This window comes from Nostoc paludosum FACHB-159, from assembly GCF_014698835.1.
GTDB lineage: Bacteria > Cyanobacteriota > Cyanobacteriia > Cyanobacteriales > Nostocaceae > Nostoc > Nostoc paludosum.
The window spans coordinates 1-57,671 of the sequence record NZ_JACJTU010000008.1 but is presented as its reverse complement, the minus strand read 5'-3'; the positions used below and the strand labels follow the sequence as shown (position 1 = coordinate 57,671).

General features: G+C 40.1%; 55 protein-coding genes and 2 pseudogenes (1 of these 57 running past the window's edge). 39 read left to right on the top strand and 18 right to left on the bottom strand.

Translation table 11 applies throughout. The features are described 5' to 3' along the window. Window positions 1–966 carry the 5' end (the start) of a trifunctional serine/threonine-protein kinase/ATP-binding protein/sensor histidine kinase gene (locus H6H03_RS10280; protein ID WP_190955040.1) on the bottom strand. The gene continues 4,464 nt to the left of window position 1, outside the view, so 966 of the gene's 5,430 nt are visible here — the first part of the coding sequence; its start codon is at window positions 964–966; the stop codon falls past the left edge of the window. 1,368 nt (window positions 967–2,334) lie between these two features. On the opposite strand from H6H03_RS10280, the gene H6H03_RS10275 reads away from it, so the two are divergent. Together H6H03_RS10275 and H6H03_RS10270 are read left to right on the top strand one after the other, a co-directional pair. Beyond that, window positions 2,335–3,444, top strand: a complete 1,110-nt coding sequence (locus H6H03_RS10275; protein ID WP_190955039.1) for a response regulator — start codon at window positions 2,335–2,337, stop codon at window positions 3,442–3,444. Window positions 3,445–3,499: 55 nt separating this feature from the next. Further along, window positions 3,500–3,946, top strand: a complete 447-nt coding sequence (locus tag H6H03_RS10270; RefSeq protein ID WP_190955038.1) for a response regulator — start codon at window positions 3,500–3,502, stop codon at window positions 3,944–3,946. 135 nt (window positions 3,947–4,081) lie between these two features. On the opposite strand, the gene H6H03_RS10265 is transcribed toward H6H03_RS10270, so the two are convergent. Beyond that, on the bottom strand, window positions 4,082–4,561 hold the full coding sequence (locus tag H6H03_RS10265; RefSeq protein WP_190955037.1) for a YbjN domain-containing protein: 480 nt from the start codon (window positions 4,559–4,561) through the stop codon (window positions 4,082–4,084). 234 nt (window positions 4,562–4,795) lie between these two features. On the opposite strand from H6H03_RS10265, the gene H6H03_RS10260 reads away from it, so the two are divergent. The 7 genes from H6H03_RS10260 (at window position 4,796) to H6H03_RS10235 (ending at window position 8,913) form a co-directional block, all read left to right on the top strand. Continuing rightward, window positions 4,796–5,848, top strand: coding sequence for an aromatic ring-hydroxylating dioxygenase subunit alpha (locus H6H03_RS10260; RefSeq protein WP_190955036.1), 1,053 nt, complete (start codon window positions 4,796–4,798; stop codon window positions 5,846–5,848). Between the two features lie 272 nt (window positions 5,849–6,120). Further along, window positions 6,121–6,393: a hypothetical protein gene (locus tag H6H03_RS10255; protein WP_190955035.1), complete on the top strand. Its 273-nt coding sequence runs from the start codon at window positions 6,121–6,123 to the stop codon at window positions 6,391–6,393. Beyond that, entirely contained in the window at window positions 6,380–6,913 is a 534-nt protein-coding gene (locus H6H03_RS10250; protein ID WP_190955034.1) for a DUF6334 family protein, read from the top strand. Before H6H03_RS10255 ends, H6H03_RS10250 begins: the two co-directional genes overlap by 14 nt. Before the next feature lie 203 nt (window positions 6,914–7,116). Beyond that, entirely contained in the window at window positions 7,117–7,284 is a 168-nt protein-coding gene (locus H6H03_RS10245) for a hypothetical protein (protein ID WP_199338897.1), read from the top strand. Then, a complete protein-coding gene (locus H6H03_RS40235; RefSeq protein WP_242057801.1) occupies window positions 7,265–7,468 on the top strand; it encodes a hypothetical protein in 204 nt (67 codons plus the stop codon). The genes H6H03_RS10245 and H6H03_RS40235 overlap by 20 nt, the downstream gene beginning before the upstream one ends. Beyond that, complete coding sequence (locus H6H03_RS40230; protein WP_242057800.1) at window positions 7,455–7,676, top strand: hypothetical protein; 222 nt, start codon at window positions 7,455–7,457, stop codon at window positions 7,674–7,676. The genes H6H03_RS40235 and H6H03_RS40230 overlap by 14 nt, the downstream gene beginning before the upstream one ends. Before the next feature lie 100 nt (window positions 7,677–7,776). Further along, window positions 7,777–8,913 carry a serine/threonine-protein kinase gene (locus H6H03_RS10235; RefSeq protein ID WP_190955033.1) on the top strand — a complete coding sequence of 379 codons (1,137 nt, stop codon included), beginning with the start codon at window positions 7,777–7,779 and terminating at the stop codon, window positions 8,911–8,913. A gap of 49 nt (window positions 8,914–8,962) precedes the next feature. On the opposite strand, the gene H6H03_RS10230 is transcribed toward H6H03_RS10235, so the two are convergent. Further along, window positions 8,963–10,375, bottom strand: a complete 1,413-nt coding sequence (locus H6H03_RS10230; protein WP_190955032.1) for a collagen-like protein — start codon at window positions 10,373–10,375, stop codon at window positions 8,963–8,965. Between the two features lie 189 nt (window positions 10,376–10,564). Beyond that, a complete protein-coding gene (locus H6H03_RS10225; protein WP_190955031.1) occupies window positions 10,565–12,646 on the bottom strand; it encodes a cation:proton antiporter domain-containing protein in 2,082 nt (693 codons plus the stop codon). A 602-nt stretch (window positions 12,647–13,248) separates the two neighbouring features. Between H6H03_RS10225 and bchM the strand changes: the two genes are divergently transcribed. The 6 genes from bchM (at window position 13,249) to H6H03_RS10195 (ending at window position 18,576) form a co-directional block, all read left to right on the top strand. Next, a complete protein-coding gene (gene bchM / locus H6H03_RS10220) occupies window positions 13,249–13,935 on the top strand; it encodes a magnesium protoporphyrin IX methyltransferase (RefSeq protein ID WP_190955030.1) in 687 nt (228 codons plus the stop codon). Window positions 13,936–14,047: 112 nt separating this feature from the next. Further along, on the top strand, window positions 14,048–14,389 hold the full coding sequence (locus H6H03_RS10215) for a hypothetical protein (protein ID WP_190955029.1): 342 nt from the start codon (window positions 14,048–14,050) through the stop codon (window positions 14,387–14,389). Window positions 14,390–14,548: 159 nt separating this feature from the next. Continuing rightward, window positions 14,549–15,028, top strand: a complete 480-nt coding sequence (locus H6H03_RS10210; protein ID WP_190955028.1) for a hypothetical protein — start codon at window positions 14,549–14,551, stop codon at window positions 15,026–15,028. A 100-nt stretch (window positions 15,029–15,128) separates the two neighbouring features. Next, window positions 15,129–15,509 carry a DUF423 domain-containing protein gene (locus tag H6H03_RS10205; RefSeq protein ID WP_190955027.1) on the top strand — a complete coding sequence of 127 codons (381 nt, stop codon included), beginning with the start codon at window positions 15,129–15,131 and terminating at the stop codon, window positions 15,507–15,509. A 292-nt stretch (window positions 15,510–15,801) separates the two neighbouring features. Beyond that, complete coding sequence (locus H6H03_RS10200) at window positions 15,802–16,692, top strand: phosphate/phosphite/phosphonate ABC transporter substrate-binding protein (protein ID WP_190955026.1); 891 nt, start codon at window positions 15,802–15,804, stop codon at window positions 16,690–16,692. Window positions 16,693–16,707: 15 nt separating this feature from the next. Continuing rightward, a complete protein-coding gene (locus tag H6H03_RS10195; RefSeq protein ID WP_190955025.1) occupies window positions 16,708–18,576 on the top strand; it encodes a sensor histidine kinase in 1,869 nt (622 codons plus the stop codon). Between the two features lie 201 nt (window positions 18,577–18,777). On the opposite strand, the gene H6H03_RS10190 is transcribed toward H6H03_RS10195, so the two are convergent. Continuing rightward, entirely contained in the window at window positions 18,778–19,116 is a 339-nt protein-coding gene (locus H6H03_RS10190; protein ID WP_313931829.1) for a DUF6717 family protein, read from the bottom strand. Window positions 19,117–19,316: 200 nt separating this feature from the next. Between H6H03_RS10190 and egtC the strand changes: the two genes are divergently transcribed. After that, window positions 19,317–20,105 (top strand): ergothioneine biosynthesis protein EgtC, encoded by a 789-nt coding sequence (gene egtC, locus H6H03_RS10185; protein WP_190955023.1) that lies wholly within the window; start codon window positions 19,317–19,319, stop codon window positions 20,103–20,105. Between the two features lie 107 nt (window positions 20,106–20,212). On the opposite strand, the gene H6H03_RS10180 is transcribed toward egtC, so the two are convergent. Together H6H03_RS10180 and H6H03_RS10175 are read right to left on the bottom strand one after the other, a co-directional pair. After that, window positions 20,213–21,673, bottom strand: a complete 1,461-nt coding sequence (locus tag H6H03_RS10180; RefSeq protein ID WP_190955022.1) for an ABC transporter substrate-binding protein — start codon at window positions 21,671–21,673, stop codon at window positions 20,213–20,215. 46 nt (window positions 21,674–21,719) lie between these two features. After that, window positions 21,720–23,096 (bottom strand): serine/threonine-protein kinase, encoded by a 1,377-nt coding sequence (locus H6H03_RS10175; protein WP_190955021.1) that lies wholly within the window; start codon window positions 23,094–23,096, stop codon window positions 21,720–21,722. Between the two features lie 639 nt (window positions 23,097–23,735). Here H6H03_RS10175 and typA point away from each other — a divergent pair. The 10 genes and pseudogenes from typA to H6H03_RS10125 all read left to right on the top strand — a co-directional run bounded on the left by typA (window position 23,736) and on the right by H6H03_RS10125 (window position 30,373). Continuing rightward, complete coding sequence (gene typA, locus H6H03_RS10170) at window positions 23,736–25,526, top strand: translational GTPase TypA (protein WP_190955020.1); 1,791 nt, start codon at window positions 23,736–23,738, stop codon at window positions 25,524–25,526. Window positions 25,527–25,668: 142 nt separating this feature from the next. Beyond that, window positions 25,669–26,856, top strand: a complete 1,188-nt coding sequence (locus H6H03_RS10165; RefSeq protein ID WP_190955019.1) for an AAA family ATPase — start codon at window positions 25,669–25,671, stop codon at window positions 26,854–26,856. A gap of 179 nt (window positions 26,857–27,035) precedes the next feature. Then, window positions 27,036–27,623 (top strand): Uma2 family endonuclease, encoded by a 588-nt coding sequence (locus H6H03_RS10160; protein ID WP_190955018.1) that lies wholly within the window; start codon window positions 27,036–27,038, stop codon window positions 27,621–27,623. Window positions 27,624–27,789: 166 nt separating this feature from the next. Next, window positions 27,790–28,050, top strand: coding sequence for a DUF2281 domain-containing protein (locus tag H6H03_RS10155; RefSeq protein WP_190955017.1), 261 nt, complete (start codon window positions 27,790–27,792; stop codon window positions 28,048–28,050). Further along, window positions 28,047–28,457, top strand: a complete 411-nt coding sequence (locus H6H03_RS10150; protein ID WP_190955016.1) for a type II toxin-antitoxin system VapC family toxin — start codon at window positions 28,047–28,049, stop codon at window positions 28,455–28,457. Before H6H03_RS10155 ends, H6H03_RS10150 begins: the two co-directional genes overlap by 4 nt. Then, window positions 28,420–28,605, top strand: coding sequence for a BrnT family toxin (locus H6H03_RS10145; protein ID WP_313931828.1), 186 nt, complete (start codon window positions 28,420–28,422; stop codon window positions 28,603–28,605). The genes H6H03_RS10150 and H6H03_RS10145 overlap by 38 nt, the downstream gene beginning before the upstream one ends. After that, window positions 28,589–28,812, top strand: a pseudogene (locus H6H03_RS10140) (hypothetical protein). The gene H6H03_RS10145 and the pseudogene H6H03_RS10140 overlap by 17 nt, the downstream one beginning before the upstream one ends. 29 nt (window positions 28,813–28,841) lie before the next feature. Continuing rightward, entirely contained in the window at window positions 28,842–29,084 is a 243-nt protein-coding gene (locus H6H03_RS10135; RefSeq protein ID WP_190955015.1) for a YgiT-type zinc finger protein, read from the top strand. Window positions 29,085–29,141: 57 nt separating this feature from the next. Further along, window positions 29,142–29,717 (top strand): Uma2 family endonuclease, encoded by a 576-nt coding sequence (locus H6H03_RS10130; RefSeq protein WP_190955014.1) that lies wholly within the window; start codon window positions 29,142–29,144, stop codon window positions 29,715–29,717. A gap of 65 nt (window positions 29,718–29,782) precedes the next feature. Beyond that, complete coding sequence (locus H6H03_RS10125; protein WP_190955013.1) at window positions 29,783–30,373, top strand: Uma2 family endonuclease; 591 nt, start codon at window positions 29,783–29,785, stop codon at window positions 30,371–30,373. A 42-nt stretch (window positions 30,374–30,415) separates the two neighbouring features. Here the strand turns inward: H6H03_RS10125 and H6H03_RS10120 are convergent, their stop codons facing one another. Then, window positions 30,416–30,859 (bottom strand): DUF29 domain-containing protein, encoded by a 444-nt coding sequence (locus H6H03_RS10120; protein ID WP_190955012.1) that lies wholly within the window; start codon window positions 30,857–30,859, stop codon window positions 30,416–30,418. Window positions 30,860–31,059: 200 nt separating this feature from the next. On the opposite strand from H6H03_RS10120, the gene H6H03_RS10115 reads away from it, so the two are divergent. The 3 genes from H6H03_RS10115 (at window position 31,060) to H6H03_RS10105 (ending at window position 33,329) form a co-directional block, all read left to right on the top strand. Beyond that, the gene (locus H6H03_RS10115; protein ID WP_190955011.1) at window positions 31,060–32,226 is read left to right on the top strand and encodes a DUF58 domain-containing protein; all 1,167 of its coding nucleotides are present in this window, start codon (window positions 31,060–31,062) and stop codon (window positions 32,224–32,226) included. Window positions 32,227–32,574: 348 nt separating this feature from the next. After that, entirely contained in the window at window positions 32,575–32,940 is a 366-nt protein-coding gene (locus tag H6H03_RS10110; protein WP_190955010.1) for a ferredoxin thioredoxin reductase catalytic beta subunit, read from the top strand. Continuing rightward, entirely contained in the window at window positions 32,937–33,329 is a 393-nt protein-coding gene (locus tag H6H03_RS10105; RefSeq protein WP_190955009.1) for a DUF309 domain-containing protein, read from the top strand. Before H6H03_RS10110 ends, H6H03_RS10105 begins: the two co-directional genes overlap by 4 nt. Before the next feature lie 295 nt (window positions 33,330–33,624). Here H6H03_RS10105 and H6H03_RS10100 read toward each other — a convergent pair whose 3' ends face one another. The 3 genes from H6H03_RS10100 to H6H03_RS10090 form a co-directional block, all read right to left on the bottom strand. Then, window positions 33,625–34,008, bottom strand: coding sequence for a DUF6632 domain-containing protein (locus H6H03_RS10100; RefSeq protein WP_190955008.1), 384 nt, complete (start codon window positions 34,006–34,008; stop codon window positions 33,625–33,627). Between the two features lie 345 nt (window positions 34,009–34,353). Further along, on the bottom strand, window positions 34,354–35,637 hold the full coding sequence (locus H6H03_RS10095) for a GAF domain-containing sensor histidine kinase (RefSeq protein ID WP_190955007.1): 1,284 nt from the start codon (window positions 35,635–35,637) through the stop codon (window positions 34,354–34,356). A gap of 356 nt (window positions 35,638–35,993) precedes the next feature. After that, window positions 35,994–36,356 carry a hypothetical protein gene (locus tag H6H03_RS10090; protein WP_190955006.1) on the bottom strand — a complete coding sequence of 121 codons (363 nt, stop codon included), beginning with the start codon at window positions 36,354–36,356 and terminating at the stop codon, window positions 35,994–35,996. A 256-nt stretch (window positions 36,357–36,612) separates the two neighbouring features. Between H6H03_RS10090 and H6H03_RS10085 the strand changes: the two genes are divergently transcribed. Both H6H03_RS10085 and H6H03_RS10080 read left to right on the top strand, forming a co-directional pair. Further along, window positions 36,613–37,674 carry a DMT family transporter gene (locus H6H03_RS10085; RefSeq protein ID WP_190955005.1) on the top strand — a complete coding sequence of 354 codons (1,062 nt, stop codon included), beginning with the start codon at window positions 36,613–36,615 and terminating at the stop codon, window positions 37,672–37,674. 252 nt (window positions 37,675–37,926) lie between these two features. After that, complete coding sequence (locus H6H03_RS10080) at window positions 37,927–38,418, top strand: DUF2996 domain-containing protein (protein WP_190955004.1); 492 nt, start codon at window positions 37,927–37,929, stop codon at window positions 38,416–38,418. A 133-nt stretch (window positions 38,419–38,551) separates the two neighbouring features. Here the strand turns inward: H6H03_RS10080 and H6H03_RS10075 are convergent, their stop codons facing one another. Continuing rightward, window positions 38,552–39,049 carry a TM2 domain-containing protein gene (locus H6H03_RS10075; protein ID WP_190955003.1) on the bottom strand — a complete coding sequence of 166 codons (498 nt, stop codon included), beginning with the start codon at window positions 39,047–39,049 and terminating at the stop codon, window positions 38,552–38,554. Between the two features lie 749 nt (window positions 39,050–39,798). On the opposite strand from H6H03_RS10075, the gene acsF reads away from it, so the two are divergent. After that, complete coding sequence (gene acsF / locus H6H03_RS10070) at window positions 39,799–40,875, top strand: magnesium-protoporphyrin IX monomethyl ester (oxidative) cyclase (RefSeq protein ID WP_190955002.1); 1,077 nt, start codon at window positions 39,799–39,801, stop codon at window positions 40,873–40,875. Window positions 40,876–40,983: 108 nt separating this feature from the next. Here acsF and H6H03_RS10065 read toward each other — a convergent pair whose 3' ends face one another. From H6H03_RS10065 to H6H03_RS10055, 3 genes are all read right to left on the bottom strand, one after another. Next, window positions 40,984–41,481, bottom strand: a complete 498-nt coding sequence (locus H6H03_RS10065; protein ID WP_190955001.1) for a hypothetical protein — start codon at window positions 41,479–41,481, stop codon at window positions 40,984–40,986. 8 nt (window positions 41,482–41,489) lie between these two features. Continuing rightward, a complete protein-coding gene (locus H6H03_RS10060; RefSeq protein ID WP_190955000.1) occupies window positions 41,490–43,214 on the bottom strand; it encodes a sensor histidine kinase in 1,725 nt (574 codons plus the stop codon). A 139-nt stretch (window positions 43,215–43,353) separates the two neighbouring features. Next, complete coding sequence (locus tag H6H03_RS10055; protein ID WP_190954999.1) at window positions 43,354–43,557, bottom strand: hypothetical protein; 204 nt, start codon at window positions 43,555–43,557, stop codon at window positions 43,354–43,356. 410 nt (window positions 43,558–43,967) lie between these two features. Here H6H03_RS10055 and H6H03_RS10050 point away from each other — a divergent pair, with 410 nt between their 5' ends. Beyond that, a complete protein-coding gene (locus H6H03_RS10050; protein WP_096539515.1) occupies window positions 43,968–44,405 on the top strand; it encodes a CAAD domain-containing protein in 438 nt (145 codons plus the stop codon). 459 nt (window positions 44,406–44,864) lie between these two features. Here the strand turns inward: H6H03_RS10050 and H6H03_RS10045 are convergent, their stop codons facing one another. Together H6H03_RS10045 and H6H03_RS10040 are read right to left on the bottom strand one after the other, a co-directional pair. Then, window positions 44,865–46,004, bottom strand: a complete 1,140-nt coding sequence (locus tag H6H03_RS10045; protein WP_190954998.1) for an S-layer homology domain-containing protein — start codon at window positions 46,002–46,004, stop codon at window positions 44,865–44,867. Window positions 46,005–46,263: 259 nt separating this feature from the next. Then, window positions 46,264–48,192 (bottom strand): alpha-amylase family glycosyl hydrolase, encoded by a 1,929-nt coding sequence (locus H6H03_RS10040; protein ID WP_190954997.1) that lies wholly within the window; start codon window positions 48,190–48,192, stop codon window positions 46,264–46,266. A 531-nt stretch (window positions 48,193–48,723) separates the two neighbouring features. Here H6H03_RS10040 and H6H03_RS10035 point away from each other — a divergent pair. From H6H03_RS10035 to recG, 6 genes are all read left to right on the top strand, one after another. Next, window positions 48,724–49,959 carry a hypothetical protein gene (locus tag H6H03_RS10035; protein ID WP_190954996.1) on the top strand — a complete coding sequence of 412 codons (1,236 nt, stop codon included), beginning with the start codon at window positions 48,724–48,726 and terminating at the stop codon, window positions 49,957–49,959. A 279-nt stretch (window positions 49,960–50,238) separates the two neighbouring features. Beyond that, window positions 50,239–51,288, top strand: coding sequence for a hypothetical protein (locus tag H6H03_RS10030; protein WP_190954995.1), 1,050 nt, complete (start codon window positions 50,239–50,241; stop codon window positions 51,286–51,288). A 199-nt stretch (window positions 51,289–51,487) separates the two neighbouring features. Beyond that, window positions 51,488–52,285, top strand: coding sequence for a 30S ribosomal protein S2 (gene rpsB, locus H6H03_RS10025; RefSeq protein ID WP_190954994.1), 798 nt, complete (start codon window positions 51,488–51,490; stop codon window positions 52,283–52,285). Between the two features lie 250 nt (window positions 52,286–52,535). Beyond that, window positions 52,536–53,480, top strand: coding sequence for a translation elongation factor Ts (gene tsf, locus H6H03_RS10020; RefSeq protein ID WP_190954993.1), 945 nt, complete (start codon window positions 52,536–52,538; stop codon window positions 53,478–53,480). Between the two features lie 285 nt (window positions 53,481–53,765). Continuing rightward, window positions 53,766–54,626, top strand: coding sequence for a hypothetical protein (locus tag H6H03_RS10015; RefSeq protein ID WP_190954992.1), 861 nt, complete (start codon window positions 53,766–53,768; stop codon window positions 54,624–54,626). A gap of 98 nt (window positions 54,627–54,724) precedes the next feature. Continuing rightward, entirely contained in the window at window positions 54,725–57,211 is a 2,487-nt protein-coding gene (recG, locus tag H6H03_RS10010; RefSeq protein ID WP_190954991.1) for an ATP-dependent DNA helicase RecG, read from the top strand. Between the two features lie 12 nt (window positions 57,212–57,223). On the opposite strand, the pseudogene H6H03_RS10005 reads toward recG, so the two are convergent. Continuing rightward, window positions 57,224–57,463: pseudogene (locus H6H03_RS10005) on the bottom strand (Uma2 family endonuclease); the annotation flags it as partial. Window positions 57,464–57,671: the final 208 nt, after the last annotated feature.

Here is a 57,671-nt window from a genome sequence, read left to right as displayed (position 1 = left end):
TCGCTCAAATGCTTGGAGTAAAGTTTGTACTTCGGTTTCTCGTCCATATAATTTGTCGGGGATGAGGAAGCGATCGCACACATCCCTCTGTGCAATTTCAAAACTTTTAATATTACCAGTTTTTTGTAGCTGATGTAAACAAATCTCTAAATCAAATTTTAGTCCTAATGCGCTTTGATAGCGGTCTTCAGCATTTTTCGCCATCAATTTGCTGATAATTTTTGATAATACAGATGGAATTTGTGAGTTAATTTCATCTACAAAAGGTGCGTTTTTTGCAATATGACAATGCACTAATTCAATTGGTTCGGTTGTTGAAAATGGCAATTTTCCTGTCAGTAATTCATAGAAAGTTACACCCAAAGAATAAAAATCTGTGCGATAGTCAATCAAGCGATTCATTCTGCCTGTTTGTTCTGGGGATATATAAGCTAGTGTTCCTTCCAAGACATTAGGATTAATGAGTGTTTGAGTTTCTCTTGGTAGTAAAGATGCAATACTAAAGTCAATTAATTTAACTTGTTTTGTTTCAGGATTAATTAAAATGTTGCTAGGTTTGATGTCTTTGTGAATGATGCGTTCTCGATAGAGAATATCTAAGGTATTGCATAGTGCGATCGCTATTTGCAAAAACTCCTGTAAAGATTGCCCGCTTTCCCGCACTCCCCATTCCACCAGAGAAATCCCCCCAAAATCTTCCATCACCAGCGCATAACCATTCTGATAGGATTCCAGACTGTACGTTTGGACAATCAGAGGTGAATTGAGATTTTTAGTTATGGTGTACTGATTGCGAAAGGACAAGAGTTCATTGAAGGTGGGATAAGGATTTTTCAGTAGTTTAATTACTACTGGTAAAAAGTCACTTTCTCGATCCCCTCGATAAACTACGGTTCTAGAACCATTGTAGAGTTCTTCAGTTATGCGATATCCGGGAATATTGACAATAATAAGAGTGTCGCTCATACTGCTTTTTGGTGAATTCTGAATTTATTGTGCCCAAATCAGTAATTGCGATCGCTAAAGCAAAAAGTTTCTGATAAGTCTTGCTAAGCAGACATTTTAGCTACATATATTGACATCACAAAACAAGCTAACAAAGCCTTTGATTCTTCCTCACAGGCGTGTATCAAAATATAATTTTTTAATAATTACTGTTCCAGATATGGCGCTTAATACCTAGATTTTATATTGAGTTACTTTACTTCAAGCTTCTTGAAATCCACTGTATATTTGTGATATTTTAAACATGTGATTTTTTAGTCATTAGGTATTTGATAAATTGAATTAAATAATACAAAATCACTAATTTTGTATTTTTACATATAAACTAACTTTTACTATAGATTTTCAGTATGTCCGGATATTCAAAAAAATAAATATTTATAACAATTCTCTGGAAAATCCTATTAATTAGTTTTCATATTTCCTTTACTTATTTCTCATGAAGTTTATATATTTCTGTTATTTTTCTTGAAAAATTATAGTAACCTAAATTTTAGTGAGTACATTACTTGCGATCTACCATCTAGCTAAAAATCGCTATTTTTCAGCTATGTACCACAACTCCACAATTTCGCTGTCAGTTCTTGAATGTGTCACTCAAAATCTTCCAGAGTGACTATTTATCCCCACACAACACTAGAACCCGTTTGCAGTAGTTATGAAGAGATTCCCTTGTGCTGAGCCAGTCGCCTCTGCTCACTACACACCATTATGGCGTCAATTATCAGCTAACTCATCTTTGGTCGCACCTGACCTTTATTGTCGCCCATACAGAAAAGTTCTACAATCACAAATCTAAGTAATATATTGAACTGATTGAATGCTGAGTTTTAAACTATACTTTTTAAAAATGAAGTTCACCTCAAGAATAAACTTCTGATAAAAGTTACCTCCAGCAAGTTGCTCAGGTTTTTCTTTCCTCAATTATTACTTGTAATTTTAAACTCAAAAATACGGATAACAGTGATATTTTTGCGACTGATGGGCGAGAGCCAATGGTCTATGCGTCCCACTTGAGTTACTGTTAGATTGGCTAGATTAGCGAAAGATACAGAAAGTCAATCTGATTTTTGACATACTATTTCCTGACAACAGTCGGGTCAATTTGCTATTGGGCAATAGCACTAACATAGATTGATTTGTATTCGTGCATATAGCTTAGCAGAGATTGGTGAATTACGAGTTGGGGGGTGTGGAATCTCTGTACTAACTAAAATGTCACCGCTATATTTATCTCAACAGTGCTTCTAATTAATATCGCTGTGAATTCCCAAAAGGAAATTCACCGATTTCGCCTGCAAATATTAATTTTATTCCAGAGCCATCCCGATGAAGACACTTCCGATTAGTAGATACAGATTTTTCCAAAAACTCCAACCCTTATCTCTATTGAAAAAAATCACGGGTAAGTCCGTTACTGGTTGTTTGCAAGTATTTAGCGCCTCAGGTTCTTGGTCAATATATGTAGACGAAGGTAAATTGATTTATGCCTGCTACTCAGAGAAAATGTTTGAGCCGCTTTACAGAAATTTACAACGCTTAAGTCAGCAAATTTCTACTCTTCCTCGCGGAATTCACGAACAACTGCGAGCGATATTTGAAACTGGCATTGAAAATCAAGCAATACCAAATCCAGATTATCTGGCTATTTGCTGGTTAGTCAATCAAAAATATATCAGTCCCTCTCAAGCCGCGATTTTGATAGAGCAATTAGCACTAGAAGTTTTGGATTCATTTTTGAGGTTAGAACAGGGAAGTTATGAATTTATTCCTGAAAGCTTTTTGGATGACATGCCAAAGTTTTGTCATCTGAATCTTCGTTTACTAGTTGAACGATGTCAATCGCCCAAAAGCAAGGGAGAGCATTTTTCCGTAAGGGTAGGAGCTAATAGCCAGACCTCAACAGTTTCCCCTGTACAACCCTCACAATTTTTGCGAAAAAATCAACCACAGCCTCAAACCAACAGTACACAAAAGTTTACCAGACCGCACAACGGCAATAAATCAGGAACAAACATTTTCAATAATACTGATAATACGAATCAGCAAGTTGTACAACCTCCGGCTGAGAAAAAAGTCTACAAAATCTTCTGTATTGATGATAGTCCTACGGTCTTAAATACTATTAAAAGTTATTTAGATGAACAAACCTTTTCTGTTGTCGGAGTCAGTGATTCTTTCAAAGCTTTAATGCAGATTATCCGCACAAAACCCGACATAATTTTCTTGGATATTTCCATGCCTAATTTAGATGGATATGAACTTTGTTCTTTGCTGCGGAAACACTCATATTTTAAAAATACACCTGTGATTATGGTGTCAGCCAAATCAGGATTAATAGATAGAGCTAAAGCCAAAATAGTTGGAGCCTCAGGCTATTTAACCAAGCCTTTTAGCCAAGGAGATTTATTAAAAGTGATATTTAAGCATATTATTTAATTTTTTTAATAGATATAACTAAATTTGATTAACATATTTTTCAGGAGACTGAAGCTTGAGTATTAACTGGGTGGCTACTATTCTAGTTGTGGAAGATTCTCGGCAAGAATTGGAATTAATTAGTTGTTATCTGAGAGATAAAGGTTATAACGTTATTAAGGCAACTAGCGCTAAAGAAGCTCTAGAAATAGTTTTAGAAGAAAAACCCGATGCCATTGTTACTGATGTTGAAATGCCGGGAATGAGTGGATTTGAATTATGTCGCGTCCTGAAAACAAATCCGACTAATCAGAAAAGACCTATTGTGATTTGTAGTAGTAAAAATCAGGCAATTCAGCACTTGTGGGCAAAGAAACAAGGTGCTGATGCCTATATAACTAAGCCGTATACGCCTGAACAGCTAGTGAGTGTAATTGAATCAGTAGAGGCGGTCGCTTCTCTACCAGACGCTAAGCGTAGCTTGCTTCCCCGTAGGGGTACGCTCCAATTCAAAATTCATTAAAGAATTTTCAAATTTTGAGTTTTAAATTTCCCAAAGGGGCTGATGGGGGGAGAAACTTGATATGAAATTTGGGATTTTGAATTATTCAATAGAAAATCCCAAATTTAAAATCCAAAATCCAAAATCTAAAATTTCTTAGGCTGCCCCAAACTCAGATTCTAAAGCTTCGTCGTTGTTATCAGCGATGGTTGCCACAATGGTGATTAACCGAGAGACTTCGCCTGGAGACAACTCTGCTAAGGTGCGTGTAGATATCACAACCACGCGATTTTCAATAATACCGAAACGGGCTTCAAAAGTACTAGAGCAGTTTAACTCCAAAAGATGGCGCATTAACTTAGGTTCATCTTTGGCAGGTAAATCTAACACCGCAGACCAAACCGTTATGGTGTCTTCATCACTTGTTCCACTGAGTTGGACAAATACTTCCACACTCCCATACTTAAATTTCCACAGATAACCGCCCTCTGACGTGTGGCTAACCATTGCACTGTCATCTTGTTCTAAGCTGTCGATGACATTTTCAATCACTTCTAGATGGTTGAGACCCGTTGTCTCGGCGATTAACTCGTTGATGGCTTCGTCACTTGTTAGGGTTTCTTGGTAGTTTGTCATACAGATTTTTTTCTCAATATACTTGCTGTTTCATCTACACATAATTTATAGCTTGTTGGCACGGTTAGTTTGAGCTTCCTTAAGTGATAGTCTGGTCATCAGTCATACCAAATCAGGTGCTTCTCAATAAATAGAGTTAAAAATATTACTTTATTTCATGCCTATGACTACACCGGAATTTTAGAAAGGGTGTAGCAGATTTACAGTCTAACGCCAAAAAGGATGTGCAAACTTATGACCTCTGTTTTTGAAACTACTCAAAATAATGATGTCCGTCAGTTGGGTATTAACCCAAATCATTGGTATGTAGTTGCACGTAGTAGCGAAGTTACAAATAAGCCTGTAGGTGTGATACTTTGGAAGCAGGCGATCGCACTTTACCGCGATACTCAAGGGCAAGTCCACGCCTTAGAAGACCGTTGTCCCCACCGCCAAGTTAAACTCAGTCATGGGCAAGTTGTTGGTAATGAATTGGAATGTGCATATCATGGTTGGCGTTTCAATTCAGCAGGTAAATGTGCAGCAGTTCCTTATTTAGCAGCAAATCAAAAACTACCAAATTGTACAATTCGTCGTTACCCAGTAAAAGAACAGGACGGTTTTATCTGGCTATTTCCTGGAAATTTAGAACCATCTGTAGAACCTCTGGGTTTACCAGAGTGGGAACATTTGAATTATATTGCTACAGTTTCAGTTATTAATTGTAACGCTCATTATTCTTATTTAATTGAAAACTTGATGGATATGTATCACGGACATTTGCATCAAGATTTACAAGCTTGGGCAGAAGCAAATTTGGAAGATATTGACGAAGATATCAACAGTGTAGATGCCCATTATACAGCACAAAGTTATTATAAAATAGATAAAATTTGGTCAATATCTCAATTATTTTTTCCTGCTTTGCGGAAATTGCATCCGGAACCATTGGATGTGAGTTATGTTTATCCGCACTGGGTTTCTACATTAGGAAAAGATTTTAAAATTTATTGTTTATTGTGTCCGGTGAATGAGACGCAGACCAAAGCTTATTTGATTCATTTCACCTCATTAAATGCCTTTTGGCGATTGCACAAATTACCTGTGTGGTTTCGGAGATTTGTCAAAGATAGTTTGTTTGGTGCAGCGCAAAAACTACTTGATGGTTTGGTAGTTCAAGATGTGCAGATGATTGAAGAAGAACAGCAAGCATATTTGCACAATTCCCAAAGGCGGAATTATGAATTGAATCGAGCATTGGTGAGCGTGCAAAGGTTGATGAAAAGTCAAGTTGAGAGGTTGGGATGATGTTTTGAACCGCAGAGGCACAGAGTACGCAGAGAGAGTTTAAGGAGTATTGCTGACTTAAGATGATAGTGTAAATTACTAGAGGTAAGTATTCATCATGGCTAAGACTCCAAAAATTGAATAAATCAAAGCGTTAATTTTTGAACTACGACTTGAAGAACTCATAAAATTGATGACACAAATTGAAGAAAGACTGGAAACTATGATAATGATGCAACTAGCTGAAACAGGATTTCAGGAGTGGAACAACCTGGAGGAGAAGATATATATAAATGACAAATGATGAGCAGGAGGGTGTGGAACTCACTCCCGGTGGATTAAAAAAACTTGGTAATCTTGTTAATATTAAGGATGAGATAATTGCTAATGCTATTCGTGAACGTGGCGGAGGACAAGCACAGGTTAATCAGTTACGTAGTGATTATCAAAATCTTAAAGTTGGTGAGTTAGCTAATTTAGCTGCTGCGGGAGATACAGACGCCGAAACTGCTATTAAAATTCTTAAGCAAGCAAGGAAAAAGCGTGATAAATATGGCAATCAATGAATTTCCTATCGGGCAACGTCTAATAGGTGTATCAACAATTAGGGATGTAGAATATGAAGGGGATGAACTTTGTTTAGATGAAGTTAATCTTTATTTGGAAGATACAGAACATAAAATTACAGTAGTAACTCTTTTACCTATTGCTGATACTGATGAAATAAAAGTAATAATAGAAGAAGCTATCAAAGAGAATAATCAAGTTTCTGCTAAGTCTTATAATTTATTACCTTCACTAGCACTGGGTGTAAAATTAATGTCGGTTTGGGTGTGTGAAAATGTTCAAGGTTATCAAGATCAGGTAATTTTTGCTTTTGAAACTTTACATCCCACCATTACTTTTCTTGCTGAGGGTTCAGTTATTAAAGTATTTATGCATGAGCAAGTATACAAGAAAGAAAACGAATACACAAAAGCAATTATAGAAGCCACTGAAGAGTTGGCAATGGAAATGAAAAATACATTGATGAATTTAAACCAGGTTCCTGAAAATTCTCCGAATCAATCAAAAATAGTTGAGTAGCGATGCTTGCGGCAAGCTTCTCTACGAGACGCTCCGCGAACGCGATCGCCCCTTCATTAACCACACATCCAAAATGCTAGAATCGCCCTAGCACAGATGCTTTCACCGGAGGCGACGTGGAAAATATAGAACTGCAAATTGACGAAAAAATCCTTGAGAAAGCACGCGCTTTAGCAAAGTCTCAGCATTGTGACTTGTAGCAATTGATTGCTTATGCAATTGAACAACTACCAGTGATTGAACCGCCAAAAGACCGTTTATTAGGATTATTCGCTGACGATCCTGACTCAGTTGATAAGATGCTAGAAGAAGTAATGAAGGATCGGGCAGCACACCCACTAAATCAACGCTTTGGACAAAGTACTTATTGACACCGATATTTTTTTTGAGATTCTCAAGGGAATTAATCAGCGTATTGCAGGAAGGACTTCTGCCTATCACGCTAACTTTGGTTACTATACCATCTGCCCTATCACAGTCTTAGAGATTGTCAAAGGCTGGCATAAGCGTCAACGGGAAGATAAAATTCAGCAGTTTTTTGTTGAAATTTATTGAGGCACAGGTATTAACACTTGAACTGACTGATGCTGAGTTGGCGGGACGCATTTATGCAGATTTGGAACGCACGGGACAACCAATAGGACTTGCTGATGCTATTATTGCAGCGATGTCTGGCGACAAGCCGCTTTGCGTCTACGCAATCCAACAAAACTTAACTTTAGTCAGCGGCAATTATCCCATTATCAGCGGATTCAAGCATTAGGCTACAACTTGAAGCTGGATAATTAGCGAATATAAATGCCCTTTTCCTGAGGACAGTGGAAAATAAAGATAAGTAAGAACGATTCTGGGCGCCATTCTCCATGAGTTATTGCCTTAATCCCCGTTGTCCGAAGCCTGAAAATTCTGGTAATGTCAATTTTTGCTTGACTTGCGGTTCTAAGCTACTTCTCAAAGAGCGATACCGTGCTATTAAACCAATTGGTCAAGGTGGTTTTGGCAGAACTTTTTTAGCTGTGGATGAAGATAAACCATCAAAACCGCGCTGTGTAATTAAGCAATTTTATCCCCAAGCCCAAGGCACTAATACTGTACAAAAAGCGGTGGAGTTATTCAACCAAGAAGCGGTACAGTTAGATGAATTGGGCAAACATCCGCAAATTCCAGAACTATTAGCATATTTTACTCAGGAAGACCGCCAATATCTCGTACAAGAATTTATTGATGGACAAAATTTAGCTCAGGAACTAGCGCATAAAGGTGCTTTTAGTGAAGCACAAATCTGGCAATTACTCAATGATTTATTACCTGTATTGCAATTTTGTCACGCTAGGCAAGTGATTCACCGCGATATTAAGCCAGAAAATATTATTTTACGTAGCGCTGATGGCAAATTAGTTTTAGTAGATTTTGGGGCTTCTAAATCTGCTACTGGTACTGCCTTAAATCGAACTGGTACTAGTATTGGTAGTCCTGAATATGTCGCCCCCGAACAGATGCGAGGTAGAGCTATTTTTGCTAGCGATATTTATAGTTTGGGTGCTACTTGTATTAACTTATTAACCAGGCGATCGCCTTTCGATTCCTATGATACAAATAATGATACTTGGATTTGGCAGAAATATTTAAAAGTTCCTGTTAGTAATCCATTAAGTCGCATTTTAAACAAGATGTTAGAAAGTATCCCAATGCGGCGTTACCAAACAGTAGATGATGTTTTAAAAGACTTAAATCAACACTCAAAACCAGCTACACCAGCCAACGCAGCAAAACTTATTCCTCAACCTCAGGCTAATTCTACACCTCCTTTGGTCACCCAATCTCCTAGTCAAATCGATTTAGAATTAGAGGAAATGAAAACACAATTTCTCGCTGGCGGTAAGCCCCAACCAAATAAAATCCAACCACCAAATTCAACACCTCAACCTTCTAACAAAAGTCAACTAGACAAAGAATTAGAAGAACTAAAAGCTAAATATCTTGGCAATAATAACCCCTAATCAAAAAAACTCTCCGCGCCTCTGCGCCTCTGCTTGAGAAGAAAAACTACTAAAACCCTCTTCTCGGCTTGCGAACTACACCTTGCCAGCGAATAGTTTGTTTAGCAGAACGTCCTCCCAATGAACGAGTTGCTATCACTTCAATTTCAACATTCACACCAGGACGTAAAGCGTCGTTAGGAATTTTGAGCTTACCCAAAGCCAGAGTAAAACGGTTGTAATCACGAGTCACAAATTCATCGGGAATATCCCCTTCGTATTCAGTTTTGTAGTCAGAAAAACCGTAGGAAGTATCTTTGGCGCGAAATTTGATGCGAAACTGAGTATTAATAGCATCAGATTTTGCTGCTAAATCAACTATTTTTAAATTTAGGTTTTGTCCTGCATCGGTGAATTCTGCAACAGCTAACCGCGTGACATCTTTTTTAGGAATGGCATAGTTAACAGTAAAAGTTGTCAGGTTAGCTTCACTTTTGCTGCTACCATCAACCCATAAATCTTCAGAAAAAGTAACTTCTACTTGTTTGCTATCAGTTAAATTTGCTGTTACTACTTCATTGGCAAAACTAGTGATGGGTTGTCTTTCTTGCCAAACTATTTGAAAAGCTTCTTCTAAACGCACCTCAAACTCTCGATAATTATCAGCGATCGCCGAACCAGGCGCAAGTAGAGAAACGGCACCTGGGCGAATATTCCATTTGTTTTTCGAGAGTTTAAATGGTTTATTTGTCAGTTCTGAAATTGCTAATTTCACAGTCGGGTTATCATCAGCCAAAGGTTCTTTGCTGTTGACAATACTCAAAGTTCCTAAGCTTCCATCCCTACCATCGCTACCATCGCTACCATCTCTTCCATCACTACCGTCACTGCATCGATAAACCTTGTTAGTACACTTGTAATTAGGAGTACCAGGAGTTCCTTCACAAGTTTGCACTTCCCATTTCCGTCGGCGACATTTACAACCGTCCGTACCACTCGCACCTCTACCGCCGCGTCCGCCTTCGCCGCCAGTGGCGCGGACAAAAATGTTTCGCAAGTCTGCCAAATTCGTGTAATAAACTGTTATCGAACCACCATTACCCCCATTTCCTCCTCTACCACCATCACCACCGCTACCGCCATCTGGTGCATCTATGTCGTGGCTGACATTATCGGGTTGGTTTCTACAGTGAGGCCGATAACCCGGTTCTCCATCTTCCCCATCTTCCCCATCTGTCCCAGACAAGTCAAGATTTACAGGCGAACCATTGACAAAAATACTCTGGTTTTGACCGCTAGAACCATCTCTACCCGAACGCCCACTGCTTCCCGTGCGTCCATCTGTGCCATAATTTCTGGCTAGTTTATAGTATTTGTCAGAGGCAAAAGCTGGACATAAAAGTGAATCAGAGGCAGGCAAAAAGTTAATAAATAAGCAAAATGTCAAAAGAAGTGGCAGCTTATTTCTAAAACCTTTGTGCATCTGGTTACACCTAAAACCTCGCTGGAATTAAGTGTATCTTATTTTTGTCATCTTTCCACAGACAGAGAACTTTCAAGTATATTTTTCAAACATCCTCTTAAAAGTCAAGCGATCGCCATTATTCTTACAATAAAAGAAAAGCGATCGCCAGGGAATGGGGGAATAATCAATGCTCCATGCCCAAATTTATTACGAATTAGGTTCTCCAACCAAGACAATTGAACACTTCAATTCCTGAATCATCTGGGTTGTGACTTGGCTAACGGCTAGTCCACCGGCTGTGCGATAACGGACGGAACGTAACACCACTAAATCAAATGCTTGAGCTTGGCGAATTACTGTTTTAGCGACATCATCACCCTTGATAGTTAGAATATTCGTATTCACCTGTAGCTGGCTTTTAGAGGCGATATCAGATAATTGAGAGACAAATTTTTCCACTAGATTTGGGCGTGTGTTGCGATCGCAAACGTGTAATAATACAACTTCTGCCTGATTTACATCAGCCAAAATCTGGGCAAAACGTAAAGCACCTATGGTTTGGCGAGTTAAATCTCCAACTGGTACAAGAATTTTTTGAATTGTCTTGGGACTGCTCAAAAGGCGTGTAACTGCAACCGGACAATGAGAAGACCAGAAGACGCTATCAATTACATTACCAAATAAGCGGGCGCGTAAACCTGTTGTCCGCGACCAACCCATCACCACCAAATTAGCGTTTTGTTCTCGGCTAGTGCGGCTAATTGCTAAAGCTATATCATCATCAATCCGATTTGCAGGTGAAACTTCTACATCAAATTCTTCACTGATTTCTCTAGCTAAATTCAATCTTTGCCGACTTTGTTCAAGTCCTGTTACTAATTGCGGATCGTCCATTTGAATATGCGCTTTAGTAATAGCTAATGGCACAATTCTTCCAGATTCATGACTAGCTAGCAGTGCTGCCATTTCTATCAGATATCGCTGGGTTTGAGGGTTGTATATTGGCACTACAACAGTGAATGAATCTTGTTTTTTTTCTGTTAATTCCTCTTCACTACCTCCCCACCAAGTAGCCAGACTATCTGTTTCAAAATCTGTCTCTTGCAGTTGTAATGAGGAAGCAAATCTGGCTGTGATTACCGGGCCTAATATTGCAGTCACCAGCATCAGGACAATCACGCTGTTTAACACGCCTTCATTGATTAGCCGTTCGCCCGCAGGGTTTAGGCTTTGATAAGCTACCAAAGTTGCTGCTAGTGTAGCTGCTACCTGTGGCAGTGATAATGACCACATTGTTAGCAATTCTGCCGTATTATAGCGATACAACAGTTTAGCTAAGAACGCTGCGATAAATTTGCTGCCAATCAAAGCTGCTACAATTGCCACAGTCAGCCAAACTGAACTGAGAGTTTTAATAAATGCCGGAATATTAATCAATAATCCCATGTCTACAAAGAAACAAGGGATAAACAAAACACTGCCAATAAATTCAATTTTTTCTTTGACTGGGCTACGTCCCAGAACATCGTTGACAGCTAAACCTGCTAAAAACGCACCGACAATTTTTTCAACTCCAATGATCTGCGCTCCCACAGATGCCAAAAATAATGCTAGTAATATAAACAAAAACTGGTTACTTTGTTCGTCTCCCGAACGGCGAAAAAATTCTTTTCCTGCCCAATCAAAGCCAAACAGAACAACGACAGAGTAAATTGCTAACCCACCTAACAACATTGCCAAACTCAAGGCGGAAAATTCTCCCCCATGAATTCCCACACAAATTGCTAATACTAGCAAAGCGCCTGTGTCAGTAAAAATTGTAGCGCCAATCGTCACAGTTACAGCTTCATTTGTTACCACACCCAGACGGCTCACAATTGGATATGCTAAGAGAGTATGGGAAGCTAATAAAGAACCAATTAATACCGAAGAATTCCAACTAAAATTGAATAAACGTCCGACAATAATTCCAGCAATTAGTGGAACTAAGAATGTGAGTGTTCCAAACCCGATTGAGCGATTTCTAGTTTTCTTGAACTGCTCTAAGTCAATTTCTAGGCCTGCTACGAACATCAAATAAAGTTTACCGATATCTGAAAGTAGCTTAATAGTTTCAGACTCCGGGTTTAATAACTTTAGCCCATTTTGTCCTAGTATTATGCCTGCAAGCAACAATCCTACTAAGCCAGGGAGTCGCAAACGCTCAAATACAGGGGGTATAGTAAAGATTACTATCAGGAGAATAGTAAATGCAATGATAGGGCTGTTTAGTAGCGAACTTTCTGGCATTTGTAATAAATAAACCTAAATTGTAAGTGTGCTATTTAGAAAGGAGAATTAATTGAAAATTTTCCCAGGCTTAAGCTTTATCGATCGCTAGCAATTAAATCTTTAACAGCATAATTGTTGCCTGGCGATCGCAATTCTATCTTCAGAAGGGTTTATTGAGATCCACAGATAGAAATATATATGGTTTTTGAAATTGCAAATATTATAAATATTTCAATAACCGTAAATACTAATCATGATTTATAAATCATGATTTTGTAGGAAAATATAAGTTTTTCTTGAAAAGAATTGCAAGTCGTAGGTTGGGAGTAAGTTTAATGTAAAAATAATGCCAATAATTCCTACAATTACAATATTAAGTTTGTTGATTTAGTGAAAATAAACTAATACAATCAATCGTGTGATATTGTAATATCACCCTCGGTTAATTACTGATAATTAATAATTCAAAGCTCTCTGTGTCCTCGCGTCCCCGCGTTTGTAGTTTCTATAAGAATATTTGCTTATAGGCTAGCTAGATCTAGAAAAATCTGGAAAAGCGCTCTTGTGGGTTCCTATCAATGATAATTTTAAGCATTGGGAACCCCTAAAAATCAGAGTTTATGAACGCAGCCGACGATAAAACAATTGTTCGCGAGTATTTCAATTCCACAGGGTTTGACCGTTGGAGGCGGATTTACGGCGATGGCGAAGTCAACAAAGTCCAGCTGGACATCCGCAATGGACACCAGCAAACTGTGGATACAGTTCTCGAATGGCTAAAAGCTGATAATAATTTGCCACAACTATCAATCTGCGATGCTGGCTGTGGTGTGGGTAGTCTCAGCATCCCCTTGGCGGTAGATGGTGCCAAGGTGTATGCGAGCGATATTTCTGAAAAGATGGTGGAAGAAGGCAAAGATAGAGCCAAGCAAACCTTGGGAAATACAGAAAATCCTACTTTTGCCGTGCAGGATTTGGAATCGTTGAGTGGCAGTTACCATACTGTTATTTGCTTGGATGTCCTCATCCACTACCCCCAAGAAAAAGCAGATGAAATGATTTCTCACCTCTGTTCTTTAGCACAGTCGCGGATAATTCTCAGTTTTGCTCCTAAAACGTGTGCCTTAACTATACTCAAGAAGATTGGTAGTTTCTTTCCCGGGCCGAGTAAAGCCACTCGTGCATATTTGCATCGCGAGGCTGATGTGATGAAAATTTTGGAAAATAATGGGTTTTCAGTGCAACGTCAAGCGATGACTAAAACTCGCTTCTATTTTTCCCGTCTACTGGAAGCTACGCGTGCATGAGGGGGATGAGGGGGATGTTACTTCCCCATATTTTCTTTGTTTATAGCTAGAAGTAGGGTGCGTTATGGCTTCAGCCTAACGCACCGCTATACAACTGAGTTTTGGTTTTGATTTGGGCGATCGTGAAGAATTATTATTAGGACTTAGGCAAGAACTCTCTGAAATTCTTATTTCTCCGTGCCCTGTGCGTCGCGCCAGTTGCTACCCTGCGGGTTCTCCGAAGGAGTACAAGTCTCTTAACCCGCTGCTAGCGCTTGGCTTCTCTGTGGTAGCCTGCGGCAAGCCACTGACCCTCCTTCTGGTGCGTCCGCTGCGCGAACGTCGCTACCGCTTCGCTAATGCGTCTACGATTTTCCGTTACCTGTGCGTCAGTCCTGATTATGAAGGAGGCATCGCAAAGGATGTTCTGGTGATAATTCGATTTCTTATTTTAAAAATATTACATAATTACTAGGGTATGTAGCCGCTTAATAACCTTGCTTTTTTAAGCAAAATACATCAAAAAGTGCGTCATCATCGCTAAAAAACTGTCTTAGGGAGTAGATTGATATACTGGAACCTCAGAGAAAGTCAGGTTAGAATCTCTAGCAAAGTTCAAATCTGAAGTAGAACTATGAAAACTGCTGAAAAATTGGCTGCTGGTTGGCTACTGACACTAGGATTCATGTTTTTAACGCTATCAGCATCAGCAGCAATTGACAAATTTGCTACACGTAAGGTGCTCATACCAGTGAAAGATGCGTATGATTTTTCTGCGCCAAATGCCACTTATGAAAATGATAATACTGTTGCTGGTGGTCTAATTTTTGGTGTCCCTAGCTTCACACTGGGTGCCTGGTTAGCCTTGGGATTATATCGTCAAAGTCGGCAAGAGAAAAAGGCACTTAATCAACAACGTAGCGATCGCTTGCAATCACTTTTTTATGAGATGCTACAAGAAAATCATGGACGTGTGACTGTTTTAGGGTTTGCTATGCAATCACAATTACCCCCAGCCGACGCCAGACAATATTTAGATCAAAAAGCTAAAGAATTCAATGCAAATTTTAAAGTCAATGAAGAAGGGGCAGTATCATATCATTTTGATGTCTAATTGTGATTAGTCATTAGTCATTGGTCATTAGTCATTAGTTTAAAACTAATACGCCATACCCAATGCCCAATGCCCAATGCCCATCTTACAGCTAAGTCTAATGATGCAAATTTTTCTGAGCGTAGCTGCTGTTTTAGGCGGTTTGTCAGTCGCTGCTGGTGCTTTTGCTTCCCATGCATTGCGAGAGAAAATTAGTGAGCGATCGCTAGAAATTTTTGAAACTGGCGCTCGTTATCAAATGTATCATGCTCTGGCACTTTTTCTAGTAGCAATACTAATTAGTCGCAGCGAATTTCCTCAACCCACTCTCATAGCCAGTGGTTGGTTATTTATCATTGGGATTGCTATTTTCTCAGGAAGTTTGTACGCCTTGAGCTTAACTGGTATAAAGTTCTTAGGAGCAATTACACCATTAGGTGGCGTAGCTTTTCTTGCTGGTTGGGGTGCTTTAGCTTTTGCTGCTTGGAATTTGAAGTTGTAAAAAATGAGGAATTAAAAATTCAAAATCAGAATTCAGAATGGGCTACGTCCCGCTACGCTAACAGAATTGAGTAATCAAAATCAATTAGTAAGGGATAAGTGCGGAAAGTCAGAACGACAATACTTCAAGATTATTGAAATCCGCTGTAATTCATTCTGAATTCTGAATTCTTTTTCTTAAACTTATTTCCGTAATTTTACAGAAGCCAGGGATACAATAAACCAATAAACTTCATAAGTATATTACTAACTAACGACTAAAAAATTCTACATTTCTAATATCATTCAAACCTATGAAACGGCGGAACTTACTTTGGTATTCGCTATTGTTTGCTGCTGGCTGCACAACACGAATAAACTCTGCTAATAATAACTCAGAGCAATTGCCAGTAACTGCACCAAAAAATTTAAAATTTGCAGTTACAGATGTCTCTGGAATTGAAAATTTACAACGAGATTTTGGAGTTTTTCGGACTACATTAGAAGAAGTATTAGGCGTCAAAATCGAGTTTTTCCCTGTAGAAAATCCTACAGCAGCAGCACCAGCACTATTATCAAGAGAAGTAGATATTGTTTTTGCAGGGCCTTCAGAATACTTGATTTTAAATGCGAGAGCAAAGGCCATTCCGATAATTGCTATTGAGCGCAGTAACTATCATTCAATTATTGTAGTTCGTGCAGATAGCAAAATTAAATTATTACCTCAATTGAAAGGCAAAACAATTGCCATGCGAAAAATTGGCTCAACATCTGGTCATATTGCTCCTACAAAGCTATTAATAGATGCTGGATTAAATCCGCAAACTGACTTTAAAACTGTGATGCTAGATGATAAAGGAGTACAAGCCTTAAAAAAAGGTGAAGTAGATGCTTGGGCGACTGCATCTGACAGATACAAAAACATTCTGGAATCGGAAGGTTTATCTGAGAAAGATTTTTCCATAATATTTACTAGCAAATTACTTCCTAGTGATGTCTTTGTTGCTAGTAATCAGTTACCATCTAACTTTATAGAAGATATGCGATCGCGCATGGTTAACAATCAAGATAAACTGATTAAAAGTTTAGTAAGTGCTAAAGCAAATCGCAAGTATCAAGGAAGTAAATTTATTACAGCAAACGATACTGATTATAATATGATCCGAGAAGTTTATCAAAAAATTGGACAAGGAAATTTCCTTTAATAGCATGGTCTATAAATGAATGATAGCTGGTACAAAACGCTATTTTATAAAAGTTTTATTCTATTTAGCCACTTAACTGATAACTGGAATATCGCCAAAAAGATTAGTTATGGTTATACTGTGGCAGGCAGTATTACTTTTATAGGTACAATAAGTGGTTTATTAATTGCATATCATTATGAAACACTTGCTCAGCAACAATTGAATTTATCTGAGCAACAACAATCTCTTTTAAAAGATTTAGAAAATAAAATAACCAAAGTCAGGCTACACCCTCAAAGATTAGTTACTGTATGGGAAAATTCTATTTGGCTAGAATTTGAAAAAAACAGATTTCTAGATGAAATGAGCCAAGTTAATCAAAAGTTATCTCAGCTAGAAACTTTTATAAAGACCGATACTCATGATTCAAGAATTAACAATCAAAATCTGTTTAATTTATTACAAAAATATCAAAAAAATACAAAAATATATACTCAAGTAGTAAAAAGTTTTTGGCAAAATCTTGACCAAAATGAATCATTAAAAAAAGTTGGACAAGAAGAACTGCTAGCTTTTTTCAAAAAAGAAATTAATATTTCTATTGAATTTGAGAAACTATCCGATGAATTAATTTCGATTATCGGCTATGCTGAAACTCAAAAAAAACTAGCAATTGCTAGTTTTGATAATGCTCAAAAACTGCGAATTAAAATTATTGTTGGAAGTATGCTATTATCAGCAGCGATCGCAGTTATATTAGCACTATATACTAGTACATTAATCGCTCGTCCCTTACAAACAGTTACTAACGTTGCCAGAAAAATTACTCAAGAATCAAATTTTCAACTCCGAGCTAATATCACAAGCAACGATGAAGTAGGGATATTAGCTACTTCTCTGAATCAACTAGTCGAATGGGTGGGAGATTACACCAAAGAACTACAACTAGCTCGTCAAAATTTAGAACATCGGGTAGAAGAACGAACCCAAGAACTAGAACTAGCTCGTCAAAGTTTAGAACATCGGGTAGAAGAACGAACCCAAGAACTTCAAAAAATACTGCAAGATTTAAAAGAAACTCAAGGTCAATTAATTCAAAGCGAAAAAATGTCTTCTCTTGGGCAAATGGTAGCAGGTATAGCCCATGAAATTAATAATCCTGTAAACTTTATTTATGGTAATATCCAATGTGTATCTGACTATACTCAAGATTTATTTAGCCTCGTGAGTTTATATCAGGAACAATATTCAGATTCAAGCTGTGTAATTGAAGAAAGAATTCGAGAAATTGATTTAAATTTTATTAATCAAGATTTACCACTTGTACTTTCTTCAATGAAAATAGGTGCTGAGCGTATCCGAAAAATCGTCTTGTGTTTGCGTAACTTTTCGCGATTAGATGAATCTGAGATGAAAGAGGTAGATATTCATCAAGGAATTGACAATACATTATTAATTTTGAATCACAGATTTCAGCCAGAAATTGAAGTCATTAAAAACTATGGAAATTTACCCTTAATTGAGTGTTATCCAGCACAATTAAACCAGGTATTTCTAAACATTTTAACTAATGCGATCGATGCTGTGTTAGATGAAAAAAATTATTCAAGTAAAAATAAACAAATTATTATATATACATTAAAAATAGATGATACTTACATTAAAATAGGAATCAAAGATAGCGGCTATGGAATTTCAGCAGAAATCAAAAATAAACTATTCGATCCTTTTTTCACAACCAAAGCAGTTGGTCAAGGTACTGGATTAGGTTTAAGTGTTTGCTATCAGATAGTTGACAAACACAAAGGTAAAATAGAAGTCATCTCAGAATTAGAAAAAGGGGCAGAGTTTATAATTGTCTTACCTATGAAGACACAAAAAATTAGTCCTGCTACTGGATGACTAAGAGAGGATTAAATATTGAAAATTACCAAAATTCAGCCATAATTAGAATCCGGTGATGGAAAGCCATATAAATGAAAACCACTGATAGTTGCAAATCAAAGCGGACAAGGCTGTCGTCCAATAATTGTTATAATAGACTTTATAATATTCATATATATTTTATTATGTTAAAATAACTCAGCATCTTTGAGACATTCTCTACAAATAAAGGCTTTCAGCTTTGCAATATATCTTATTTGGTGGTTCACTGAAATATTTCAACAAAGCTGGACATAGCCAACCTTCCAAATTGTTTTTATTCCAGTAATACCAATGACCGTTATACTCCGACCTCAACCAAATTAGTTCAGCGTGATAACCAGGAAATGGATTTGCAGAAAATAAAAGTTTAAAACCTTCATCAACATTAGCAATCCCCTCAACCAAAATATCGATCATTTCGGGTATACCACTGACAAATGGTTCTTGGATTAGTTCCATTCGCTCATCATCAAATACCCATGTTTGGTTATGTTTATATGGGAAAATTACCATCATTGAATTATTCATCAGTTATTGATTATTGGTAATTACTCTTTTTATTCAGTCAGTCTATCTACTTAAATTTCACTCGTGAAGTTCAAAGTTAAGGGTAAGCAAGATCGCTAACAATAATAGCGCAAATTTAGCCAACAACTAGCTAATTTTTAGTAAAAAAGCTTAATTCTATAAAGCTATTAGGAGCAAATACTTTAATCATGTGCCGTTTACTTGCCTACCTCGGTTCACCTATTTGCCTGGAAGATATTCTGTATAAGCCAGAACATTCATTAATAGTCCAGAGTCATAAACCTCGTGAAATGGCCTCTGGGTTAGTAAATGCAGATGGCTTTGGTGTCGGTTGGTATCATAGCCAAAAAGATATCGAACCTTTTACCTACAAAAATACCCTGCCTATTTGGAATGACATTAACCTACCGAGTCTCAGCCGTTATATTGAATCAAACTGTGTCCTTGGTTATGTCCGGAGTGCGACATCAGACCAAGGGGTAGATTTTGCTAATTGTCAGCCATTTAATTATCAACAATTACTATTCATTCACAATGGAGGAATTGAGAATTTTCGCAAAACATTATACAGAAAAATCCGCAGTACTTTAGCTCAGGATTTTTATGAAATAATTAATGGTAGTACTGACTCCGAACACATTTTTGCATTGTTACTTTCCCACAATCAAATTAATAAACATCGACCTCTAGAATATGCTTTACGCAGCACATTATTAACGCTCTTAGAGATGGCAAAACGCTATCAAGTACAAGCCTCTCTCAATATCATCTTGAGTGACGGAAATCGTCTCATAGCCTCTCGCTTTGCTACCAATTCACCAGTGCCATCTCTTTACTGGATACGAAACGATCCGACTTTCCCAAAATCCGTCATTATTGCATCCGAGCCTCTATTTAAAGGTAATTGGATTGCTTGTCCAGAAAATAGCATCATTAGTGTGGGAGCAGACTGTGAGATGCAAATACAACAAATATAGCTTTAGTTTCAGAGGATATTTGAAAAATCGCTTTGTTAACTTTGACTGTTGACTGAGAATTTATTTTCCTTGTCCTCTTATATCTCTCATCTCCCCCTATTCCCTATTTACTTCTTATTCAATAAGACAAAATCATAATTAGTCCCAGAAGAACAACGCTCACAACGCTCAATTCTGACTAAAAAAGCTTCTCCTTGACGCTTACCTGAAGGAGAAAACATAATATTTCCTGTAGCTCCAGAAGTTGAAAAATTAGGATTAGACAGTACTTTTTGCAAGCCTTCGCGGGTGTTATCTTTTTCCAAACCAGCGATAATTACTTGCATTGCATCATAAGCTCCCGCTGTTCTCTGATTTACCTGTGCCTTCCAAAGACCAAGAGCATTTTCCGCAAATGGGTTATTCTTATTAACATCACGATGCCAATACACAGGTACTACCATTCCTTCAACATCCCTGCCATTTTCTAAAGTTTTTCCACTATACATAGTTTCGGAACCAAACAGTGGTTTTCTGCCTTTAATCTCTTGTGCAACTTTAGTAGCATAACTTATACTTCTGAGTGAAGGTATTAGTAAAAAACCATTGGCGTTTTCTGTTTCTATAGCTCGATCTACAAAAGCTTTAGGGTCAAAATTTTTATCTGCTAAATTGCAAGGGGTACTAATAACTTGACTGCCATATTGTTCGATCGCTTGAGCGTACTGTTCTACAAGTACCTTACTAGATGAAGAATTGGGATTATTTCCTGAGGTACGAATATCGCCACAAATAGCAATATTTCTCCCTTGCCGAGCAATGTAACGAGCATGAGTATCTACTAAATTCTCATACAGAGGATTTATATGAAATAAGTAATTACTTTTTTGAGCATCCTGCTGGTTATTTAGTACATTTTGCTGTGTGTTTTCTGGATTTTCTGCTTGATTTGGACGTTCGAGCGGGAAGACTAACACCAAACGTTTGTCATTATAAATTGCAGCATCACGCCTCACACCAACTGCGGCTACAACGCTCTGGTCTTCAACTAATTCCTTATCTAGCTTTTCGCCATCTTCTCGATTTTCGACACTTGCGATCGCAATTTGTAATTTTTTACCATTAATTCCGCCTCGTTCGTTAACTTCATTTTGAGCTTGAGCTACACCACGCAAAAGTTCTTCTGCTAAATTCTGATCTAAGTTAACTGGCGCGATAACAGCAACTTTTAGGCTGTCTGAATTATCTCGCGCAATTTTAGCATTGTTTAAATAAATTAAAGTTTCTGGATCGTTGGGATTATTTTTCAACGATACGGTAAATTTTTCCACAGCAGTGCTGAAATTTTTTTCACTAAAAGCTTTAACTCCATCTGTTTTTTCTGGGTATGTTTGTACTTTTACTAAAATCCTCGTACCCAAATTTATTAATGAAGGTTTATTTGATAATTCTATAGATGAAGGTTGCCCAGTATTTGGTGATATCAGAGTAGAAGAAAGTTTGCTAATTAACCAAAAAAGAATTGCTACCATTACTCCAGCCAGTCCCAAAGAAAGAAGTAGCTTCAAGTTTTCTTTTTTATTTGTCATAAATAATTTCCCAAAATATACAAAGTTTATCCAAAATCAGCTTATATTAAAAATATTTAGAAATAAATTTGTTTATTATTTCCCACACGCCTACAATAATAACTGTCAAAAAACCTGCAAGCACAACTAACAACATCACAAGCAATAGTCCATTTATCCCAAATTTTATAAGATTTGGAGTTAGTAAATTTTTGAAACTCAAAACAAGAAGTAAATTTGTGATGATAGCAATGATAATTAAAGAAGCTTTTTCCACAAGGGAACGAGATTGAATAAATACTAATCCTGCTAAAATTAGCAACCACAATCCTGAGCTAATCCAAGTGGTTCCGAGAAAACTGATTAAAGCGATCGCCAATAACGAACTACCACTTCCAGTAATTATCGCTCCCGACAATAATTGATTATTAGAAAATAGTCGTAAATATCCAGAACCAACTGCTTTTTGTTCAACTTGTGGTTGTGTTTCTAATAGTTCAGAATGTGAAATTACTGTAGGAGGTAATGTATTTCTTAATCTTGGTAACTTATTCAAATCTTGTAATACAGCCTGTGCAGACTGATAACGCTGTTCGTGATTTTCTCGAATTAATTTATCAATAATTAACTCTAATTGATGACTTATGGGTTGTTTTAAATACTGTCGCCAGCTAGAAGTCCAACTATAGCCTTGTTTCATCCAGAAACTTGACGGAGAAATATTAGTTAGCAGATGAAAGCAAGTGATTCCTAAACTGTAGAGATCGCTGGAAGGAAAGACTTTACCTAATTGCATTTGCTCAATGGGTGCATAGCCCAATGAACCAATAATTGTCCCTATTGCAGTGTTTGTAGCTTCCGTCCTTTGCTTTGACACCCCAAAATCAATTAGCACTAATTTATTATCATTTTGACGACGTACAATATTTTCTGGCTTCAGATCTCGGTGAATAATCTCTTGCTCGTGTACGGCTACCAGCACAGATAATAGATCGTGCAAAAAATCTCGAATTTTAGCTTCATCAAAAACTCCGTACTGTTTTAATTCTTGCAACAGATTTTGTCCTTCAATAAACTGCTGCACTAAATATAGATATTCGCCTTCCTTAAAATATGCATACAAATTGGGAATTTGCAGATGTTCCCCTAGTTCTTTGAGGCGTTTGGCCTCTCTTTCAAACAACTCAGTTGCTTTTTTATGTGCGCCAGTACCTTGAGAGCCATAAAATTGACTTAAAACCAACTGCTTAACAACACATTGTTCATTGAGCTTGTCTATATCTTCTGCCACATATGTGCGTGCAAACCCCCCTCTCCCTAACAATCCAACAATCCGATAACGATTTCTCAGCAGGGGTATCAACTTTGCCCCGCAACTGAGACAGAAATTTGTCCCATCAGGATTTTGAGGATTTTCGCAATTAGGATTCAGGCAGCAGATCATAATAATTATCTTATCGCTGTCATTTTATTAATTTTTAAAATATACCTTAAATTCAGTAGATACTTTGTACTGAAACGTTTCTACATGGATTACAAACGAGGGGCACAGGCGTAGCCCGTCGTAGCGGCGGCTTTTGCCGTAGACGCTTTGCGGCAAGCCGCAGGTATTCTGATAGCGCAGCGTTAGCGACGCAGGAGCATCACTTTTCAAGCCAGACATCACACTCTTGCAAACTAACTCGATATGTAATTAACAGCACAATTAATGGTCTTTTGTTAACAACAGTCCCATAAATTAATCCTTCGCTTTCTTGAATCAACCCGAATTCTCATCAGTGATATCACCTCTTAAAAACATCGAGAATGGGGGAAATGGGGAGAATTCCTAACTCTTGACTCAACAGTTAACAGTTAACAGCGAACAATACAGGTAACATCAGCTTTTTTTCATCCCCCGAACGCCGCAATTACCCCACACTCGCCATTGTAGTCTTGATAAAAGTCTCCGCAATTGTGACGATTACGCTAGAATTATTAAAGGTTCTTTACAGAATTTGCCGATCGCCCCCAATTCTGTTAGAAAAGCCTAGCATTCAAATGTAAATCTATAAACCCCTTCTAAAGTTCACCCAAAGCTTCTATGACGCTCCCAATTCGCAACGTCGCAATTATCGCCCACGTTGACCACGGCAAAACCACCCTGGTTGATGCACTCCTCAAACAGTCCGGCATTTTCCGTGAAGGTGAAGACGTTCCGGATTGCGTCATGGACTCCAACGCCCTCGAACGGGAACGGGGAATCACAATTCTCTCCAAAAACACAGCGGTTCGTTACAAAGACACACTAATCAATATTGTTGATACACCCGGACACGCCGACTTTGGCGGTGAAGTAGAACGAGTACTCGGCATGGTTGACGGATGTCTTCTAATTGTCGATGCTAACGAAGGCCCCATGCCCCAAACGCGCTTTGTACTCAAAAAAGCCTTGGAAAAAGGGCTACGCCCCATCGTTGTGATCAACAAAATCGACCGTGCCAAAGCCGATCCACACGTCGCAGTTGATAAAGTATTGGATCTGTTCTTAGAATTAGGCGCAGATGAAGACCAGTGTGATTTTACCTATCTGTTTGCCTCCGGTATGGGAGGTTATGCCAAAGAAAGCATGGAAGCAGAATCGGTAGATATGCAACCACTGTTTAATGCGATTTTGCAACACGTTCCACCACCAGTAGGCGACATCAACAAGCCGCTGCAATTGCAAGTCACAACCCTAGATTATTCTGAATACCTCGGACGAATTGTCATTGGCAGAATTCACAACGGCACTATCCGTGCTGGACAGCAAGCGGCTTTGATAACAGAAAATGGCACAATTGTCAAGTCCAAAATCAGTAAATTGATGGGCTTTGAAGGCTTGAAGCGGGTGGAAATGGAAGAAGCCACCGCTGGTTATATTGTTGCCGTGGCTGGTTTCGCTGATGCTTACATTGGGGAAACAATTACTGACCCCAATGAACCGCAAGCTTTACCACTAATTAAAGTGGATGAACCAACCTTGCAAATGACCTTCTGGGTGAACGATTCACCTTTTGCGGGTCAAGAAGGCAAGTTGGTAACATCAAGACAAGTGCGCGATCGCCTATTCCGCGAACTTGAAACCAACGTTGCTTTGCGGGTTGAAGAAACCGATTCTCCCGATAAATTCCTAGTTTCCGGTCGTGGTGAACTCCACCTGGGTATCTTAATTGAAACCATGCGCCGCGAAGGCTTCGAGTTTCAGGTATCTCAGCCACAGGTAATTTACCGCGAAGTCAACGGCCAACCTTGCGAACCTTACGAACTCTTGGTGTTAGACGTACCTACTGATGCGGTAGGTAGCTGTATCGAACGCCTGGGACAACGCAAAGGCGAAATGCAAGATATGCAACCGGGTAGTGGCGATCGTACTCAGTTAGAGTTTGTCATTCCCGCCCGTGGTTTGATTGGCTTCCGCGGTGAATTCATGCGGATGACTCGCGGCGAAGGCATCATGAACCACAGCTTCCTTGACTACCGTCAACTCAGTGGCGACATTGAAGCCCGTAACAAAGGCGTTTTAATCTCCTTTGAAGAAGGCGTTTCTACCTTCTACGCCATGAAGAACGCCGAAGATAGAGGAGCATTCTTTATCACTCCCGGCACCAAAGTTTACAGAGGTATGATTGTCGGCGAACACAATCGTCCTCAAGACTTGGAATTGAATGTCTGCAAAACCAAGCAGTTAACCAACCACCGTGCATCTGGTGGCGATGAACTCGTGCAGTTGCAAGCACCAATAGACATGAGTCTAGAGCGTGCTTTGGAATACATTGGCCCAGATGAATTGGTGGAAGTTACACCTAAATCAATTCGTCTGCGGAAGATGGCGAAGAAGTTAGCGAAACGCTAAGTTAAGTTTAGTGACTTAATTCATTTCAAAAGCCCGTGTCAGCGGGCTTTTGATTTTGTGGTAACAGAAATAAATATATAGATACTTGAATGGGTAACATAACGCTAGATAATTCGTTGTGTTCAGGTTCTAGTGTGTATATATGTCGTGGAATTCTACAGTCTTTAGTGTCTGTGCTTCAGGCAATTCTTGGTTGTGGGCTGCTTGGAGTAGCATTGATGATGCTTATCATTTTCTAGAAAAGCCTGAAAAGCATTTGGAAATCGATTGTTTATTCTTTGCTGAAGCTCCTTCTAAAGAAAATGCCATTACAACAGCTCGTAAACTCTTAGGTACTAATATTAAACAAATAGGCGATGGATGGGCAGCAGAAGTTTGTAAGGAGCTTGATAATAAACCTAATCCTGATGCTGACTTACGCACAGGTAAAGGAAAATCGAACCATAGAGGAACAAGAGTTTCAGAAAGTTCAGGTGTAAATCCTCCAATAATTAGTGATGAGCTTCAGGAATGTCTCAATCAACTTCATTCATTGACTGGATTAAGTACCGTCAAATCTACTGTTCAGGAGTTGGTAAACATTGCGAAAGTAGCCAAGTTGCAAGCTCAAGCAGGTATCAAAGCTCCTGCAATCACTAGACATCTTGTATTTACAGGAAATCCTGGCACAGGTAAAACTACAGTAGCAAGGATTATAGGTGAAATATATAAGAATCTTGGGGTTTTATCAAAGGGTCATTTTATCGAAGCAGACCGGACTAATTTAGTTGCAGAATACCTTGGTCAAACAGCACCCAAAACAGCAAAAGTAGTTGAATCTGCTCTAGGTGGTGTACTTTTTATTGATGAAGCTTATTCTCTTGTTCCAGATGGACGTAGTGATATGTTCGGACAAGAAGCAATTAATACTCTCTTAAAAATGATGGAAGACTACAGAGAGGATTTAGTGGTTATTGTCGCAGGCTATAAAGGGGAAATGTCTCGATTTATTGAATCTAATCCTGGTCTAAAGTCCAGATTTGCACGGTCAATTCACTTTGAAAACTATAGTTCGTCTGAGTTAACGGAAATTTTTAAACTCATGTGTGAACAGCATGGCTATTTGTTCTCAGAGAAGACCTTAGATGCAATACGTGATTTAGTCAATAAATTTGAAGACAAAATTGGAGATCTTGGAAATGGTAGATTTGTGAGGAATATCTTTGATCGTTGTATTGCTATTCAATGTAATCGTTTAGCAGAATTAGCTAAACCATCAAAGAATGACTTGAAAACCTTCTTGCCTACGGATGTTCCCACTCATGAGCAACTAGCGCAATATTTGGTTTAAAATTAATTGTGATACCTGTGGTAATCGGTACTATAGTGGCGATATTCTACATCTGGTTCATGCTGTTGTAACTGGAGTCAAACCCCCTGAAAGAACCGAACAAATTCCGGTCACTCTTCTAGAATCAGCATAATTAACGTCGTTCCAACAGCTGAGTCAATTTTGCTTATAACTAAACTATGAAAAATATTGAGTTGACACAAGGAAAAATTAAAGTTCCAGAAAGCACGACTCTAGAAGATTTCTTAAAACTTCCATATATTGAGGAATCACCAGCTTGCGAATATATTAACGGAGAGGCAATTCAAAAACCAATGGCAGGAGGTAAACACAGCTTATTGCAAAAACGTTTAGTTGCAGTAATTGATGCGTTGGGTAGTAACTACGAAGCCTTTCCGGAATTGCGCTGTACTTGCGGTAATCGTTCAGTAGTTCCTGATGTAGTTGTTATCTCCAACAATCAACTACCAGTGGATGAAAACGGTGAAATTATTAGCAGTGGTATTGATTTTGCACCTGCTTGGATAATAGAAATTCTTTCCCCTGCTCAAAGTCAAACTAAAGTTACTGGGAATATTTTACATTGTTTGAGAAATGGCAGTCAGCTAGGATGGTTAATCGATCCAAGCGATCGCTGTATTTTAGTTTATCAGCCTAATCGGTTACCAGATTTGTTAGCAGGACAAGATATATTACCAGTGTTAGAAGAGATGAATTTAACACTTTCTGTTGATGAAATTTTTGCTTGGTTACAGCGAAAAAATTGATAGTATTCAAAGATGTAATTTTCACGACTATTGGTGACATTGCGTAGGCGTAGCCCGTCGTAGACATCGCTAGCCACCAGGGATTCTTACAGAAAGCGATCGCCCTTGCCGTACATTTAGTTAAATTATTGAGTAACAATGAAGAGGACTGAAAAAGGCAATTATCATGACTATTCGTGAAACTGCGATCGCAAAATTGCAGCAACTTTCTGAACCACTCCTGCAAGAAGTGACCGACTTCATTGATTTTGTGATCCACAAACATCAAGTTAAAATTGCTGAGAGTCAGCCTGACGAAACGCTTGTGGGAAAATGGTCACAATGGTTTGAGGCTGTGGATTGCCTAGACGTATCTCCACCTGAACCAGTCAGCAACTATCAGCAAATCCTACTCAACAAGTATCGGCAACAAGGGCTAGAGCTATGATCCTGTGTGATGCAGGAGTCTTATTGTGTTTAGTCGATCGCACTCAACCCCAGCACAAGGCTTATCGAACTGCGGTTATGGGTTTGGCAAAACCTCTCGTCACAACCTGGTCATGTCTGACAGAAGCCATGTATCTTGCCCTGCATCGTGGCGGCTGGCAAATGCAAAAACAGTTGGGGCAACTTCTTTTAGATAAACTGCTGACCATTTACGAGATTCAGGAGAGTGATTACAGCCGTTTGTTGGCGCTGATGGAACAATACCGCGATCGCCCAATGGATTTAGCAGATGCTACATTGGTTTTGACGGCTGAAAAGACAGGGTATCGTCACATTCTCACCCTCGATTCTGATTTCTTGTTTTATCGAATTGGTCATCAAGACACCTTTGAAATCATTTCAGTCTGATAGAGAAAGTAGCTACGTTATTATTGGCTTATCTAGGTTTGAACAACTCTTAATTGTTGCACATACTGATAGAGGGGAAAAGATACGAATTATCAGCGCCCGAAAAGCTACTCGGCAAGAGAAGAGGTTTTATGAAGAAGGAAGTTGAAAACGAAATGGAAGATGAATTACGTTCTGAGTACAATTTCGCTCAAATGGAAGGAGGAGTTAGAGGTAAATATGTTGAGCGATATCGTAAAAAAACAACCTAGTGCTGTTAGATCCCGATGTTGCCCAAGCTTTTCCCAACGATGAAGCGGTCAATGAGGCATTGAGGTTGTTAATCAACGTTGCCCAGCGTCAGCAATCCAAATAGTACAGCAAACAGAATAAAAGTTTAGGCGTATGTATGGATATAGATGCGAGTATTGCGAAGGAACCGTTCAACCCCGAACTGTCAAGCGCGAGGCATTTAAACATAGAGATGGATTTGTCATCCTCGAAGATGTAACGATTGGTGTTTGTGATACCTGTGGTAATCGCTACTACAGTGCCGATATTCTTCATGTGGTTCATGCTGTTGCAACTGGAGCCAAACCCCCTGAAAGAACCGAACAAATTCCGGTCACTCATCTAGAATCAGCATAATTAGCGCCGCGTAACTCTGGTTCCAACAACTAAGCCGATTTTGCTTGTAACCGAATTATGAAAAATCTTGAGTTGACGCAAGGAAAAATTACACTTCCAGCAAGCACGACTCTAGAGGAGTTCTTAAAACTTCCATATATTGAAGAGTCACCAGCTTGGGAATATATTAACGGAGAGGCAATTCAAAAACCAATGGCAGGAGGTAAACACAGCTTATTGCAAAAACGTTTAGTTGCAGTAATTGATGCGTTGGGTAGTAACTACGAAGCCTTTCCGGAATTGCGCTGTACTTGCGGTAATCGTTCAGTAGTTCCTGATGTAGTTGTTATCTCCAACAATCAACTACCAGTGGATGAAAACGGTGAAATTATTAGCAGTGGTATTGATTTTGCACCTGCTTGGATAATAGAAATTCTTTCCCCTGCTCAAAGTCAAACTAAAGTTACTGGGAATATTTTACATTGTTTGAGAAATGGCAGTCAACTAGGATGGTTAATCGATCCAAGCGATCGCTGTATTTTCGTTTATCAGCCTAATCGTTTACCAGATTTGTTAGCAGGACAAGATATATTAACAGTATTAGAAGACATGAATTTGACACTCTCTGTTGATGAAATTTTTGCTTGGTTATAGCGAAAAAACTCATAATAGCAAAGAGTATGTCACAATTTCGGTAGGGATTGCTATAGGTAAACGCGATGCCCCCACTAATCAACCGAACTACCGACCAACACATTGTTCATTATGGGACGTGGGAACAGTTCAAGTTCATCCAAAAGGGTTTTAACGGTTCTCCTGGTGTGCGACTGTTTTACTATGACGATACAATCGAGATTCTCATGCCAGGACGCGAACATGAAATTTTTGCCAGTATCATCGGTTATTTAGTGACAACTTTTCTCGTCGAAAAAGGCATTTTCTTCCAGCCAACCCGGTCGATGACCCAGGAAAGAGAAGGGGTTGTCTCTGTTCAAGCGGATGAGTCCTACTGCATTGGAAGTGCTAAACCGATTCCAGATTTGTCCATCGAAGTCGTTTTTACCAGTGGTAGTATCAGCAAGTTAGAGCGTTATAAAGCTCTGGGAGTACTAGAAGTCTGGTTTTGGGAAGATGGGCTGTTAACGGTCTATCATTTGCATGATGACAGCTATGAAAGCCTAGATCGCAGCCAACTACCTGGACTTAATGAACTCAATTTGGATTTACTCAGACGCTACATTTTGATGGCTGAAACTGATGCTGGAGAAGCTATTAGAGCATTTCGTAGAGAAATTAATGCACAGACGTAGCCTGTCTTAGACATCGCTAGCGCAACGCCATACTGAATATATTTAAGACAAATAATTGTCATCTAATAATTGTGCAAGAGTGTAAGGACATTTTTCTGGAAAAACCGTTAAATCGGTTTTAACTTGCACAAAATCAACCGCACTTTGATAAATATTTTCTAAATCCTCCTCTGATTTATTTATTAAATTTGTGGTTAGATGATTATTTAAGTCATATCTAAAAGTTTTAATTTCTCCAAGCCAATGGCGATAATTTCTTTCATATTCTATCTGCCAATATTGGAGTAATAATAAATGAATAATAATTTGCCTTAAAAGACTTTTAACTTTAGCTAAATCTCTTTTACCCAAATTGATTAATTCCTGAATTAAGTTTTCTAAATCAAGTTGGTTAAACTGTTTTTGTTTTAATAATTCAATAGTTTGTTCTAGCCATAAACTATCATCAGTTTCATAGAGCTTTTTTAAGTTGGTAGTAATTGTCATATTTTTACCTTCTACCTAACAATTCATATTTTAATCATATACAGTTATCCTGGCTCTTAGAAAGTTATAGATAGAGCCAGATAAGAATGCTTGCTTGACTAACCTGCGTGTAGGTGTAGCCTGTCGTAGACATCGCTAAACGATTCAAAAGCTTCTAAAAGACTGTGAATTCCGTGTGGTCTTGGGTTAAAAAAGAAACTATGAAAATCATCAAACCCATCACCAACTTCTTAGAAACCCACGCCAGTGCCCCTGCATATGGCGGTTGGGTGCTAGCGGCTACGGCTATTTGTTTTTTTGGCGCAGGTATCAATACGATGGCTGGTTGGCTGTACGCCATTAGCGGCATCAGTTTTGCTCTTTTAGCTGTAGCAGCCATCTTACCACCACGATCGCTCACAAACCTATCCGTTACCCGCCGCCCCATTGCGCCTGTGTCAGCAGGCAATGAATTGACGATAGAGTTAGAAATCTGCAATCATACACAGCGCGTTGTCAGCTTGTTGCAAGTCGAGGATACGCTGCCTTTCGTCTTGGGGAAACCAGTACAAAAGGCGATTGAGACAATTCCTAGCCAAGGTAGTTACCGTTGGGTATATTATCACCCTACCGAGCGCCGGGGCGTCTATCGCTGGCACACAGTCGAACTCGGTTCTGGTGCACCTTTGGGGTTATTCTGGTGTCGTCGTCAGCGCGATTGTGCTGCTGTAGCGATCGTTTATCCGACAGTATTATCCTTGGCTAGCTGCCCCCTAGTGGATGAAATGGGGCAAGAAGAAAGCAAAAGAAGCGATTCCCGCGGTAAACCTTTGCAGACAGCGACAACGGGACTAGTGCGATCGCTACGTCCTTATCGCATCGGAGATCCCACGCGTCTGATTCACTGGCGAACTAGTGCCCGCTATGGAGAACTACGGGTGCGAGAGTTAGAAATGGTGACTGGTGGACAAGAGATAGTTATTGCCCTTGACAGTGCTAGCAATTGGCAAGAACAAAACTTTGAACAAGCAGTAATCGCCGCAGCTTCATTGTATTTTTATGCACGAAAACAGCAATTACAGGTGCAACTGTGGACAGCAGCCACAGGTTTAATTCAAGGAGAGCGTTTTGTTTTGGAAACCTTAGCAGCAACCACTACCCAAGAAGATGCCAGCACACTAGTTCCCAAAAGCCATCCTTTGATTTGGCTGACTCAAAACTCCCACAGCGTTGCTACTTTGCCTCAAGGTAGTCGCTGGGTTTTGTGGCAGAATATTTCCTCGCCAGCACAACCAGAAGTTATCAATTGGGAACATCCAGGTATAGTTTTGCAAAGCGATCGCCCACTACAACCCCAACTGCAAAAAACAATAGGGTATGGGGCATAGGGCATTGGGGATAGGGCATTACGGAGCCAGCGCCGTGGGCGGGTTTCCCGGCTTGTTCGCTCTTAGCGTTCCCGTAGGGTAGCAAGTGGCGTGCGACTGTGGCGTCATTTGTTTCTCGTGCTTCCTCTGCCCTGCCCTCCCCATTTCCTCATTTCCCCCACTCCCCACACAAGTTAAGTTTCTTTGATTTCCCAGATTGTCTGCGATCCCAACACACCAGATATATAAGCGTTTGAGCAAAGGTAAAACAATTTCAGCAAGTAAGGTTGGGGAAATACACCCAGTAATCCCCTACTGCGGCTGAGGTACAATGCAAAGAAATATTTAAATTATGAGCGCCCGATCCACATGATCACATCAGAAGTTAACACAAAATCCAGCGATAAAAGCCTTGAGGCAATGCGGCATTTTTCTGAACAATACGCCAAGCGTACTGGAACATACTTCTGTTCTGAACCTTCAGTCACCGCAGTAGTGATTGAAGGGTTAGCCAAACATAAAGACGAGCTGGGTGCGCCTTTATGTCCCTGTCGCCATTACGAAGATAAAGAAGCTGAGGTTCACGCCACATATTGGAACTGTCCCTGCGTACCAATGAGAGAACGTAAAGAGTGTCACTGCATGTTATTCCTCACTCCTGACAATGAGTTTGCTGGAGACAAACAAGAAATCTCTTTGGAAACAATTAAAGAAGTGCGAGACACTATGGGATGAGCGAAACCATACCCCAACAGTTTTGGCAAGGCATAGAACAATTCAATTCTGGTGAGTTTTACGCCTGCCATGACACTTTAGAGGCTCTATGGATTGAAGCCGGCGAACCAGAAAAAAGCTTTTATCAAGGCATTCTGCAAATTGCTGTAGGGCTGTATCATCTGGAAAATCGTAACTGGCGAGGTGCGGTAATTCTGCTGGGAGAAGGCAGCAATCGCCTGCGGCGTTACCCATCTAGTTACGGTGGTATTGATGTAGATGAGTTATTGAGTCAAAGCGTAGCATTGTTGAAGACATTGCAACAAATAGGGGCAGATAAAATTAACGCTGGCGACTTGGATGAAAATCAAGCCCTATCTTTACCTAGAATTGTGCTAGTTAGCGATTAATCAAGTTTAAGCAGGTGAAGAAAGACAAGGAAGATAGAGAGAAAATTACTTTCTTGTCTTCCTTGTTTTTCTGCTGTTCTATTTCATACTTTTAGCTTTAATAACGTATGTCAGCTAACCGTTTGAGCTTAAGTTGACGCCAATGCAACATGTTGTACCCCCACAATTATCTGTACCTCACTAAATAGATAACTGTCCTAGATTACAAACAGCGAGATTGATTAAGTATTATTAAATGCTCGGCAGAACCAGTATACAGCGTATTTCAGGTAAATGAACCTTTGGGGCAGTTTCACTATTCCCTTACACTAGACACCACTTTACGCGGCGTCAGGAAAGCAAGGATAATTGCCACTAAGAACAATGCTGGAACATCACCAAAGAGGTGTCCACGTTCAGCAGGATCAATTACTGCGTGTACCGCCATAATTAGGCCGTGAACTAAACTTGACCAAACAGTGAACCAGATTAAACTTATGTTCGCTTCTGGTTGTCGAGAAGCCAACAGCAAAAAGACACCAAGCGTTGCATAAACACCAATGATCATTTGTTCATATTCATACTGACCAGGTTGCCATAACCAGCCTGATGCCCAGATTTTAGTCAGCGGATAAATAAGTAAAAAGGCAATTCCCACAATAATGAGAGCGATTTGTAAGTAACGATGACGCTCATCCATTGCTCTAACCTCTGCTATTTTCTGGCGCAGTCTCTGTCAAAAAACTGCTTAGTTTGTAATGGTATCGCCACTAGTGATACTTCAGTTTTGCAGTGTTAGAAATTTTAATGCTATATTCACTGCTTTAGCAGACGGCATGATAACCTCTTCCATACCTTACCCCTAGCTGGAAATATTACAAAATACGTGCAAAATTACCCACAAAACGCGACATCCTAACACTTAGCCAGCAGCGATCGCCACCTGAGAAAAATCAGATAACATTGTGGAGTTTGGGGTATAGGTTTTTAATACTGCAATCATAATGCGATCGCTCTATCCGGTAAATTAGTTTTTGCCACTAAATCAAACCATCGAACTCACGTTAACTACAGGTAACTGAACAGTCACAGTAGTTCCTGTTAACAGTTGAGAAGAGATTAATAGTTCCCCATTATGAGCATTGACTATGCGTTTGGTAATAGCAAGTCCTAGTCCGGTACCACAAGGTTTTGTAGAGAAAAATGGCGTAGCAAGCTTAGCGATAACTTCTGATGGAATTGGTTCGCCATTATTTTGGACATGAATACAGACTTTATTTGTTTGAGAAAAGTCTACTGTCCATTTAATAACATCTCCTGATGCTACTGCTTCACAAGCATTACGAACAATATTAATAAATACTTGTTTAAGTTTGTCTTTATCCCCCAAAATTTTTACCGTAGACGACGCTGGAATGAATTCAATTTGTCGTTCTACAGCTTCTGGCATTTCACGTATGGACAAAAGTAACTCACCAATGAATTCATTTATGTCCAATTCAGAAAGTTGTAAAACTTGGGGTTTTGCGTAGAGTAGAATTTCACTCAATAGACGTTCTAGACGACTAGCTTCGCTCAGTGCTAATGTTAATCTTTCTTGAGCAGCCTCAGTAAGAATCGTTTTTCGGAAATACTTTAATCCCATAAGCATTGTAGTTAAGGGATTACGAATTTCATGGACAATAATAGCAGCAAATTCACCAATAGCTGCGAGTCTTTCTTGTTCTACTAATTTGGCTTGGGCTGCTCGTAATTCTGCTGTGCGCTTTTCTACTTCAGCCTCCAAGATATGATTAAATTGACACTGTTGCTGATAGAGATGATAGTGATCGATCGCTGTAGCTGCTCGTTCTGCAAATAATTCCACAATTTGGATTTCATCACCAGAAAACTCCCTTGGCTGACGATGAAAAGAACAAATAGTACCAAATATTTGACCTTCAGAAGTTTGTAAGGGTATCCCCAAATATGCTCGATAACCAGGCGCAGGTTTGCCATACTCTGGATTAACCACAGCATCTTTAACTGCTAATGTACGCCCAATTTGCAAAACTGTCGCAATTAGCCGACCATGCAAAGCATAAACGCGAGGTGCATCTTCCGCCATTTCCAAACTACTGGCTAGAACAGTTTCAAATCCCTCTTGACAAAAAGTAACAACTGTCCAATCTACTCTAATTAATTCGCTGACTCCGCAGGCAATATTATGCAAATAGCTTCCCAGTTCACCAGTTCGATAGTTTAAAGAAGACAAACGTGCTATGATTTGTCGCTCGCGCTGCCAAGTTTGGTTATGTAAAAATGCTTCATCATCACTGGTTTTGCTCATGGATGCGTTGCATGACTTAGAAAAATAATTTAAAAAATAAGAATTCAGAATTCAGAATTTAGAATCTGAGGTATTTATCTAAAAATAACTGTAAGTACTAACTCTCTAACTTAGGTTAAGATAAAAAGATTTTACTAAAAATGTATGTTAGTTGTATACAACTAAATTATGAAATTTTACTTAAGCTAAATGTAAATTTATACAACAATCCCAGAGCTAAAACTAAATGATGTTATTAGCACTCCAGTAGAACAATACCAAGGTGAGAATTGAAAACCACAGATCCGCGACTTTTCAAAAAAGTCGCGGATCTTGTTAATAAATAATTTAATTTTTGCTGGCGATCGCTTCTTAACTTACTTCACTTCATTGGGATCGAACTTCGTCACCTTACCTTTTTTAATGGCGACAATTACATCATAAGTTGAACAGTAAGAAAATGTAACATCATTAGCTTTGTTATAAAGATTAACTACATGACCTGCTCCACCTGGTTGGATACCAATTGGCTCCAAGTCACCAAAGAAGAAACGACGCAGTTGGTCGCCACTACCAATTTGCCCTTTACTCTTAGTAAGCAAGTCAAGTTTTTGTGAGACAGAGAATTCTTCGGCCGCTGATGCTTGAACTAATGAAGGATTAATCGCCTTGAGTGGTGCATCCCAAACTGTGAAAAAACCAACCAAGGCTACACTTGTCAATAGTGGGGCAAGTTTCATTTGTTACTCCTGAAGTTTCATTTATCCCGAACAACCAAAGCATCGCAGTTGGGACTGAAGCAGAACTGAAACTAAGGCAGTAGTTTCCTGAATTTCTTACTGAAGAAAATTTAGTCAATTCTCAGCATTTTTTCAGGGAACAATGGTGGGCATAAGTCAGAGGTTAATTTAAGTATTTTTTCAGCAAAACCTCATTTTTAAGTTGAATAAAGCAAATTAATATAATTAACAATGCCTTGATTGCAGTGATGTTATTGTGACTAGACCCAAAAAAATACCTCGCCTCATCCCTAAAATAATTTCTGGACAAACATATCTCTGGCTAGCAATGCTAATTTTTGGAGCATCTAGCGCAGTCACCCGCAAGCTTACAGAAATTGGTGCCCAACATTTCATGGGCAATCGCAATCCGATTTCTTTGTGTAATGTTTTGTTTGTAGGCAATTTGTGTGCCTTAATACTTTTAATTCTAATTTATGGGCGACAGTGGAACAAAACGACTTTGAAGCAGCTTTCTAAGAAGGATTGGCTCAGTCTAACAGCAGTAGCTATCTTATCAGGAGCGATCGCCCCTGGCTTAATTTTTCAAGCACTGGCACTGACAGGGGTGAACAATATTATCTTAGTTGGGCGCTTGGAACCACCGTTGACTCTGGTTTTATCGATTTGGTTATTGAGCGAACGGGTACATCTTTGGGAAATTGCAGGAGCGATCGCAGCCTTTGTTGGCGTTATCCTAACTATTATCCTCCAACCCCCACAAGAAGCGATGATGAATATGGGAGGTTTGAGTTTTGGCATAGGAGAACTTTTGGCAGTAGCAGGATCGGTAGCCGTATCCGCTTCTACGATTATTGGCAAGAAATATCTTTCGCAAGTTCCTTTGGGAATCTATAGTATCTTTCGCACTGCACTAGGAACTGTAATCTTTTTCTTTATTGCTTTAATACTCTATGGCAGGGATCATTTTGCTGATGTACTCTCGCCATTTCTTTGGCAGTGGATGTTTTTATATGGTGGATTGATTGTAGTAGTGGGTCAGTCATTCTGGATTAAAGGCCTAAAAACTTCCACTGTATCTATGGCTTCCTTAATTGGCTCATTTAGCCCAATTGCAGGTATCTTAGCAGCCTATTTAATTTTGGGTGAGGTTCCTACTTTAGCTCAATATATCGGTGGTAGCTTGATTTTACTAGGCATATCCCTGAGCCAGCTTGGCATTAGACGTAAAACTCATAGCAGAATTGCCTGTGCCAAAGTCAATTCCATGCAAACACAAAAACAGGTAGAAACTAATATGGGGTTTAAAGGGATTTAAGGGCATTGGGCATTGGGGATGGGGCATGGGAAAAGAGGAGGCAGGAGGCAGAAGTCAGGAAGGAGGCAGGAGGCAGGAGGCAGAAGGCAGGAGGCAGAAGTTCTTTAATGCGTGAATTTTGAATTTTGAATTGATTTGTCTCGCCATCTCCCCATTTCTTCACAGCTGCACTAGTATGTCAAAATGAAAATACCCGATATCTCAAGGTGAGCGATCGCTCAATCAAGCAAGATTAAAGGATTGACCTGAGTAATGGCAGAAGAACCCAATCACAATCAAACCGGAGAAGTAGCTCCCAGCACTGTTGACAAGCAGGCTACAGCAGAAGAAAAACCCGCCGCCGCCAAAGCAGCCAAAAAGGAAAAAGCACCATCTGTTGAAGATAAACCATTTGTAGAGTTTATTGAGCAAGACTATTTGCCAGCTTTACAAAAAGCGATCGCTCAGCAAGGTGTACAAGATTTAAAAGTGGCTTTTGCTAAGCAAAAAGTTCCAATCAAGGGCTTTGAATCCGCTGAAGAATCTTGGCAAGTTATCGGCAGCTTGCAAAACGGTCTGTACAATTTTAATTTGTATTTTCCTGAAGAAGATATTCAAGGGAAAAAGGGTTTTTCTTGTAATGAAGGCAAACAACCCAGTACTCTTGAGTCATTCTTAATTGATGAGCGCAAAACTACACTAGACCTCTTGGTATTTGGCCTAGTGCAGCGCTTAGATGGTCAAAAGTGGCTAGGTAGAAATTAGTCATGGGGCATTGGACATTCTAGGAAGTGTGGGAGGTGTGGGAGGATGGGGAAGAAATCTTTCCCCCCACACTCCCCACACTTCCTCATCTCCCTCATCCCCCCGTCCCCCCGTCCCCACCTCCCCACTCCCCTTAAAGTTCATGGAAATGATAGGTAACGGCTCCAGTAATGGGGTCGTTATCAATTTTTACATAACCTGATTTATACATTTCTTTGAGAACTTTTTCTACTTCAGCGAAACTAGCTCCCGTGCCTTTTACTCCTTGGGTGACAGTGAGACTACCGCCCCTGCTTTCCGCCACTTCAATGAGTTTAATCATCAGTTGATTACCAGTTGGGGGGTGAACTTGAGTAGCGATCGCCGTAGGCTGATTTAAAGGTACACCAAATGGGGATACACCTGCTTTTAGTCTCAGGTTGCTCTCGTATTCGTCAACCATACTGGGGACAAGAAGCAAATCCACAGCCTGCCCGATATAAAATAAACCAAAAGTACACAGCCACAACAATCCCGTCCCGATCTTGCCATTGTATAAGCGGTGTAGTCCCCCTAAGCCAAAAAATCCGACTCCACACAAGATGTAAGAAACAAGAAGTCGGTCTTTATGCTGATTATTTTCAGGATTCATCTTGTTGTCAACCCTTTGGATTTGCTCTTGTTGTCTAAAATGGATGTCTCATACTGTTTTATTGGAGAACAGTATGGATAGCTAAGCTCATATCTTGCACCAGTTATTTGATGAGAATTTTTCTAGTTTGGCACTGCTGACTATCTGCTTAAACCCTGATTTTTCTGTTGTGGAGAGTGCCTTGTCTACAGTTATTAATAATGGTGCAATCTCTGGAGTAAAGTCATTAGAAGTATTTACTAATCGTGCCAGTCATAGATTATTAATTTTAAGATGAGCAATTTATTGATCGGGCCGCTTTATTTATTGTAGTCAGAACCACAGAAAATGACTGTGATACTACCAACCGACTCAAATCACGCCAGTTGTTTGCAATTTAGGAACTGAATGCTAAGGCAATGACTGGACTATACGTAGAAAATCCACCTCCATAGGTTGGAAATTGCTTGACTTTGCAGAGCCAAAAAGAGTTGGTGTGCAGCATGAATAGCAATTTATAATCGCCAAGACTAGATGCAAGATCTCAGGTTGCCGATGTTAATTTGACTACCGATCGCCCATTGTTGATTCCGCAAAAGTTGAATTATTGTTGCAACTCTTAATGTTTTGCTTACTTGTTTGTCGCCCGCGCCTTGGTAGACTGAACTTTATACAAATGAATTATTTGTCGGCTGTTGAGCGTTGCCAGAGCATTATCCTTGGCTTTCTGGTGTACTCAAGATAATAAAGACACTCATTGCAATCAAGACATGGTAGATTCCCTCAAAAAACCAGGCTTTGAAGAAATACGGCCAGGAATTAAAGTCCCCGCGAAAGAAACCCTGTTAACACCTCGGTTTTATACTACCGACTTTGATGAAATGGCGCGGATGGATATTTCCGTCAACGAAGACGAGTTGAGAGCCATTCTCGAAGAATTTCGCGCTGACTACAACCGCCATCACTTTGTTCGGGATGCCGAGTTTGAACAATCCTGGGATCATATTGATGGAGACACTCGTCGGTTGTTTGTTGAATTTCTAGAACGTTCCTGTACAGCAGAGTTTTCCGGATTTTTGCTGTATAAAGAACTCGGCCGTCGCTTGAAAGACAAAAGCCCCGTCTTGGCAGAGTGCTTTAACCTGATGTCACGGGATGAAGCACGTCACGCTGGCTTTTTGAATAAAGCTATGTCGGACTTTAATCTGTCCCTAGATTTAGGGTTTTTGACTAAGAGCCGCAATTATACCTTCTTTAAGCCAAAATTTATCTTCTACGCAACTTATCTTTCTGAGAAGATTGGTTATTGGCGCTATATCACCATTTATCGTCATTTAGAAACACATCCCGAAGACCGGATTTATCCGATTTTCCGGTTCTTTGAAAACTGGTGTCAAGATGAGAACCGTCACGGTGATTTCTTCGATGCGATAATGAAATCCCAACCGCAAATGCTGAATGATTGGAAGGCACGGCTGTGGAGTCGGTTCTTCTTGTTGTCAGTGTTTGCAACAATGTATCTCAATGACATCCAACGCAAGGACTTTTATGCCACCCTTGGACTGGATGCGCGAGAATACGACATTCATGTAATTAAGAAGACCAACGAAACCGCAGGTAGAGTATTCCCGCTGATGCTGGATGTGGAAAATCCAGAGTTTTATCAGCGATTGGATGTTTGTGTAAATAATAACGAGAAGCTGAGTGCGATCGCTAACTCCAATACTCCCAAATTCCTGCAATTCTTCCAAAAACTGCCAATTCTCGTTTCCACTGGCTGGCAGTTGTTACGGCTGTACTGGATGAAACCCATTGATGCTGCTTCTGCTCAAGGCGTAGTTCGTTAAGTCATCAAAGTTTTGCGAAAGCTTTAGTGGTTCTGTTGATTGCAGAACCACTTTTTTTATTCTTACCTGTTTGTATGTCAGTAGGATTTATTGTTCAGGGTGCGTCAATTAAGGTATTTCTACAATATCGGTGTCAAACTTTTGTCCTGTTTCTGCGTCAACAGCGATAATTATTGATGACTTTCTGAATTTAACAAACTGCCCATTTTTTTGTGGCACTTCTACACCTAGTGGTGCATCTATTTCAACTACCCACACTAAACGTTTTGGATGAACTTGTAGATTTTCGATAATATCGCCAACACGTTGCTTTTTATTTTCTAGATACTCTGAATATTTCGCTAACTTAATTTGTTTAAGTTTTAGATCCTTTTTAAGTTGACCAATAACATTTTCTTTCTTAATCAATTGTGCTTCAGTTTTGTTACTGTTGTCAGGAAACAGATAGTTAGGCTTGGGTTTTGATGTGGTTTCAATTTCACCAGGCTTATCTAATTCTGGTGGGCGTGGATTTTGTTTAGGTTCTTGCTGGCTAGCTGTTGCTGCATATACTAATCCCAAACCAAAACATACAACTAGTGCGCTCGTACTTAGTACTTTTTTCATTTAAATTGTTAATCCTGCACAGTCATTGGCAAACGAATAGTAAAAGTAGAACCAACTCCCGGCTGACTGTTGACAATAATTTCACCACCCATCATTTGGCAAAAGTGACGGCTAATTGCCAAACCCAGTCCTGTACCACCGTATCTTTTCGTAGTTGATGTATCCCCTTGTGTAAAAGGTTGAAATAACTGCTGCTGTTGACGGTGAGACATACCTATACCTGTATCAGTGACAGTAAAAGTAATGCTCCCTAAAGGAGCTTCTGGTCTAAAATCGTCCTTTTCTCTTTTGACTGTCAGAGTTACCTTGCCGTTTGTCGTGAATTTACCTGCGTTGCTGAGTAAATTTAATAACACTTGGCGCATCCGAGTTTGATCGGCGTACATAGTGCCAAGTTGCTCATCCAAATCCACTTCTAAAACATTGGCATTTTTTTCTATAGTTGGTTTAACTGTGAGAACGACGTTATGAATCAGCGTTGCAATCTCGAATGTCTCTGGATAGAGAGTCATTTTCCCCGCTTCAATTTTTGACAAGTCGAGGATTTCGTTAATCAAGTGGAGTAGGTGTTTGCCAGCAGAGTTAATCGTTTCTAAGTCTGTGATAAAGTCAGGCGATAAACCAAGATCGGTTGCGTCGTCTTCTAGTAGTTGGCTCAAGCCAATCACAGCATTTAACGGTGTGCGTAACTCGTGGCTGACGTTTGCCAAAAATATGCTTTTTGCCTTGCTAGCAGCTTCAGCTAATTCTTTAGCTTGTTGTAATTCTCTAGTTCGCTCAGAAACTGCCTCAATCAAACGATTCAGAGATTTGGCGAGCAGGCCAATTTCATCTTCAGTGGTAATGGGAGCTCGCAAATCAAAATTAGATTTCCTGGCCACTTGTTCAGCCACTTGGGTGACAAGGATCACCGGCTCAGCGATCGCTCGACTAGTCCGCCAAGCTACAATAACTGCGATCGCCACGGAAACCAGCATACTCGCAATCACTATAAATCGCTCAACTATTCTTGCCTGCTCAACTGATTTTTGCCGTTCTTGCTCTTGATATTCAGCAGTTTGCAGGATATTAGTCAAGTTTTGCGAAAGCTGATCTAGCCGTATGGCTGTATCACTACGCATAATAGCTAATAACTGCGATCGGGCCGAGGAAATTTCTTGAGACTGTACTGGCTGGGAGTCAATTTTGTTTAAAACTGCTTCTATTTGGTCAACGTAAGCTTTTAAATTAGTTTTATAATCCTGCAATAAAGTCTGTAAAGTAGAACTTGTTGCGGCTAGTCTGTGAGGTTTACTGTCGATAAATCCGTTAATTTCTGACTCTAGTTGCTTAGCTTTTTCAAAACTTTTGAGAAAATCAGCTTTTTTGCTTTGTAACCTTTGTGAATCTTCCAACACAGCAACTAAGTTGGAACTATGCAATTGTGCCCCTACTACTGCATCCTTATAATTACTCAGTAATTGTCCTTGTTCGTGGGCTTGATTGAATTGCCTGACTTCCCTTCCGCGGTAATAGTTGGCAATTACCAACCCAGTCAGCGATCCAAAAAAGCCAATTCCTATGGCTACAAAGTAGCCATAGCCAATTTTTTGATGGATGCGCCAAGAACTGGCTTTGAGTTTCCCTCGTGAGGGAAATTCTATGGTCGGGAGTTCGTCTGTTGATGGCTCTGACGCTGACACTTTTTTGTTTTCTGAACTGCTGTCGATAGGGGTTGGCTTTTGAGTCGGCATTTCTCAAACCTCCTTGCCTTCCCGCAAACATCACCAAATCAGTCTAGCTTGTGCAAACACTTCAACTGGTGGTTAACATCTAGATTATCCTCTTTTATAGCAAGAGCAAATCATTAGTTACCAATTAATTAGCATAAGCTTATGCTGGGGCATTGGGCATTGGGCAAGCAGGGAGTGTGGGAGGGGTGGGAGGTGTGGGAGGTGTGGGAGGTGTGGGAGGATGGTGAAGAAATCTTTCCCCCCACACTCCCCACACTCCCCACACTTCTCTATCTCCCCATCTCCCCTGCTCCCTGCCTCTTCCCATACCGAATGCCCAATAGACAATGCGTTTATTAACCATCCCGCCTTAAAATAGCTTTAATATCGGATAAAATCGGCTTTTAAGCCTATATAAATGAGAGGTGGATTAATTTTTGCATGATTTGTACCTAGATTTAGTACGATTATGGGCAAATGACACGAAATCGGATAATCTACAACCTGAGGATTTCAGTTGATGACAAAAAATCCAACTCAGGAGGCTGATCATAATACATTCTGCTGCCTTATGAGTTGTATGCTCGTACTGATTTTCTACCTTGTAGTTGATGCAGTAGATGTTACGGGCAATTATGGTTATAGGATACTAAAACCGTTTTCTGCCATTGACCCAATTCTAGTGGTGGACTCGTACATTACCTAATCAACAGCCTTTTGGTTGTAATTATCCAGATTAGAAAAACTCAACTGTCAAATTTATTGGGAGTGAAAATGCCAGAACAAGAATTTACGGAAACCACATCCAAAGAGGCTACAGTGCCAGAAATCAATAGCCAAACGGGAACTATTACCAAACTCCAGCCTCCCGCGCAACCCCAAGACGAATGGCTAAAATATGGGGAGCAAATTTCTAGCTTTTTAGCATCATTACCCGAATACGTAGGAAACTTCTTTAACCAATATAAGCAGCCTCTGGTTAGCGTTGGTCTAATTGTGGGAGCAATTGTTGGGGTTAAAGTACTCTTGGCAGTATTAGATGCTCTAAATGATATTCCCTTGGTAGCTCCTACTTTTGAGTTGATTGGTATTGGCTATTCTGCTTGGTTTGTTTACCGCTATTTACTCAAAGCCTCAACCAGAAAAGAGTTAACTACTGAAATCACTACTCTTAAATCACAAGTTGTTGGTAAACAAGTTCCAGAAGCTTAATATCTGAACTATTGCTTCTCCTGCAAAGACGCTAGGCCAATACTTTGATTCAAAATCACGCCCGATTAAGAGTATCCACCCATCCGTCGCGATTTTGCTAGGCGTAGCGTCTTCTATAGGAGAAGTTTTTATTAATACCAATTTGACAAAAGAATGCGACAAATATACATATTGGATAAGGTAGCACTGCTGTCCTACTCTACAAATGATTGATGTGTTGCAAAGATTGTTGGAACTGGTATATAGCGTTTTTTAATCTGGTGAGGTACTGAATAATTCACTCTCTAAATTAGGCAAACCTCTGCGTAACTCTGCGCTTGACTCTGCGCCGCTTTGCGTTTAAAAACAAAAATTTCTGTCCCTCACTTAAGAGGGAAACGCTATAAGTAAAACTGAGCTTTTTGATTTCTCAAAAACGGACGAGCGAATTTTGTCAAAATTCTGAATTCTGACTTCTGTTTATTGAGATGAGCCGCCTGCTGATAAGTTAACCTTTGGCTTCTCTTTTGGCGTGCGCGATGGTGCTGGAGATATATTCGGCGAACGCACTATGTTTTCAGATGAAATTCCCTTCAATTTGCCTTGTTTGACTAAAGCTTGATGAATCATCGCGGCCACTTCACCACGAGTCGCTACTTTATTAGGAGCAAGGACTTCTGGGTTTGGATAGTTAACCACAAGTCCACTAGCTGTAGCAGCAGCTATTTTACCCCTAGCATATGGCGGAATATCTTTAGCATCTTTATAAATACTTAAAATCTGATTCGCCGAAGTAGGTGTTTTCAAATTCAACCCACTAGCAAGGGCAACTAAAACCTGTACTTTTGAAATATTTTGTTGTGGCTTGAAGGTTTTTTTCGGGTAGCCTTTGAGAAATCCGCTACTGATGGCTTGGTTAATTGCTGGATTTGCCCAGAATGTTGTTGGTACATCTTGAAATGCGATCGCATTCTTAGACAATTCTTGATTAAAAGCTTTTTGTAAGATGGCAGCAAATTCAGCACGATTTACAGGCTGATTTGGTCTAAAAGAATAATCAGGAAATCCTTTAAGAATACTACGAGAAGAAAGAACATCTATAAAACGCCGACCCCAGAAGTTATTAGGCACATCATTAAATGCAATTGGCGGCGGAATAATTGATTTCGGTTTTGCTGGAGTTACTAAAGGCAACGCTGCTGAGCTAATTGATGACTCAAACCCAAATGAAGAGGATGTAGGTATCTGTGGTTGTGGAGATTGAGTTGGCCTTACCTCAGCAGATGGTAACAGTTCAGGGGAAGGAGTTGCGCTATTATTCGGCAATGAAGGTGTCTTGGGTTCAACAGCCGCAGGTGGAGATGAGTTGAAATTATCGGCTGCATTTGGTTCTAGTTTAAGAGTAGGGGAAGGCAATACTTTATCGGGGTAAGCGCGACTAGAAGGAGTGGGGGAAGGTGAGAGCAAAGTGTTGAAATTCCAACTAGAATCTCTGCGCGACAATGACCAAAAAAGAATTGCTCCAATGGTGGTGAAGGCAACTAGAATGGCTATAAATTCATCAAAGCCAAGGGCAGTTCTTTGAGATGACTCAGGTTCGGAAGGAGGTCTATTTGTCATCGCGATCGCACCTGGTAGCAGTAAAATATGTGCCTAAACAAATTAAGCCACAGATGATAATTTTACACCAGCCATTTTCGATTTATAATTCGTAGGAAAATATTATACTTCTGGTTCTAGACCAAGCGATCGCTAGTGGGGAGTGGGGAGTGTAGGGAGATGAGGAGATAGGGAGACACGGGGACACGGGGACGAGGAGAATAACCAATGCCCAATGCCCAATGCCCCATGCCCAATGCCTCATGCCCAATGCCCCATTTTAAGATTCCCGTCCGGAAGCCCAGGTATCACGCCATTTAACGGTGCCTTCTTTGGCAATCACCCAGCGGCGGTTAACGAGATTTTCCCGCAGAGGCGATTGCCCTTCCCGCCACATCGCATACTTATAAGCAATCAGTTTGCCTGTACTCTCATTAAAGGGAATCTCCGCAAACCAAGTATTAGTATTGATGTATTCCAACGGATACGCTTTGCTGATGTCCCAGTTGCCTAACTCTGGACAGTCTCCAGTCACAACAATGGTTTCACCAGGCTGAGTTTGCACGCCATTAAGTTGGACTCTGACTATGGTTTGCGCTTTAATCCGTTCTCCTACGTGGCTGAAAACAATTACTCCCCGTTCTTCAAGTACTAGGTCGTAGATTTTACCGTCTTTGACTTCATACTTATTGCGAGTTACTACACAAGTATGTTCGCCATCAGGTAATTCTGTTTCTACTTCTGGGAGAGTAACTTCTCCACCCCGATTTAAAGCGACAAAACACAGGGAATCTCGATAGCGGCGGACGTAACAATAAACGTCATTTGTTAAGTATTTTTGCCAGTGGCTACCCATTGACACTGCGGGATTGAGTCGCCGTAAACCAGACAATAACCTAATGTAACGATAGATTTCTGTATCTGTATCCCAACTTTCCATCATCGGGCGATTATATGGATCGTTACCGCCATCAGTGTCGTTGTGTAGATACTGTTCTGTGCCGTAATATATACACGGTATACCGCGACATGTCATAATCAAGGCGATCGCCACCTTCAACATAGCTGGATCGGGGTTCAGCGATTGGAAGCGCGGCATATCGTGGTTATCGATGAAGGTGACTAACTCTGTAGCCCCACTGTAGCGATGATCTTGGTCAAAAATATATTGAATTGTATGGAATCCGTTTTCGGAACCTTGCGCCAGTGCTGCCCGAATCGCTACGCATAGCCCAAAGTCTAGCATGGACATGCCTGAGTGATTGGCAAATTCCACAGAGCGATCGTCACCAGGATGACTATAAATCCACTCACCAAAAATAAACACATCTGGTTTGTGATTGGTGATGTCGCCGGTGAATTCTTGCCAAAACCAAATTGGCATGTGTTTGACAGTATCCACCCGCAGCGCATCTACACCCCGGTCTAGCCATTGTTTGATTGCTGACTTGATATACTGGCGGTAATCAGTATTGTTTTCATTAAAAGTTGCAAGACCCGCTAATTCACAGTTTTGCACTTGCCAATCGTCTTCCCAGTTTTGCACTTCGCCATAGTGGTGATACCAGTGATTGACATCATCATTGAAGTCGGCAATTTTGACACCATCATCATACAATTCACCTTTGCTACCGCTGGTATCAGGACTGCTATGGTTGCAGACAATATCTAATATCAGCTTCATATTGCGCTTGTGCAATTCGGCAATTAAGCGATCGAAGGTCGTATTTTTTTCTTCTTGAGTAGCGTTTAAAGAAGGATTTTCTCCGTCAGCAATATACCGGGGATTAATTCGCTTAAAGTCTTTTGTCCAATAACCGTGTAGCGCTGCATTACCGACAAATAACTCTTCCACTTGCTCAAATAGCGGAGTTAGCCAAACGGCGGTAACTCCCATGTTTTTGAGATAATCCAATTTGTCAATCACGCCTTGTAAATCGCCACCCCAGTACTTACCCCAATCTTGTCTAGTTGGGTCGTAAAGTTCTGAGTTTGCACCTTCGCTATTATCTGGATCGCCATCATGAAAGCGATCGACTACTAGAAAATAGATTGTCTCCTGACGAAATTCAATATCCCTGGTGTACAGAAAGTCTAGATCGATCTCAGTATCTGATGGAGGCGCTTGTATTAAAGCTTCTACTTTTTCCGTTGCAGAATCAACTTTGTATTGTTCTGGTGAAAATTGGGAGGGAGGTGTTTTTACCATAAAAGACTCAAAATTTCGGGGAATTTACGTTTGTATACTCAACAGTAAGTATTTTGAATATCTTGTGTAAGTGCAAACGTCGGTATTGTGACATCCCGCCCACGGTGTATGTATCTATCGCTAGCTAGTTTATAATTCTATCCGTAGATATAATTCATCTGCTAGAGGATAAAAATAAAAAAATATAGCAGCTGTTAACGGTCATTGTATTTTAACAAAAATTAATATTAGCAAGAATCTAGTCAATTAGCTTACGGTAAATACTGAGACTGGCTTGCGATCGACTAAAGTATGCACATTCTGTCGCATACTTGTTGAGGCTCACACATAAATTAAGCGAAATTAATTGTTTAAAAAATAACTAATTATCTTCGATATTTTTTAATTAAGTAATAAAGTAAATAAGAATTAATCGAAAATATATAACTTTGGTTATCTAGGAATTATGACAACAATAATTATTTAGTGACAACAGCTAGGTCATGATAACTAGAAAAACCAAAGTATTGACTATCAAAATGGTAATCACGTATGACAGATAAACAAAAAAAGCCAAGATTGCTCAAAGGTCGCACAGCATTTTTATTCATCCACGGTATTGGCGAACAAAATCCTTATGAAACTGTAGACTTTTTCACCCATAATTTTATTAATTATTTTGATAAGCAAAGTTTTGCTTTCAACCTAGAACATCTAATTGCTAAACGCAGACTATCAAGCGGATCTCTTTGGACAGAAAGCTTTGTGAGATTGAAATCAACTGATAGTAATGAAGATTGGCTAATTGATGTTCACGAATACTACTGGTCAACTTATACAGAAAAGAAAATTACCGTACCAGAGATATTGCAATGGGCAGAACAAACTTTAGATGGTACAATTAAGTTTTATAACCGTAAGGAAAACCAACCTCTATTAGATAGCCTTTTGGCTAACAGAAATAGAAAAACTTTTTTTACATATCGCCTGCGATCGCTGACTATATTACTGCGGATATTTAACTTTTTATATCCAGTATTACGAATGGCAGTTTGGCTAATTCTGTTTTTGGCAGGGCCATTTCTCAAAGGTCGTTTTCTCCAGTCAGCTTGGCAGTTAAGTAAACAAATTGTAACTCCTCCATTAGTTGATTTTATTGGGGATATCACCATCTACAGTACCACCGATCAAAAATCGCCCTATAAAATAATTCGTCAGCAAATACTGAGGGAATCTTTAACATTATTGAAAGCAATTCTTAAAGATAAACAAGCAAATTACGACCAAGTAATAATAGCTGGACATTCTCTTGGTAGCTGTATAGCTTACGACACATTAAACCTTCTGTGTATTGAAGCCAGTCTTTCTCAAGACAAGAATAAAAATCTTTCATTGGATAAAATTAAAGGGTTAATTACCTTTGGTTCGCCACTAGATAAAATCGCCTTTTTCTTCCGAGAGGTAGCACAGGAAGGACAGTATATTAGGCAGCGGATTTTAGAACACCTCAACTCCTTTCGGGTGAAACCAGAATTTGCACAAAAAAATCAATACTCAATCAAAAGTCCAGTTGAATGCAAACTCGATCGAGTTCGTTGGGTCAATTACTACCATCTCAAAGATCCAATTAGCGGTCACCTAGATTACTATGAAAACCTAGATAACGTTGAAATGAAATATGAAGCATCTTGGGGTGACCAAGGACACCAAGGTTACTGGTTTGATACAAGTTTTTACGAAAACATTGCCGAACGCTTCCTGTATGTAGCGAATCAGGATGAGGAATAAAAAAGAAAGTGGCTAGAGACGCAATTATAGCGTCTGTACGGAATAGAGGAGGAGAAATATTTTTCATCCCTGGTAGGGGGATTTTCTAGTAATGGAGTTTGAGCAAATTCCACTCAACAGGCTTTTGCTAAAGACTTTTAATCGCAAATCTCAAATTCTACATTGTTGTAATCCGCGTATTACTGAAGTTTTTCTTTTGGAGATTCACTCCATTGCTAAACTGACCATTGTCACTTTCAAACTGTTATTACTATAAAGCAATTGATTCTGGTAACAATTATGAGCAAATATGACAAGATTTTTAACTCATCCGAGACATCAGAGGAATCGCTAAGTCCAGAGGAAGCCGTAGCGGCCATCGCAACTGTAACAGCGATCGCTGATTTATCCGTTGAAGATGTCGATGCAGAAAGTTTAGCAGGTATCCTTTGGGAATTCGAGGTTTTTGAAGAATACTCAGAAGATGAAATTGTCGAAATCGTAGATCGACTCATAGGTATTGCAGAAGACGAAGGACTTGGTGCCTTATTTAATACCGCTAAAATTTCTCTCTCCGATGAATTAGTGCTTGATGGTTTCGCCGCCGGGGTGATAGTGCTTTTAGACGATGAACTTGCCATTCCCAAACAAAAACAAGGCTACCTCAAAAAGCTACAAACAGCCTTGGAACTTGAAGATGAAGAAGCAGAGGAAATTATTAAAGAGGTAATTGCAGCCTTTGAAGAAGCAGAAGAGGAGGAATATGCAGATGACGAAGATGAAACAGTAATTATAGATGAATATAGTCAACAGACTTATAAATCTCCATTAGGTAATTTTACAGTATCGGTTCCAGTCGATCCCGAAAATGGCGGTAGAATTCAAAGCCAGGAAGGAGTAGTGGGCTTTTCTGATGACATTGGCACTTTGTTGAGAATTGACTATTATCCTTTTCCTGCGGAACAGTTAGAGGAACTGGAGTCGGTTGGACAACAAAAATATTTACAATCAATTTTAGTAGACAAGTACGTGCCCCAAGCGATTTTAGCTAACGTACCAAATGCTACCGTAGAATATATCGAATATCTAGAAGATACTTTGTCTGGGGCTTACTATGCATTAGTTGATATGCCAAAAGGTTCAACGATTTCCAAGCAAGAAAATAATGGAACTGCCGTCAGATTAGATGCGTATCGAGGGCTACTGGCTTTTATCAGTGGCGAATTTTTGTATATAGTTAGCAGCCAGCACAGCTTTCTCAACGGCGAAACACCCGATTCCATCGAAGAAGAAGCCGAATATATCAAGGAAAATATTTTAGGGTTTGTTGAGACTATCGAGTTTGCATAATTGGGCGTGGGGCATAGGGTATGGGGATGAGGGAGATGAGTAATTACCAATGCCCATTGCCCAATGCCCAATGCCCTAACTTTCCCGAATATGCTAACCTAGTATGGTTGACTAATCTCGCACATCTAAGAATTCGGGTGTTTTCCAATTGGAAAATACGCTTGGATGGAGGTTTAACCCGAATCGGAGTTAAAAATATATGCCAGTTGTTTCATTGGCTCAAATGATGGAGTCAGGGGTTCACTTTGGGCATCAGACCCGGCGTTGGAACCCAAAAATGTCGCCTTATATTTACACCTCTCGCAATGGTGTACATATTATCGACTTGGTGCAGACTGCCCAGTTGATGGAAGACGCTTATACTTATATGCGATCGCAGGCAGAGCAAGGAAAGAAATTTCTTTTCGTCGGCACAAAACGGCAAGCTGCTGGAATTATTGCTCAAGAAGCCAGCCGTTGCGGTTCCCATTACATTAACCAGCGCTGGTTGGGCGGAATGCTCACCAACTGGGCAACCATTAAAACACGGGTAGACCGCCTCAAAGATTTGGAACGGCGGGAAGAAAGCGGCGCACTGGATTTATTGCCCAAAAAAGAAGCGTCCATGCTGCGTCGGGAAATGGCGAAGTTGCAAAAATATTTGGGCGGCATTAAAACAATGCGAAAAGTGCCCGATATCGTGGTGATTGTAGACCAGCGTCGGGAATATAACGCTGTTCAAGAGTGCCAAAAACTCAACATTCCCATTGTGTCCATGCTGGATACAAACTGCGACCCGGATGTAGTTGACATCCCCATCCCCGCAAACGACGATGCCATCAGATCGATTAAGCTGATAGTCGGAAAATTGGCAGATGCCATTTATGAAGGTCGTCACGGTCAACTTGATGTCGAAGAAGATTACGAGGATTACGACGGCACTGAGTATGACGAAGAATACGAGGAAAGCGACTACACTGACACCTTGATTCCGGATGACGACGAAGAAGAAGAATAGTATTTGATAGTTAGGCTAAACTGCTGAGTAAGATAGAGATACTCAGCAAATTGGATAGTGCTGAGTCTTGATAACTTATATCAATTTTGGATTTTGGATTTTGGATTAAAAACCTTTGCTAGAAAGTTTTTCCAAGAATTTCAAAAAATACTTTTTATGCCAATTTGATATGAACACTCAAAACTCAGCACTCAGCACTAAATTCGGTGAGCGATTACAATTCGAGGTCAAGTTTAGGAATTGAGGGAACATGGCGGAAATATCTGCAAAACTCGTCCAAGAGCTACGCCAAAAAACTGGTGCTGGCATGATGGACTGCAAAAAGGCGCTGAAAGAAACTGATGGCAATATAGAAGAAGCCGCAGACTGGCTACGGAAAAAAGGCATCACTTCGGCGGGTAAAAAAAGCGATCGCATTGCAGCAGAAGGTCTAGTAGACACCTACATTCAACCTGGTGGCCGGGTGGGTGTACTCATAGAAGTCAACTGCCAAACTGATTTTGTGGCTCGTAACGAAGCTTTTAAAGCTTTAGTCAAGAACCTCGCTAAGCAAGCAGTGACAGCCGATAGTGTTGAGTCTTTGCTAACTCAACCCTATATTGAAAATGAAAGCGTGACTGTAGATGAATTCATCAAGCAAACTATTGCCACCCTTGGCGAAAACATCCAACTGCGTCGGTTTGTCACTTTTGCACTAGCAGAAGGCACGCAAGGGATCGTGGACAGCTACATTCACACTGGCGGTCGAGTTGGTGTATTAGTAGAGTTGGGTTCACAAACAGATTCAGCTGCTGCTAAAGAAGAATTCCAAAGCTTGGCGCGCAACGCAGCCATGCAAGTTGCAGCCTGCCCCAATGTCGAGTATGTCAGCCTAGATCAAATTCCTGCCGAAGTCGCCCAAAAAGAAAAAGATATTGAAATGGGCAAGGATGATTTGGCAAACAAGCCAGATAACATCAAAGAAAAGATTGTTCAGGGACGGATTGACAAACGCCTCAAAGAATTGACTTTGCTAGATCAACCTTATATTCGCGATCAAAGTATTTCTGTAGAAGAATTGTTGAAGCAAGTCAAAGGGCAAGTAGGCGAAGACATCCAAGTCAATCGCTTTGTCCGCTATGTACTAGGCGAAGGCATTGAAAAGCAAGAAAGCAACTTTGCTGAAGAAGTCGCCGCACAAATGGGCGTTAAGTAATATTTAGTTTGGAGAGACGCCATTATACTGTTACCAAAAGCCGCTTTTCGAGCGTCTGAGCGTCTGTAAAAGAGTTTCGAGTTGGCTTGATAATTCATAACTCACAATTCATAACTCCTAACTTCTTTAAGAACAGGTCAAGCCAATAGCCTGACCTGTATTTTATTAAAAAAGCAGCGAAATTTCGCATATAATTCAAAATTTAAAATGGTTGGGAAAGTTATTCTAAAATAAATAGGTACATTCGTACTATTTAATGGTTGATATGGGTAAGAGCGAGAAGTTATGGCAAGAGCAATCGAGCGAATTGAGCGGGATATTGCAGCACTCAAAGAAGCGATTGGAGCGATCGCACTAGAACTACAAACCGCTTATGCTAGTTATCTAGCCACCTTGGGAGTAAGTTTACAAAAACAGTTGATTCTAGCTACTTATCACCTTTGTACTCAAGGGTATCCCGAAAACTTCCTGCATTTGTCATTGAATCAACGCCAACAATTGCAACAAGCCATCCGCAAGTTAGCTCAAGTAGCAGCCGAGCAGCTGGTTACTTTTATGAAGAGTGAAGAAACTGGCGTAGATGAGGAAGATGAGGAAGTAGAGGGGGATGAGGAAGATGAGGAAGTAGGGGGAGATGAGGAAGAAAAGACTTATTTATCTCCCTTGTCCCCCTCATCCTCTTCATCTCCAGACACCTCTAGTCCTATAGAATTGACAAAATGGCAACAGAACTTAGAGGATGTTACCCAAGAGATACTGAAAAAAGTTTCCCATGATGCTAATGTTTTATTACAAAAAGCCGCGATATTACCTAAAAAGTTACCAGAACCGATTTTAGCAGCGGCGGCGGCGGCGGCATCAGAAGCGTCTGCTGAGGTAATGCCAGGGCCGCCTAACTTATTAAATTTAATAATTGAAATTGAAAATGAGCAGCAGTCAGAAGATTCTAGTCTGACGCAGATTATGGCTATTAATTTGCGGCTAGGGGAAATTGAATTTGCTGACCCTACACTCTCATCTGTACGCAGACAGATCCGCGGTATCTTAGTTCAGCTAAACAAGCTAGAACGAGAGTATCAAAAGAAACTTCGAGAAAGAGCAGTTGCTGAAGCTGAAGCTGCCTGGCGTGCTAGTTGGTTTGAATAAAGTTATGAGTTATGAATTATGAGTTATGAGTTATTTATTCCTAACTTCTTACTCTTAACCCCTGGCTCCTAACTCCTCACTCCTAACTCTACTAACCAATGAGTAATGAAAAACCAGATTGGATACGATTGCATAAAGCCTTGGCAGTAGAAGCCGAACATGGCTTTACAGATTTAATGGGCAGACAATACCGCTTCAGCGAATTTCTGAGCCTGACTTTGGGAAAATTTCCCACGGGCTTACCCCAAAGCGAACGCCGCCGTTGGCAAGGGCTAGCGGTGCAATTTGCTAGTTATCCACATTTGGCATTGGAACAAAGGCAAGACTTGGTAGCAGAGACTCGTAGGTATCTTCACCAGCTACAGCAGGAGGACGAGGGGGAGCAGAGGAGCAGGGGAGCAGAGGAGCAAGGGAGAACTTATAAGTCCAAAATCCAAAATATCCCAACTCCAATTGTTGCTGAGGTGAGTAGGAGACTTGCTCCGAAAATTGAGCAAAAACTGAGTGATTTACCAGAAATAGGCTTTAAAAGAGCTGATAACTTAGCACGTCTTGGTTTGTATACCGTCCGTGATTTACTTTTTTATTATCCCCGCGACCACATTGACTATGCGCGTCAGGTGAATATCCGTGAGTTACAGGCGGGTGAAACGGTGACAATAGTGGCGACGGTAAAGCGTTGCAACTGCTTTACTAGCCCGAAAAATCAGAAATTATCAATTTTAGAACTGTTAGTAAAAGATAATAGCGGTCAAATCAAAATTGGGCGTTTTTACGCAGGTACGCGTTATAGTAGTCGCGGTTGGCAAGAAAGTTTAAAACGCCGTTATCCCGTAGGTAGTATTGTTGCGGCGTGTGGGTTGGTAAAAGAAAGTAAATACGGCTTGACGCTGGATAATCCAGAATTAGAGGTTTTGGCAAATCCAGGAGATCCCATTGAGTCGCTAAATATTGGGCGTGTGGTACCAATTTATGCGTTGACTGAGGGAGTGGTGGCGAATGCAGTGCGACAAGCGGTAATTGCTGCTTTACCTGCTGCGGCTCTCCTGAAAGACCCTCTGCCAAGTGGTTTGCGGCAGAAATATGCTTTGATGGAATTGAAAGATGCGATCGCCAATATCCACTTTCCTAAGGATGGCGAAACTCTGCAAGTCGCCCGTCGTCGCCTAGTTTTTGACGAATTTTTCTATCTGCAACTCGGTTTACTGCAACGTCAACAACAAGCAAGGGCAATTCAAAAGGCGGCCATCCTTGCCCCAAGAGGCCAACTGATAGAAAAATTCTACGAAATACTGCCATTTAAACTCACTGGGGCACAGCAACGAGTCATCAACGATATCCTTAACGACTTGCAAAAACCCGCACCAATGAATCGTTTGGTACAGGGCGATGTCGGTTCCGGTAAAACTGTGGTTGCCGTGCTGGCTATCCTGGCAGCAATTCAATCTGGCTACCAAGCGGCGCTGATGGCTCCCACAGAAGTTTTGGCAGAACAACATTATCGCAAGTTAGTTAGTTGGTTTAACTTGCTGCATTTACCAGTGGAATTACTGACAGGTTCTACTAAAACTGCTAAACGCAGACAAATACATTCTCAGTTAGAAACGGGTGAATTACCGCTGTTAGTTGGAACTCATGCTTTGATTCAAGACCCTGTGAATTTCCAGCGTTTGGGGTTAGTGGTGATTGACGAACAGCATCGCTTTGGGGTGGAACAACGGGCACGTTTACAGCAAAAAGGGCAGCAACCCCATGTGTTAACTATGACAGCCACTCCGATTCCGCGAACTTTAGCACTGACGATACACGGGGATTTAGACGTTAGCCAAATTGATGAGTTACCACCAGGACGGCAAAAGATTCAAACAACAATGCTATCAGGTCAGCAACGCAACCATGCTTACGACCTGATGCGTCGAGAAATTGCCCAAGGAAGACAAGTTTATGTGGTTTTGCCGTTGGTGGAAGAATCAGAAAAATTAGATTTGCGATCGGCTGTTGATGAGCATCAAAAGTTACAAGAAAGCGTTTTTCCAGATTTTCAAGTAGGGCTGCTGCACGGTCGCATGAGTTCAGCCGAAAAGGACGAAGCGATTACTAAATTTCGCGATAATGAAACACAGATTTTAGTTTCAACTACTGTTGTTGAGGTAGGTGTAGATGTACCCAATGCTACAGTTATGCTCATTGAAAATGCAGAGCGATTTGGGTTATCGCAACTGCACCAATTACGCGGGCGTGTTGGTCGTGGTGCGGCTCAGTCCTACTGTTTGTTGATGAGCAGTTCTCGAAATCCCGATGCTCAACAAAGATTGAGGGTTTTGGAACAGTCCCAAGATGGCTTTTTCATCTCGGAAATGGATATGCGTTTTCGCGGCCCAGGGCAAGTACTGGGAACTCGTCAATCTGGAGTGCCGGATTTTACCTTAGCGAGTTTGGTTGAAGATGAAGAAGTTTTACTTTTAGCACGCCAAGCAGCTGAAAAAATTATAGAGATGGATGTGACTTTAGAGCGGTGGTATTTGATGAAAGAAGAATTGAAATATCGGTATGAGCGGTTGATGGGCGGAGCGATTTTGACGTAAAAACAGTAATTGGCTCAAAATCTGTGCTAAATCTAACACAAACCCAGGTAAGACATCCTCTCCTGATAAACTAGTGGGCGATCGCAGAATCTCAACATCCTGTCCTGCGCGGTAAATTTCTACTTGTTGGTTCTGGGGGTCAATTAGCCAACCCAAACGCACACCGTTCTCAATATATTCCTGCATCTTTGCTTGCACAGTTTTTAAGCTGTCGGAAGCAGAGCATAATTCCACTGCAAAATCAGATGCCATTCAGAGTTGATATTTTTTCTCTCAGCTTCTATTTACAAGATACTGTATTCAATCACACCTCTTATTGTTCTGTTGACTTAGCCCATTTAGTCTAAATTTCAGTAAATGCTTACACACCTGTTTTAGTTGCCAAATCGCTTTTGAAATTGGACTTTCCCCACTTGTGATCCGTTCATGTCTGAGGGGTAATGCCCAACTGCCTGATTTT

Bases quoted from the DNA above. Each gene is read 5' to 3' on its own strand.
- H6H03_RS10275 (WP_190955039.1), top strand. From the start codon at position 2,335: ATGAAGACACTTCCGATTAGTAGATACAGATTTTTCCAAAAACTCCAA.
- H6H03_RS10265 (WP_190955037.1), bottom strand. From the start codon at position 4,561: ATGACAAACTACCAAGAAACCCTAACAAGTGACGAAGCCATCAACGAG.
- H6H03_RS10260 (WP_190955036.1), top strand. From the start codon at position 4,796: ATGACCTCTGTTTTTGAAACTACTCAAAATAATGATGTCCGTCAGTTG.
- H6H03_RS10255 (WP_190955035.1), top strand. From the start codon at position 6,121: ATGACAAATGATGAGCAGGAGGGTGTGGAACTCACTCCCGGTGGATTA.
- H6H03_RS10250 (WP_190955034.1), top strand. From the start codon at position 6,380: ATGGCAATCAATGAATTTCCTATCGGGCAACGTCTAATAGGTGTATCA.
- H6H03_RS10235 (WP_190955033.1), top strand. From the start codon at position 7,777: ATGAGTTATTGCCTTAATCCCCGTTGTCCGAAGCCTGAAAATTCTGGT.
- H6H03_RS10230 (WP_190955032.1), bottom strand. From the start codon at position 10,375: ATGCACAAAGGTTTTAGAAATAAGCTGCCACTTCTTTTGACATTTTGC.
- H6H03_RS10225 (WP_190955031.1), bottom strand. From the start codon at position 12,646: ATGCCAGAAAGTTCGCTACTAAACAGCCCTATCATTGCATTTACTATT.
- bchM (WP_190955030.1), top strand. From the start codon at position 13,249: ATGAACGCAGCCGACGATAAAACAATTGTTCGCGAGTATTTCAATTCC.
- H6H03_RS10210 (WP_190955028.1), top strand. From the start codon at position 14,549: ATGAAAACTGCTGAAAAATTGGCTGCTGGTTGGCTACTGACACTAGGA.
- H6H03_RS10205 (WP_190955027.1), top strand. From the start codon at position 15,129: ATGATGCAAATTTTTCTGAGCGTAGCTGCTGTTTTAGGCGGTTTGTCA.
- H6H03_RS10200 (WP_190955026.1), top strand. From the start codon at position 15,802: ATGAAACGGCGGAACTTACTTTGGTATTCGCTATTGTTTGCTGCTGGC.
- H6H03_RS10195 (WP_190955025.1), top strand. From the start codon at position 16,708: ATGAATGATAGCTGGTACAAAACGCTATTTTATAAAAGTTTTATTCTA.
- H6H03_RS10190 (WP_313931829.1), bottom strand. From the start codon at position 19,116: ATGATGGTAATTTTCCCATATAAACATAACCAAACATGGGTATTTGAT.
- egtC (WP_190955023.1), top strand. From the start codon at position 19,317: ATGTGCCGTTTACTTGCCTACCTCGGTTCACCTATTTGCCTGGAAGAT.
- H6H03_RS10180 (WP_190955022.1), bottom strand. From the start codon at position 21,673: ATGACAAATAAAAAAGAAAACTTGAAGCTACTTCTTTCTTTGGGACTG.
- H6H03_RS10175 (WP_190955021.1), bottom strand. From the start codon at position 23,096: ATGATCTGCTGCCTGAATCCTAATTGCGAAAATCCTCAAAATCCTGAT.
- typA (WP_190955020.1), top strand. From the start codon at position 23,736: ATGACGCTCCCAATTCGCAACGTCGCAATTATCGCCCACGTTGACCAC.
- H6H03_RS10165 (WP_190955019.1), top strand. From the start codon at position 25,669: ATGTCGTGGAATTCTACAGTCTTTAGTGTCTGTGCTTCAGGCAATTCT.
- H6H03_RS10160 (WP_190955018.1), top strand. From the start codon at position 27,036: ATGAAAAATATTGAGTTGACACAAGGAAAAATTAAAGTTCCAGAAAGC.
- H6H03_RS10155 (WP_190955017.1), top strand. From the start codon at position 27,790: ATGACTATTCGTGAAACTGCGATCGCAAAATTGCAGCAACTTTCTGAA.
- H6H03_RS10150 (WP_190955016.1), top strand. From the start codon at position 28,047: ATGATCCTGTGTGATGCAGGAGTCTTATTGTGTTTAGTCGATCGCACT.
- H6H03_RS10135 (WP_190955015.1), top strand. From the start codon at position 28,842: ATGTATGGATATAGATGCGAGTATTGCGAAGGAACCGTTCAACCCCGA.
- H6H03_RS10130 (WP_190955014.1), top strand. From the start codon at position 29,142: ATGAAAAATCTTGAGTTGACGCAAGGAAAAATTACACTTCCAGCAAGC.
- H6H03_RS10125 (WP_190955013.1), top strand. From the start codon at position 29,783: ATGCCCCCACTAATCAACCGAACTACCGACCAACACATTGTTCATTAT.
- H6H03_RS10120 (WP_190955012.1), bottom strand. From the start codon at position 30,859: ATGACAATTACTACCAACTTAAAAAAGCTCTATGAAACTGATGATAGT.
- H6H03_RS10115 (WP_190955011.1), top strand. From the start codon at position 31,060: ATGAAAATCATCAAACCCATCACCAACTTCTTAGAAACCCACGCCAGT.
- H6H03_RS10110 (WP_190955010.1), top strand. From the start codon at position 32,575: ATGATCACATCAGAAGTTAACACAAAATCCAGCGATAAAAGCCTTGAG.
- H6H03_RS10105 (WP_190955009.1), top strand. From the start codon at position 32,937: ATGAGCGAAACCATACCCCAACAGTTTTGGCAAGGCATAGAACAATTC.
- H6H03_RS10100 (WP_190955008.1), bottom strand. From the start codon at position 34,008: ATGGATGAGCGTCATCGTTACTTACAAATCGCTCTCATTATTGTGGGA.
- H6H03_RS10095 (WP_190955007.1), bottom strand. From the start codon at position 35,637: ATGAGCAAAACCAGTGATGATGAAGCATTTTTACATAACCAAACTTGG.
- H6H03_RS10090 (WP_190955006.1), bottom strand. From the start codon at position 36,356: ATGAAACTTGCCCCACTATTGACAAGTGTAGCCTTGGTTGGTTTTTTC.
- H6H03_RS10080 (WP_190955004.1), top strand. From the start codon at position 37,927: ATGGCAGAAGAACCCAATCACAATCAAACCGGAGAAGTAGCTCCCAGC.
- H6H03_RS10075 (WP_190955003.1), bottom strand. From the start codon at position 39,049: ATGAATCCTGAAAATAATCAGCATAAAGACCGACTTCTTGTTTCTTAC.
- acsF (WP_190955002.1), top strand. From the start codon at position 39,799: ATGGTAGATTCCCTCAAAAAACCAGGCTTTGAAGAAATACGGCCAGGA.
- H6H03_RS10065 (WP_190955001.1), bottom strand. From the start codon at position 41,481: ATGAAAAAAGTACTAAGTACGAGCGCACTAGTTGTATGTTTTGGTTTG.
- H6H03_RS10060 (WP_190955000.1), bottom strand. From the start codon at position 43,214: ATGCCGACTCAAAAGCCAACCCCTATCGACAGCAGTTCAGAAAACAAA.
- H6H03_RS10055 (WP_190954999.1), bottom strand. From the start codon at position 43,557: ATGGTTAATAAACGCATTGTCTATTGGGCATTCGGTATGGGAAGAGGC.
- H6H03_RS10050 (WP_096539515.1), top strand. From the start codon at position 43,968: ATGCCAGAACAAGAATTTACGGAAACCACATCCAAAGAGGCTACAGTG.
- H6H03_RS10045 (WP_190954998.1), bottom strand. From the start codon at position 46,004: ATGACAAATAGACCTCCTTCCGAACCTGAGTCATCTCAAAGAACTGCC.
- H6H03_RS10040 (WP_190954997.1), bottom strand. From the start codon at position 48,192: ATGGTAAAAACACCTCCCTCCCAATTTTCACCAGAACAATACAAAGTT.
- H6H03_RS10035 (WP_190954996.1), top strand. From the start codon at position 48,724: ATGACAGATAAACAAAAAAAGCCAAGATTGCTCAAAGGTCGCACAGCA.
- H6H03_RS10030 (WP_190954995.1), top strand. From the start codon at position 50,239: ATGAGCAAATATGACAAGATTTTTAACTCATCCGAGACATCAGAGGAA.
- rpsB (WP_190954994.1), top strand. From the start codon at position 51,488: ATGCCAGTTGTTTCATTGGCTCAAATGATGGAGTCAGGGGTTCACTTT.
- tsf (WP_190954993.1), top strand. From the start codon at position 52,536: ATGGCGGAAATATCTGCAAAACTCGTCCAAGAGCTACGCCAAAAAACT.
- H6H03_RS10015 (WP_190954992.1), top strand. From the start codon at position 53,766: ATGGCAAGAGCAATCGAGCGAATTGAGCGGGATATTGCAGCACTCAAA.
- recG (WP_190954991.1), top strand. From the start codon at position 54,725: ATGAGTAATGAAAAACCAGATTGGATACGATTGCATAAAGCCTTGGCA.